Here is a 56255-nt window from a genome sequence, read left to right as displayed (position 1 = left end):
CGTGCATATAGCCAGGCCTATCTTCTTCGGCGCAGACTGGGCTTCACCGGAGATTTGCGAGCAACCGGTGACGTGCAGATTGACCAGATTCTGCAGATAGCGCGAACTGGCTTCTCAAGCGCCGTACTCAACGAAGGTCTCGACCCGGCGGACGCAACCTGTCATCTGGCGCGGTATTCCGGGTTCTATCAACGCGACTTGGCGGGAACGTAGATGCTTGGCTCGGTTAAGGCCGTTCGATGGCTCAGTTAAGCGCAACGTTCGCGTATGGCGCCGCCGACGTTCCGTTAAAACGGGACGTCGGCAAGCGTCAGGTCATCGAGTGATGACCGGCGCGCTTCTCTTTCGTGTTTTCAGAACCTCGTTCGCAGACCAATCATTACGCCGGTTTGGACTTCGCCCGTGACTTCAATCATTGCGCCTGGCTGCGCTGAACGGCTTACTGAAGGCTGGATAGGATTGTCACGGCAGCGAGTGCCGAATCTTTGCCAATCTGTCCTCCGGAACACTCAGCAAGTGCGACTTCGGCGCCTTCTCGCTGGCGCTCGCCTGCGTTGCCCCGCAGCTGGGTCGTGAGTTCAACGATCTGTGCGATACCGGTTGCTCCGACGGGATGGCCGCGGCTGAGCAAGCCGCCTCCAGGATTGACGGGCAGCCGACCGCCGATTGATGTGACGCCCTCGCGCAGGAGTTTCACGCCTTGATCGGGTAGCGCAAATCCCAAACGTTCATAGAGCATGATCTCGGCTGGCGCCGAAGCGTCGTGGACTTCAGCAACGTGAATATCCTCGGGACCGAAACCTGAGTATTCGTACGCCCGCCCGGCTGCGCGTTCGGCACACGTCGGGCCGTCGCCGTCATTGTTTGCCGAGACCAGTGTCGATGCACGCACATAGACGCGGCGCGATTGCAGACTTCGGGCAACGTCTTCGCTGACCAGAATGGCGGCAGCCGCTCCGTCTGCAATGGGAGAACACATGTTGAGGGTGAGCGGGGCGCTGATCATGCGGCTCGAGAGAACTTCTTCGATGGTAACGGGCTGACGGAACTGGGCCCACGGACTCAGCGAGGCGGCTTGCCGGCTTTTCATGCAAAGGAGCGCGAAGTCTTTGGCCGTCGCGCCGCTACTCCCCATATAGCGTCGGGCGCGCTCCGCATAGATGTCCATGAACACCGAATGACCTTGAGGCGCTTCTTGCTGGAGACGCGCACGCTCTTCAACATCGACGCCGGCGGCGAATGCGCCGAACGTCACGGATTTATCAATGTGGGTGAGCTTTTCGGCGCCGATCGCAAGCGCTACGTCGACTTGCCCCGAGGCGACGGATAGCCATGCGAGATGGAAGGCCGTTGAGCCCGACGCGCACGCGTTGTCGACGTTGATGATTGGGGAACCCATCAGCGAGGTATTTCTGAGTGCAACCTGTCCTCGAATCGTCTCCTGACCGGTTACAAGGCCAGAGAGCGCGTTTGCGAAGTAGGTCACACCGATTTGTTTGTAATCAACGCCGGCGTCCGCTACGGCGGCGGATAGAGCCTCCTCGGCGAGTGAGCGCACATTCCGGTCAAGGAATTTTCCAAACGCTGTCTGACCAATTCCAGCGACAACGACCTGTCTCATGCCATCTCCTTCGTTAGATTAGAACAATCGACCGGCTACGGATGCACCGTGAAATGGCACGGCGACATGCGTGCGGGTCACAAGTGCGGGGCACATGCGCCGGTCACAACCCGTCCTGATTTGAGCGGGTTTGAGAAGCGAAGGCTTCGAGTCCCGCGCGCTGAGCGCCGGACTGGTTTCGTATTCGCGTGTTGACATCAACGCCGTACTCGAACGCGGGTCTCCAGTCGGCGATCTGGGCAGGTATCACATCAAGCGCTCGCTTCGTCTCAGAGAGTGCTGCCGCGTCGTATTGCGCAATCTGCTGCGCGAGCTTCTCAATCTCCGCCTGCAGTTGCGCTCGCGGCACCGAGCGATTGACCATGCCCCACTGTTCGGCTGTGCTGCCGTTGATTCTTTTCCCGGTTAGCACCAGCCACGCGGCACGCTTTCGGGACAGTTGAATCTGGGTGGCCGGGCCAGCAAGTTGCGGATACGCGGAAAACCCCAGTTCAGGCAGACCAATTTCAGCTTCGTCAGCAGCAAACGCGAGGTCGCACACGTTGATAAGCGTCGCCCCGCCGCCAAGCGCGACGCCGTTGACGGCAGCGATAAATATCGCGGGGTGGCTTCTTATTGCGAGGTTGACTTCCATCCAATCGGATGATGCGTCATCGGATCTACCATTCTGAAGATCGTCAAAAGCTTCCTTCAGGTCAACACCGGAGCAAAAGCTGTCGGACGTCCCAGTCAGAATGACAACCTTAAGGCGCCCGCGAACCACTTCAAACGCATTCAGCAAGTCGCGCCTCGCGGCCCGGTTCATGGCATTTTTCTTTGCCGGCCGGTTCATCCGGATGACCGCATAGTCCTGCCTCTCATCGGTAATGACCAACGGATCCATGCTATCGCCCAACGAAAATGGGTTTGCGCTTTTCCTGAAACGCCTTGCGTCCTTCCAGGCGGTCTTCTGTATCTCGAAGCAGGCCGAGCGCGAACTGCTCGCTCTGGATAGCCGTCAGAAGCGGTAGATCCAGTCCGTCACGCACCAGTCGTTTTACGGCACGTACAGCAAGCGGTGCATTGCTTGCAATACGCTGGGCAATCCGGATTGCTTCATCTTTTAGCTGATCAAAAGGCACAACGCGGCTAACGAGACCGATTCGTAAGGCAGTGTCCGCATCGATCCGGTCGCCCGTCAGCATCATCAGCATGGCGTCGGACAGGCCAACCATTCGCGGAAGGCGCTGTGTTCCGCCAGCTGCAGGGATGCTGCCAACGCACACCTCAGACTGACCGAACTGGGCGTTGCTCGATGCAATCCGGATGTCGCATGCCAACGCAAGCTCCATCCCGCCGGCCAGTGCGAAACCATTGACTGCACAGATCATGGGTTTGTCGATTTCAAGACCCGCGAAAGGGTAGAGCCAACGCGGCCGTCCGAACGTGAGCTCCGCGAAACTCTCTTTAGGCGGATTAGTTTTCTTGAGGTCGGAGCCCGTGCAGAATGCCTTGTCGCCGGCTCCCGTCAGAATAATGACGCGGACCCTATCGTCGTTATTCGCACGCTGAAAGATCTCGTTCAAGTCCGCGAGAGACTCCGGATCGAGTGAATTCATCGCCTCAGTTCTGTTTAGGGTAATGGTTGCGACGTGATCCGTTACATCGTAGAGAAGTCCCATCAATGCACCTCGTATGCCGGGTTCGTGGCGCCTTCTATCGCATCGAGAACGTCTCGAACGCTAAAGCCCCTGAGATTGGTTGCTGCCTCGTAAAGCGATACGGCGTCGATCGGGCTATCCACCCATGCCAGGCAGTCCGTGATTTTTTCGATCAACTCCTGATCGGATAAGGGATTGGAGGGCGCACCTCGAAGCGAGGCGACGTGTCTTGACAGCAGCCGGCCGTCCTTGGTCCGTACTGCGACGGATGCCCAACGCGGCGTCATGTCGCCGGCGACTTCACTTGCGCTGACCCTTTCAATGAAGCTCTGAAGTCGAGGCCTGCGCACGGCCGCATCGGTGAAGCTCGATAAGCCAATCACACCATCCTCGATCGCTGCCGCGACGGCGTATCCCATACTGAATTTGGCTTCTACACCGTTTGCAGGCACCCCGCGAATCAGAGGCGACAGCGCGCCGTAGCTCGTCTCTATTTCGACGGACTCGATATCGTCCAGTTTTAGACCGAACTCTTTTTTCAGCTCAAACACACCGTCCAAAGCTCGATGCACGGCATAACAGGCCGGGTACTTTTTTATTTCTACACCGCTGCGCTCGATCTCGAGGGGGAGCTCACCCAACTTGAGCAACTGGGCCGAAATATCTTCTGAACTGGAGTACAGCGACGTGTAGCCGGCAGGACCGTCAATGGCGGTTGGGGAGGCGGAGAAGCCCCGTTCGGCGAGCAACACCGCCCGCAGCGCCGCCGCACCGCATTGGCCGGCCTGAAAGGACTTCGCATCAAAGCCAAAATTCGCGCGGGTACCGGCGGTCTGGGCAACGGACAGGCCAATTGCCGACACGGTGGCGGTGACGTCGAGACCCAGTAGATGAGCGCATGCAGCAGCGGCCGCTATCGTTCCTACGGAGGAGGTCATATGCCAGCCCCTATCGTAGTGTGTCATGGCTAACGCCTTTCCCAGTTTGCAGGCGACTTCCAGACCAACGACATAGCCGCTCGCCAGTCGGCCAGCGCTAATATCGCGGACTTCCCCCACCGCCATCAGCGCTGGGAGCAACGCTACGCTTGGATGACCGCTCATGGGCGAAGACGCGTCATCAAAATCGAGGACGTGCGCCGCCGTTCCGTTCAGGAGTGCGGCGCCCTCGACCGTTGTCGCCTCGCGCCGACCCCAGATTCGCGCGAATCCTGGCCGCCAGGCGGATGTCTGGTGTCGAAGACCCGGGGTGAGTCCCATCACGTAGTCGCGCATGCGATGGACAGCGGGTTCATCGGAGGCGGCAAGACAGACCGCGAACGTGTCGGCAACTGCGCGCCCGCACGTCCTTAAATGGCCATCGTCCAACCAGGCCGGATCGAATGTGCTCGCGAATGAAGCAATGGTTTCACTTGCTGAGGGTAGCCGGCTCGTCACGTCAATACTCCGTTTGAACGCAACACTTCAATCTCGGCGGCGCTAAGGCCGAAGACATCGCCGCACACGTCATCGGTATGTTGCCCAAGGAGCGGTGCTGCGTAACGCGGTGTGGCGGGATGATCGCTGATACGGAATGGTGGAGCGTTGTACACGGTCTCACCCATTTCAGGGTGTTGGAGCTTGACCCAATGACCTCTGTGTTGCAATTGCGGGTCGTGATCGACGATGTCAGCTGCCGTTCTGACGACACCTGCAGCGACGCCATTAGCCTGCAAAGCAGCCATCAGATCTTCGGCATCCCAGTCCTTTGTCGCTCGCGCCAACCCGGTTTCGAGTTCGGCGCGATTCGCCCACCGTCCGGCGCTAGTTGCGAATTCCGGTGCGCGCAGCCATGACGGTTCGCCCAGAACCGCGACCAAACTGTTCCACGCCAGGTCTTCCCACGCTGAAATAGCAATCCATTTGTCGACGCCGCGGCAGGGAAACACGCCATGAGGTGCGCGTGGCATCCGTTGGTTGCCGCTGCGCTCAAAGGCCTCCTGATTCGCGCTGTACTTCATGATGTCCGGCCCGAGGAGGGCGAGGGTGGGCTCCGTTTGCGCAACGTCGATGTACTGCCCCTGTCCCGTCAGGCGCCGATGCCGCAGTGCGGCCAGCACGGCGAAGGCCGCGTGGCACGGGTTCGGTATATGGTCCGGGAAGTTCGTCCCGGTACCTGCCGGTTCCCGATCGGGAAGGCCGCACATAAACTGGAGGCCCGTCAGTGCGCCAATCGTCAATCCGTAGCCCAGGTACTTATATTCCGGTCCCGAAGCCCCTTGCATCGACATAGCCAGGTAGATGACGTCCTTTCGAATACGCTTGACGTCGTCGTATCCGAGACCGAATTTTTCCATCGTACCGGGCGTGAAGTTATTGGCGACAATGTCACTCGTTGCAATGAGCTGGCGCGCAAGATCCTGACCCTCGGCAGTCTTGAGGTTCAATGTGATGCTTCTCTTGCTGCTGTTGCGGTCAGCAAAATATCCGCTCCGGTTCAGGCCGGGAATCCCGTCCTTATAGGGGCGACTGCTGCGTAACGAATCGAGGCGCTCGGCGCTTTCAATCTTGATCACGTCTGCACCGTGATCGGCTAGCAGTTTCGTGGTAAACGATCCTGCCCCGATCCACGTAAAATCAGCGACGCGGATGCCTTCTAGTGGAAGTCGGTTCAATTCAGCACTCCTGCTTGCAAAAGCGCCGCTCGGGCGGCTTTGTCGTAGCCAAGTTCGGCGATGACTGCATCGGTGTGTTCGCCTAGCCGAGGTGGGGGAGAAGGACTGCGCCATGGCGTAGCCGTCAGCTTGTACGGCGCACCCGGCATGGTGAGAATCTGCTGTGAGGCCGGATGCTGGATGGTTGTGAAGAAGCCCCGATGCTCCAACTGGCGATTTTCGAGAATGTCCTTTGGTGTGCTGATGGGGCATATCGGTATGCGACGAGCCTGCCCGGCCTGATAAAGCCAGGCCTTCGTGCGCGTCCGGGCGAAGGGCAGGAACAGCTCCGCGAAGATCATCTTGGCTTCGTCCGTGACAAGATAATCGTGGTTGGACCACTTTTCATCGAGTAGTTGCGCCGCGGCCGGTACGCCTTCGTCCACAAGCCACTGCACCGTTGATTCCCAGAACCGTGTGGAAGCGATGCCGCCCGCCATCAGGTAGATCTGCCCGTCTTCACATTGGAATACGCCGGTACCGGCCATGCGCTGCTGTCCCGATTCCCTCTTGCGTACGATGCCCTCGAGGTCGTAGAACTGGATTGCCGTTTCCAGGCCCATGACGACGCATTCCTGGATCGACACATCGATGTGTTTTCCTGGCCGTTCGCCTGAAGCTGCATCGATGGAAAGCAGTGCCATCATCGAGGCGACAGATGCGAACTGGGCGGCGGCGAGATAGGCCAGATTGCCGTGTGCCGCGATGGGAGGACTGTCGGGATATCCGCCCAGATAGAGAAGACCGCCTAACGCGAGGGCGACGATGTCTTCAGATTCGTAATGCGCGTAGGGACCGTCCTGGCCAAATGGCGTGATACTTGTCATGACCAATCGCGGAGCAATGGATGCCAGACTTTCATAGTCCAACCCTCGCGCCGCCATGGTGCCCGGCTTTTCCGACTCAATCAGAAGATCGGCGCGTTTTACGAGTTCCCTGAATATCTGCTGTCCCTCCGGGTGGTCCAGGTCGAGGCAGACACTCCGCTTGCCGGCGTTGAAATAGGCGAAGGGAAGGCTGTATTCGATATGAACCTTGTCGTCGAGGAAGGGACCCTCGCGCCGAACACTGGAGCCGCGGATGGGCTCAATCAGAATGACGTCGGCCCCAAGATCGGAAAACTGCTTTCCGCAATATTGCCCTGCGAGACCGGACATATCGATGACCTGGACCCCCTGCAACGCGCCAGGCTGAGGAGTGGTGCTTCGGGCCTTGTTGAGCAATGAATCTAATGTGCTGTTCATGGACATGCCTTTTTGCGTGGAACTCCAGTCAATGCGTTTCGATGTCGCTTGACGGGAGTCGCTGACGAACCCGGCTAAAAGCGAACGCGACGAAACATGAGACGGAAGGTAGGCCTGAGCGGAAGTTGCGGCAAGAACGAAAGTCTTCTTTCTGGTATGCGCGTTCCACATGGGTGCCGGAGCGCGTGCCTTCGATCATTCGCCGCATAACAGATAGAACTGATCCGTTCTTGCTGGTCCCAGCGCGACGAACGTAGGATTGCCTCAACCGCGGCTTTGCGCCCAATGCAGGCCGGCTGATGAACCTACTATTTCCACGATCCTATGAGCCATCTTTCGTACGAAGCAGTCGATCTTCTCAAGTTCAGCGAGGAGAGCCGGTACAAGTTCCTTACCGGTTCAGTGGTGCCCAGGCCGATCGCATTGGTCACATCATTGAACGCCGAAGGTGTTCTCAACGCTGCACCGTTCAGCCAGTTTGTGATTCTTAGCGTCACCCCACCGCTTCTGGGCATCGTTGCGCAGACAACCCCGACCGGTTACAAGGACACGGTTAGAAACGTGCTGCAGTCTGGGCAGTATGTGATCAACGTAGTGTCGGAAGAGATGGCGGAGCAGGTGCAGCAATGTGCGATCGACTACCCCTCTTCGGTCAGTGAAGTAGAGGAGGTTGGCTTTAGCACCTCGCCGTCAGTCACCGTATTGCCAAAGCGAATCAGCGAATCACCGTTGCAGTTTGAGTGCCGCCTCCACCAGCAAGTGGAGTTCGGCGCGCCGGGGTCGGAAACAACGCTCCTCGTCGGCGAAGTCATGCTGGTCCATTGTGCGCCCGGGGTGTTGGAGGGACACAGGGTGAACCACGAGGCGCTGCGGCCATTAGGAAGAATCGCCGGGAGAAGCTACTGCAGGACCGGGGACACACTGAGCGTCTAGACCTGTCTGCGCAGACAGCGCGCGATCCCGGCGGCAGGCGCGGTGGCCGCGAGGTGGACCGCCTGCACGCAATAGCCGGCCGCCGGTTGCGGTTCACCCATGCGACCGTTATGCGCTGAGCGTGGATCCGGAGATTGACGCCAGTTAGCAACTTAAGAACTATCGAGACGGAGACAGGCATGACCCATATCGAAGCCGCGACAGGTGCCGGCACTTCAGAGGTACAACTGGAGCGCGCGCTGTATGCGCGTATCGGATGGCGGATTTTTCCGATCGTGCTCCTTGGGTACATATTCGCGTATCTGGACCGGATCAACATTGGTTTTGCTGCGCTGCAAATGAAGGCGGACCTTGGGTTCACCGACGCCGTGTATGGCCTGGGGGCGGGCATCTTCTTCGCGGGCTACCTCGCTTGCGAGGTGCCGAGCAACCTCCTGCTGCAGAGGGTGGGGGCGCGGCTGACGATGGCGCGGATCATGATCTGCTGGGGCATGACGTCATGCTGCATGATGTTTGTGCGGACCCCCGCCACGTTCTATATCTTGCGCGTACTGCTAGGCGTCTTCGAGGCCGGCCTGACACCTGGCGTCGTCTTTTATCTGACGCTGTGGTATCCGGAGGCACGGCTCGCAAGGGTGACGGCGCTGTTTCTAAGTGGCAGCGTCATGGCCGGTTTGCTGGGTGCGCCGGTTTCCGGTGTCGTGCTGGATGCGATGACGGGTGTTCATGGATTGCGAGGATGGCAATGGCTGTTTTTGGTCGAGGGCCTTCCATCGGTATTGCTTGGCATTGTTTCGCTATTCTTCTTGCCAGACGGACCGCAAAGCGCGCGCTGGCTATCCGAGGCTGAACGTCGCCAGGTCTCGGCACGGTTGCCGGCAGGGCGCAACCGGAGCCACGGCGGATTCGGGGCGGCTTTGCGCGATTCCAATGTGTATGCCATCGCATTCGCATGGTTCACCGTGATCTGCGGGACTTACGCAGTGTCGTTCTGGATGCCGATGATGCTGCGCAGCGCAGGAGCGCACACAGCTTCTTCGATTGGCTTATGGTCCATCATTCCCTATGGCGTGGGCGCGCTGGGAATGATCCTGCTATCGAGGCACTCGGATCGGACGCTTGAGCGACGCTGGCACGCCGCCGGTTGCGCAGTGGCGGGTGCCGCGGCTCTCGCGCTGCTTCCCGTGGTGGGCAGCAACCTCCCGCTGACGCTTGTCGCGCTAACCGTCGCGACGGTTTCAGTTTTCAGCGCAATGCCGATACTGTTCTCTATTCCAATGACTTTGCTCTCTCCGCGTGCTGCGCCCGGGGGGATCGCCCTCATCAATTCCATCGGTCAGACAGGGGGATTTCTCAGCCCATTCATGCTCGGCTGGATCAAGACCACAACAGGCAGCCTGAATATCGGTTTGTATATCATTGCCATGCTGCTTGGCCTTGGAGCCGTTATCATGGTTAATGTCGTCAGAACTTCGCCAAAACAGATTCGAGACGTGGGCGAGGATGGGGTACCCGGCGCGCCGCGGGCTACCGACCTCTGAAAGGCCACGCAAGCCGTCAGGCGCACCGGTTCGGGGACATGCCGCGGAATCATTCAAACTGCGCTCCGAAGAATATTTCGCGCAGCCGGGGTATAAAATCCTTTCGTGACGATTCCACGATCTCGTGATTTTCTGGACCACAGGAAGTGTTCGCAGACGATGGATATAAAACAGCTTCGGTACTTTGTCCGGGTTGCGGAACTGGGCAGCGTCGGAAAGGCTTCTGATGTCCTTGACATTGCCCAACCCACGCTCAGTCGGCAAGTCCGCGCACTTGAGGTTGAACTGAAGGCCACGCTGTTTTCGCGAAACGGTCGTGGTGTGATTTTGACGCCCGCAGGTCGCCGGTTCCTCGAACATGCGAGGGGAGTGCTTCACGCTGCCGACTTCGCATTGATCGCGTTGAACGAGGGCGAGTCGGCGTACGAGGGGCGCGTCATTGCGGGCTTTACGCCCAGTGTCGGCCGCACGCTGATTCCTACCTTTGTCGAGCGCTTCATCGAGCGATTCCCCAAGGCTTCGTTGAGCGTCGTCGAGGGATATTCGAGTTCGCTGCATGAGCAGTTACTGCTCGGAAGCCTCGATTTTGCAATTCTTCAGAATCCGGCAGCGTCTCCCAACCTGATCATCGACCCTATCGCGACGCAGGATCTGTATCTGATCGGTGCGAGTCCGATTGGGCCGAAACATGACGAGGTCGAGCTGAGGGAGCTCGCTAGTGTGCCGCTGATCATGCCTCACGCGCCCCATACCATTCGGCCGCTTCTCGAATATGAGGCCGCGCGCTTAGGCATCATGCTCACGATGACCTTCGAGATCGATGCTGTTCGCTCGATAGTTGAGCTGGTCGAGCGCGGAGTCGGCTATACGGTGATGCCGATCAACTCACTGCGTCGCGTTGATTACCCTGCGTTACATTGGCAAAAAATCGTCTCGCCAAAGATACAGGTCACGCTATCGATGATTACGCCGATCAAGCGGCCGCAAACGCCGCTCCCAGTTGAGGCAGCGAGCCTGGCGAAGGAAACCTTGAGCGGGCTTTTATTGGATTGACGGAATGGGGCGTTTCATCGGGGCCTTGCCGGTAGCTGGGAAACTCGCCAGTGGCATTCAGCTTGCTGACCAAGATGGCGCGCGAGGAACGTTCGAATGCGGTCTCGCGCATCAGCCGCGGCTTCGTCTTTGTAAGTCGCCCCTATGACGACGCCGAGCACCCCGATCAGGCCTTTGTGATCGTCGAGGAAGGAATGCCCCGCGTCCGGGTATTCCTTAACGTCATGCTCGATCCTGTTCCGCTCGAGCGCGCCTTTCAGTCGCGCCGCCGCACCCTTCAGCCTCCGGTCGCGGCCACCGTAGCTCGCGATCACCGGACAGGCGCCGCTCATGATCGCATCGATGTCGTTCGGAAGCGGGCCGTAGTTCAGGCCGCTTGCCGAAAAACCGTGGTCGGCCGCCAGAAGGATCGCAAACTTGCCGGTCACGCAGAAGCCGATGACCCCGGTCTTGCCAGTGCAGTCCTCGCGGCCTTCCAGCCACTGCCGCACGGCATCGACATCGTCGAACGCCGGTCCCTTGCGCGCCGCCAGATCCGTCATCAGGGCCCGGATGCAACGGAGGCGCCCGCCCCACGAGTACAGGTCTGGCGCCACTGCGAGATACCCTTCGCTGGCCAGCCAATCGGCATGGCCACGTGTCACGTCCGTCAGGCCGAAGATGTCATGGAGCACGATGACGCCGGGCCACGGTCCCTCGCCTTGCGGGGTAGCCACGTAGCCCTTCAGCCGGTGGTGCGGCGTCGAAATCGAGATCTCGCTCATGTCGTTTCCCATGCTAATAGTGGTGCTCGATTACATCGTCTTCGGGAGTCCGAAGAACCAGCGGACAAAGGCATCCGATACTTACGCGTTTGCCGGTTGTCGCCTCAGGGAGCGGCGGGGTAGTCGACATATCCTTGCGATCCACCCTGGTAATAAGTCTCCGGGGATGAGGATGCGAGCGGCAGGCCATCGCGAAGGCGTCGCACGAAATCAGGATTGCCGATGAACGGTTTAGCAAAGGAAACCAGATCGGCCTGCTTGTCTTCGATCGAGGCATTGGCGGAGGCGCCATCAAAGCCGAAGTTCGCGATCAAGGTGCCGTTGAAGCGGGCGCGGTAGTAGCCGATCGTGTCCTGCAAGGCCGCGATGGGCGTGTCCGACAAGTCGTTCAGCGCTCTGCCGACCTGAAGGTGAGACAGCGGAAGTCCATTGAGACGGTCAACAAGATAGTCGTAGGTTTCGATCGTCTTGTCGGTCAGTCCGAAGCCGCCCATTGCGAGCGCCGGGCTGATCTTGATGCCGACACGCCCGGGTCCCCAAACCTCGATGAGCGCGTCGAGAACCTCCAGGACGATCCGCGTTCGGTTCTCCGCGCTGCCACCATAATCGTCTTCGCGGATATTCATCGTGCTGTTGAGGAATTCCGGCAGGAGATACGTGGTTGCCGCATGCAGCTCCACGCCATCGAAGCCGGCCTTGCGGGCATTCTTCGCAGCTACCCCATAGTCGGCGATAGTCGAGCTGATTTCTTCAAGCGACATGGCACGCGGCGTCACCGTGTCCTTGAACCCTGTAGATGTGAATGCCTTCAGGCCGGGGTTCACTGCGGACGGGGCGACGGGTAGCTCGCCGTCGAAAAAGTCGGGATGCGAGATCGCGCCGGAATGAGCAAGCTGCGCGAAAATTGTCCCGCCTTCGGCATGCACGGCAGAGGTGACGGCCCGCCAGCCCTCGATCTGGCGTTCGGTAAAGAGGCCGGGGGCGTTGATGAAACCGATTGCTCGCGGGCTGATCCAGGTGCCTTCGGTCAGGATGAGGCCGGCCGCCGCCCGCTGGCGATAGTATTCGACATGAAGCTCTGTGGGTACGAGTTCAGTGTTGCGCGCGCGGCCTCGCGTCATGGAGGCCATCACCACGCGGTTTCTGAGTTGAACTTTGCCGAGCGTGTAGGGAGTGAAGAGAGGCGCCAGGTCTGGCTGGGTCATGACTAATGTTCCTGAAAAATGGCACTAATTCTTGGAGACTCCCGCCGGATCGGGCGGGCGAGAGCACTGCGGCTCGAATGGCGCGTGGGGCCATGACGGCGATCCCGATCATGTTTGGCCTTTCGGACGCAACTTCCACAAGGATTGGCTTATTCAGAAATTCGCGGTAGTCTGAAAAAATGAATTTGTTAAATGCGATTTCTAAATGAATGACAGGTTCTTCTCGTTGCAACTGTTCACCCGCGTCGCGAGGAGCGGGAGTTTTTCCGTTGCTGGGCGCGAGATGGGCATTTCCCAGCCCACGGCGTCGCGGATCGTGGCCGCCCTCGAAAAGCAAGTTGGTGTCGCGCTCTTTGTTCGAACCACTCGAGCTGTGACGCTCACCGAAGCAGGCTCCGACTATCTGTCTCGAATCGAGTCCGTTCTGGTGGCTCTCGAAGAGGCCGATCACGCCGCTCGCGGCACTGGTGAGCTGCGCGGCATCCTACGCGTCGCCATGTCCTCTGGCTCCGCAATACGTGGCGTCCTGCCGCATCTGACACGTTTCACTGATCAGCACCCCGGTCTGCGCATCGAATTCATACTCAACGATGATCGGCAAGATCTGGTGGGCGAGTCGATCGACGTCGCATTGCGCATTGGCGTTCTTGAAGATTCCACGGCCGTCGCCCGCAAGATCGGAACGGTGCATCGTGTTGTTGTCGCGGCACATGCATATCTGGCGAGAGCGGGGACTCCAGCGGTTCCCGGCGACCTCGCGCACCACGCGATCATCGTCGGCCCGGCAGGCCGAGGCGCGGAAGGATGGGCGTTTCAGCGGGACGGAATGTCCAGCTCTGTGCACGTCGAGGGACGATTTATCCTGAACGGCACGGACGCGGCCGTTGCGGCGGCCGTCGCTGGACTCGGCATTCTCTCGACCGGTGATCTCAGCGTGATGAACGAACTGGAAACGGGCCAGTTGATGCGCGTGCTCCCCGATTGGAAGATGGGATCAGCGGACGTCAATGTCGTGCTTCCGGCCGGTCGATCTGCGAAGCCATCCGCCCGCGCATTCTCGGATTTCATGGCGGCTGCGTTTCAGGACTGGCTGGCCCCCAGGAGCCAGAGAGGACGCGTCGCCAGTTAAAGACGGCGTCAAAGCCTTCGGAATCGCCGAATCATCGATTCAATAATCGTATTTGTAAAGGTCATACGTTCGACCTGCCGGGCGATGAGATAATCGACCCAGTACTGATCTCTATGCGACTTGTGCCGTCCGTAGAATCGTATCTACCATCACTTGCCCCCACCGATCGCGAGCGTCCACATCCATCAGATTTTTTCCAAAGAAGGCGCTCAACGTGTACCGATTCAACAAATAGAAGCACGCCAACGCCATCGCGGTTATATAAAGTTCGTCAATGTCGATATCCGCGCGGAATATTCCTTTCTCTACGCCTCTTTCAATCGTGTGGCGAAGCTGCGTTACCGCAGGCGACAGGAACTGACGGGGGGTGACGAGCTTTCCCAGATGCTTCCCTTTGAGAAGATTTTCGGTATTTAGAATGAGAAAGAGATCGGGATTCTTTTGGCAGTAATCCCACATATTTAGAACGACTTGCGATAGCGCACTAACCGGATCATCAAGGTCAATTTCGAGCGCAGAGTTTGATTCCGCGAGTTGGCGATAAGTATTCTCCAGTACCGCCGCGAAGAGGCCGTCCTTACTGCCGAAATGATAGTAGAGGAGGCTCTCATTGCACTTCGCTTGCTTGCTGATGCGTTCGACGCTCGCTCCGTCGTAGCCCGCCTTGGCAAAGACGATGTGGGCGGCAGCCAGGATGATTTCCGCCGTTGTCTTCCCAGTTTTTTTTGCCCTTGTTCGCTTCGGTTTCGTTGCCGATGGCGCAGCCTTCGCTCGTGCGGCACTGGGCTTCTGTTCGAAATCTGTAGTCATTGATCCTCGCGGTTCTCGTACCAAATCCGGCATGGGCCCTTGCTGTGCCGGGGTCTAGCGATCGGGCGGCTCATTATAAGCCACAACCGACCGGGGCTTGCATTTGAGCAAACATTCAAGTAAGTTTGAGCAAACGCTCAAGAAATAATTGAGCGAATGCTCAACTTAGGAGGAGGCGATGAGTCAATACGTGCTTAACACTTGGTATCCCCTGACCTGGTCGCGGAACGTCGGCCGAGATTTGTCGGCTCATCGCGTGGTCGAGCGAGACGTGGTGTTGTTCCGGTCCCAGGATGGGAAGGTCGTAGCGATGGAGGATGCATGTCCGCACCGTCTCTTGCCTCTGTCGATGGGACGACTTAAGGGTGACTCGATTGAGTGTGGTTATCACGGGGTTGTGTTCGATTGCAGCGGGAAATGCACGCATATTCCCGGGCAGGAAATGATTCCGGCCAACGCTACGGTTCAGACGTTTCCGACGCATGAAAATATGGGGCTCGTGTGGATCTGGATGGGGGAACCTGCACTCGCTGACGTCTCGAAGGTGTTCGATTTGCCGCAGTATCACGATCCGGCATGGAGAGCAGTGGAGGGTGATGCGCAGGTCTATCGCACGAACTATCTCAGTCTTTGTGACAATCTGTGTGATCCGGCTCACGTGAGTTTCGTACACCAAACGACTTTGGGAAATTCAGCCGGTAACAATGTCCCGATCCAACACGAACAACAGGAAAGAAAAATCGTGACGTGGCGATATATCAACGACGCCCCGCCGATTCCGCTGTTTGCAAAGTATGGAAACTTCTCGGGCAACGTGGACCGCTGGCAACAGTACCACTACTATGCTCCGAGCATCACCATCGTTGACGCTGGTTGTGCCCCCACAGGTACCGGCGCGGAAAAAGGCAATCGCGAGAACTGCATGCAGCTCTATGGTTGTCATTTCATGACGCCAGTTGACGAGGAAACGACCATTGACCATTGGTTGTACGTGAGAAATTTTGTCGCCAATCCGGACCTGGATGCGACGCTGTCCGCGGACTTCCGAGTGGCGTTTGACGAGGATCGCGTTGTCCTCGAAGGTATCGCAACCAATGAAAAACGATTTACTCATCTCAAGACAATCAAGATCGCGATCGATGCGGGGCCGCGCCGAATGCGGCGCATGGTTGATGGCTTGATCGAAAAAGAGAGCGTGCGCTGAGGTGTGTTTCGCATTGGTACTCACCGGCAGACACAGTCGAATCCCAGTTTGGAGTGAGCAGCATGGCAGAACACGTAGTCATCGTCGGCGCCGGTCACGCAGGAGGCAGTGTTGCGACTTACCTCCGGCAATATGGCTATGAAGGCCAGGTGACCCTTGTTGGGAACGAGAGTGCGCCACCCTATCAGCGGCCGCCGCTCTCTAAAGGCTGGCTGCGCAGCGAGATTACTCTAGATGATCTCTTGCTGAAGCCGCTCGCTACGTATGAGCAGGCAGGTATCGACTTACGACTGAACAGCGTAGTAAAAGAGGTCGAAACAAAGGAAAAGAGAATAATCCTGGAAGATGGCGAGACGATCGATTTTGACAAGCTCGTCTTCGCTACTGGTGCGAGGCCTCGACGGCTGACTCTACCTGGCAGTGAATTGCGTGGCGTGATCTATTTGCGCGACGTAACTGACGCGGCACTATTGCGATCGTGTCTGGATGCATCGAAGCGCATCGTAGTTATGGGTGGCGGATACGTCGGACTGGAGGTCGCGGCCACGGCTAGACAGCTCGGTCTGGAAGTAATGATTGTCGAACGCGAGGCGCGCCTGCTCTCGCGGTCTGCTTCGCCCGAACTGGCAGCGCGCCTCTTGAGGATCCACGAAAGCAATGGTGTCGAATTCCGCTTTCTGGGTGATGTTGCCGAGATTGTTGGCAGCGAAGGGAAGGTCTCCGGACTTCGATTCAATGATGGGGAGCGTATCGAATGCGACGTCATTCTCGCTGGCATTGGCGCGCAGCCTAATGTTGCGCTACTCGAAGGAACGGGAATCCCGGAGGAACGCGGTATCCGGGTTGACAGCGAAGGGAGAACCAGTCATCCCGATGTGTATGCGGTTGGCGATGTAACGCTGAGACCGGTGGCCAATTTTGAAGGGATCTTCACGCTGGAAAGTGTACCGAGTGCGATTGAGCAAGCAAAACGTCTGTCTTGTCTCATCGCGCAGCGCGATTTTCCTCCCCATGAACTCCCATGGTTTTGGTCGCAACAGTATGACTTCACGCTACAGATCGCAGGCTTGCCGGGCCTCGCGGATGAGATCTTGGTTCGCGACGATGTATCCAAAGGGACGTTTCTGGTTTTTCATCTGAGAAATGGGGCGCTTTGTGCCGCCGAGTGCATGAATAGTCCCGGGGAATTCCTCGCACTTAAGAAAGCGATAACACATGGTGCACGTCCAGACGAAGTTCTATTAGCAGATTTGAACACGCCTATTATCAAGGTGCTTACCTGATACCAGGCGGATGCTGAGTAAATTTGGAATTGATATGACAACCGTAAACTTTATTGACTTCAATGGCCGTCTGCACGCCGTTCGCGCTGTCGAGGGGCAAAGCCTGATGAGGGCGGCAGTGAGCAACGGTCTGGCCGGCATCGATGCAGAATGCGGTGGGGCCTGTGCGTGTGCCACCTGTCAGGTCCATGTGCCGACAGAGTGGTGGCCGGTCCTGGGCGAGCCAGGCGACGTGGAGAGGGAGATGCTCACGTTTGCAAATCAAGTGAGATCCGACTCAAGGCTCTCCTGCCAGATAGCTGTCACCTCAGAGATGGATGGCTTGACAGTTCATATACCCGAGTCGCAGAGCTGAGAAGATCGCGCTGCGTCCGACCGCTCGGATAGGATCTGGTGCCGCAAAGACGTATGGACTGGGTGTGCAGAAATGGGTGTTGGACGTGGCAGTTGCATTGGAATGATGGTGTCAGTTCATTCAGGTTAATTAGACATGCGAAATAGTTACCGGAGACGAACAAACTATGAAGATCAGCAAGCTGAAACTGGCATCAGGCGTCGTCGTGGCGGCGACAGCGAGTACGGCCAACGCTCAGTCGAGTGTTACGCTTTACGGGATTGCAGACGCCGCAATTACCTTTTCGAGCAAGACCGCGAGTGCGTCTGGTGGCAATGCGGGCAAGTCGTTTGCCGTGGCGGATGGTGGCGGCGGCCCGTCGCTGTTCGGCATGCTGGGTGTTGAGGACCTTGGCTCGGGACTGAAGGCGGAGTTCAGGCTCGAAAGTGGGATCAACGTCGCCAACGGTGGGTTCAACAGTTCGAATGGCAACTTCTTCGGGCGACAGGCCTGGGTCGGACTCGACGGTGATTTTGGTGCTGTCAAGGCTGGCTTGCAACGCTCTCCGTTCTTCATCGCTCTCTACGAGTCGGATCCCCGGAATTATTCGGGGTTCGCCAGCGCCCTCCTGCTATATGCGGAGAACGTGGCTGTTACGGGCGCTTTCAATTCCAACGCCGTGACTTACACAAGCCCGAAGCTTGCCGGGTTTCAGGGCCAGGCCATGCTCGCTCTGGGTGGGTCAGCGGGCGATTTCTCGGCAGGGCGGCAGTGGTCAGGCAGTCTTAAGTACGAAAATGGCCCGCTCATGATGAACGCAGCGATCTATGACGGAAATAGTGGCGGCACGGTTCAAACGCCCGTTCCGAGCACAGTGGCTTTCGAAGGTCGAACTATGGGAGCGGGATATACGTTTGGGTCGCTGACTTTCAAGGCATCTTTTGTAAATTACAAGGTGGCGCACTCTTTCAATTCCAATATCTATGGAGGCGGGGTCGATTTTCGCCTCACGCCGTCGGTGGAACTGAACGGGGGCGTTTGGTACACGACTGACCGGGACGATACGGTGAATCATTCAGTGCTGGCTGCCGTCGGCGCGAGCTATCACCTCTCGCCGCGCACCTCGCTGTATGCCCAGATCGGGACTGTGAACAATCACGGTGCGATGCGCACTGGACTGTCTGTGACCGATACCAGCCTCCTTAGAGGCACACCCGGGACTAGCATCGGCGGAGACATTGGGATACGGCATTCCTTCTAAGAGGCCAGTTCAAAAACCCCTGAGGGGGCTGTTTACTTTCTCGGCAAGCTGTTAACCTTGGACGTCTGAACAACGGAACCCAAGGGATGGAAGCGCCGATCATTGATGACGAATTGTGGACACTGATCGAACCGTTACTGCCACCGCCCAAGCCCCGGCGCAAAGAGCATCCTGGTCGCCCACGCGTATCGGATCGGGCGGCGTTGAATGGCATCCTGTTCGTGTTGAAAACCGGTCTGCGATGGAACCACCTGCCGACCGTATTGGGCTTTGGCTCCGGCGCGACCTGCTGGCGACGGCTGAACGACTGGCGCAAAGCAGGAGTATGGGATCGACTGCACGAACTGCTGCTCGACAAGTTGCGCGAGGCCGGGCAGATCGATCTTTCATACGCTGCCGTCGATTCCTCGTCGGTACGAGCAGTTGGGGCGGGCGAAAAACTGGCCCGAACCCCACGGATCGCTCGCGACCCGGTTCCAAGCACCACATCCTCGTAGACGCCAATGGCGTTCCCATCAGCGCCATCCTGACCGGCGCGAACCGCAACGACGTCACCCAGTTGCTGCCGCTGGTCGACGCGATTCCCCCGATCCGCGGCGCGCGCGGCCGACCACTTCAGAGACCCAAGGTCATCTATGCCGATCGTGGTTACGATTCCGATCCGCATCGTCAACGATTGCGCGAACGCGGCATCAAACCGGTGATCGCAAGGCGCCGCACTGAACATGGCAGTGGTCTGGGCAAATTCCGTTGGGTCGTTGAACGGACTCACTCGTGGCTCCACAACTTCCGTCGTCTTCGCATACGCTTCGATCGTCGAGCTGACATTCACGAAGCATTCTTGAAATTCGGCTGCGCCCTCGTCTGCTGGAACATCTTCAGGCGTACGGAGCAGCCTTTTTGAACTGGCCTCTAAGAGAAGTTTGAAGAAGACCACTGGTATGAACCGCTCACTGAGTCGAGCGCAATAAAGGATGGGACATTGACATGGCAGACACGCTAAAAATTGCGATTATCGGAGGCGGAATTGGTGGTCTGGTGACCGCTGCGGCCTTGCGAGATTCGGGGCATGAAATTTGTATCTACGAGCAGGCCAAACAATTCCGGGAAATTGGCGCGGGTGTGACGCTTCACCCAAACGCGACGCGCCTCCTCGACAAACTGGGGTTTGGGGACGCACTGCGCAAGATTGGATCGCCGACCGCCGGCGTTCGATTGATGAACGCTATCGGCGAACCGATCGAGACCGGGGCCCCAAGCGGTGGCGTCCCACTCTCGGACGCCGGTCAGGGGTACAACGTCCATCGAGCCGAATTCCTTGACATTCTGGCGAGTGCGCTTGCCCCGTCAAGTTTTCGTCTCGGCCATCGCTGCGCCGACCTGATGGAAGGCAGCGACGGCATCACCCTCACTTTTGAGAATGGTACCCGCACAACAAGCAATCTGGTCATCGGCGCTGACGGAATTCGTTCTGTCGTTCGTCAACAGCTCGGATTCGACACGCTTGCGACGAGCGAGGGAGTCATGGCCTATCGTGGCATGGTGCCCATCGAGAAGCTCCAGTGGGCAAAACAGGCGCGGGGTTTGTACTTGTGGATGGGCGCAGGTAGTAGTTTTTTATGCTACCCCGTATCCGCCGGCAAAATGCTTAACATCGTGGCATTCGTCCCAACCGATCGGGACTCAGCGGAATCATGGTCCGCACTGGGTGACCTTTTCGCACTCGCAGCGCAATACCGGGGTTGGGACGAACGTGTCGGGCAGACGATCGCGGCGCTCACCGAGACTTATGTGTGGGGCATTTACGATCGCGCGCCTCTATCGCACTGGAACAAGGGTTGTGCGACATTGATGGGGGATGCTGCTCATCCGATGGTCCCTCATCTCGGTCAAGGTGCCGGTCAAGCTATAGAAGACGCCTATACGCTCGGTGTCCTGCTTAAAGGAGCGACCATGGATAGTCTTTCAGATCGTCTCGCTCGCTACGAGCGCCTTCGCCATGCGCGAACATCTCACGTTCAGGCCGTCGCTCGCCAGGCAGGTCAGTTCTATCGTACCGATTTCAATGACCCCAATGAACGCGACGCGACGATGGCCAGCTGGATGAAAGAGGTGCGCGTGATCCTGGAACACGACGCGGATGCTGCGGCCACATCAGAGCTAGCCAGAGGCGGTGCGTAAGGAGTTGTTCGAATCAGGGTCGTTCTGAGCCGATCGTCATCGGACTCAGTCCGGCCATTTCCAGTCACTGGCTGGAGTTCAATGTAGTCGTTCGAGTTTCGCTTGCTCATCGACAGCAGTCGCGAACGCCCCACCCAACGCAGACATACTCGAACGTCTATTTCCCCGCTGCAAACCACTTGCCGTAGATTTGTTCGTAGGTTCCATCCTCGTACATCGCGAGCAGCGCCTCGTTGATATCCTTGCGCAACGCGCTGCCCTCAGCCACGGCAATGCCGTATTTTTCAGGGCGGAAGACCGGTCCGACGACTTGCAACACGCCACTGCTGCGTTTCGCTGCCCAGTACTGAAGGGTCGGCGCATCATAGACAATGGCCTGCACGTCGCCTTGCGTGAGCTTGCGGAATCCATCAGCAGCGGTGGTCACGTTGACAAATGGCAAGCCGCGTTGGGTCAGGTAATCCGCGGCAATGGTCCCCGGTACCGTGCCAATTGTTTTGCCGGGAAGATCGTCCGGGCCTTGAATGGTTGACTGGAGGCGCGCGACGGTTTGCGATGAAGTGACCGTTGCCGTCAGTTGGGCAATCAACACGACGCCGATCAACCACATCGCGGGCACCAGGATGCGCCTCCACATGTTGCTTGCATCGCGTTCGCCGTGCTCGCCTGTTGCAATGATTAACATCGTCACCCATAGACCTTCGCCGATCGCCCGCACATAGGGTTTCTGAAAATTGCGATCATTCCTCCGTTCGATCAGCCAGACCAGATTGGCGAGAAGGAAGGCGATACTGATCGCCGCGCCCAGAAGCTGACCAATGGGCCGCCACGGAATGGACCAGAATGTGGCTAGAAACGTACTTTCGTTCCGTGCGCGCACCATGATCTGTAATCCAGAGTCGAAATAAGGAAGCGAGAAGTCCACGACCTTTTCGCGTTCCGGCGTCATGGTGATAGCGGATATCGCGACATCCGCATCACCATGCTGCACGGCGGGCAGCAAATCAGGCTGCGCCGAAGCTACTGTCCATGCGAATTCGACGCGCATGCGACGCGCCACCTCGTTCCACAGGTCGATGCTAAAACCTGCCGGTGTATGAGTCTGCGGCAGCACGAACGGCGCGATCGGCACAATCATCACCCGCAACGGACGGTGTGCGACTGAGGCGGTTGTGGCAACTTGCGCCACGGCGTAACCGGATCCCGTCACCGTGAAAGCCAGCATGAGGCCACGCAACGCGATCAGCCATGTCGAACGCCGGTTCATCCAATCCCTCCTGAAGTCGATTGCATCGTTATTACCTGGCACTATCGGCGGGTATGCCAGGTTCGCCTGGTGATTCGCCTCGTCACAGTTCGCGCGGCAGGCCGTCGTTGCGCCAGAAGCGTCGTGCATGGCGAGCACCGCTTCGGCAAGCCAGATCACGCGTTATCTTTGACCAGCCACGGAGGCCATTCGAAAGACAGAGATGCCCTCCATCGGGTCCAGTGTTTCGCGCCAGGGTGCACGCTCCAGTAAGCGGGTCGTGTCTTCATAACCTGCGGCCCAACGCCGCTCGATGCCACTCGACGAAAAATCGATATCCCTGTTCAAATCGTCGTTATCGAATGCCGGCGCGTCGAGTTCCAATACCTGCATCGTCGTGCCACAACCCCAGCCGAGGAGCGCCTGAATCTCCGGCGTATCGCGCTTCTCTTCGGGGATATGCTGGCTGAGTTCGCGAATCACGTGACGTAGCCGGTGAATCTGCTTCTGTCGATCGAGATGGCTTTCCGCGCGACTCGAATATTGAATGTCACGCTGACGGCTCATGACCTGCAAGATGGATTCGGGTTCCGGGCCGCTCGATGGCCACAACTGCACCGAAAAAATCACTGAGCTGGATCGCGGCCGATCATCGAGCACGGCTTCTAGCGGCGTGTTCGAGTAGATGCCGCCGTCCCAGTACGATTCGCCTTCCAGTCGCACCGAAGGGAAGCCGGGTGGAAAAGCGGCGGATGCCATCACGTGTTCGACGTCCATCGGCGCGTCGCGATTGGTGAAATATCGCATACGTCCGCTGCGGACATTGACCGTGCCAACCGTCAGTCGCGTCGTCTTGCGATTCAGGTAGTCGAAATCGACGAGTGAAGAGAGGGTTTCACGCAGTGGCTCCGTCGAATAGAATGCCGCCCGCTCTGGGCCAACGCGCGCTTGAATACTCGCCCATGACCCCAACTGTGGCGTGAAGAACGATGGCACGCCTTGCGTGACGATCGCCAGGTCGCGCGACCAGTTGGCGAGCCCTGGCAACAACCAGCTTGCCGCATCGACGCCACGACGCGCCACGCCGTTCCAGAACTGGGTTAATCGGGCAATGCGGTTCTCGGGCAGATTGCCGGCAATGATCGCGCCGTTTATCGCCCCGATCGATGTGCCGATCACCCAGTCGGGTTTGACCTTGTGGTCATGCATCGCCTGATAGACCCCAGCCTGGTACGCGCCGAGGGCACCGCCTCCCTGAAAGACAAGGACAACCTGTCCGGGAATGTCCGGTGCGGCCTCCGACTGGTCTGCCGCGTTAGCGTTGCGCTTGCCGTGCGTCTTGTTGCCCATTGCAGGTCTCCCGGACGAATACCGCGGTGCCGGTGATTTTGCCACGGGTGACGTCGATCTGGCGCGAAAGCCGGGTTTGTGGCCTGAGGGGCAGCCATCGGCGAACGCATCGCATGGGAAGGGGGGATTTCTACCGTCGGGGCGTGACGGACTGGACCCGGTTACGTCCTGCACGTTTCGCGTCGTAGAGCGCGGCGTCCGCCGCCTGAACGAGTGCATTGGGCGTGGTCAGCGTGTTCTGTTCGTTGGTCGCGCACCCGGCGCTGACGGTGACCTGACCGGCGGGTATTGGCGCAATCAGGCCCAAATCCATGACCGCGAGCCGGGCCTGCTCGGCAATGACCGATGCTTCTTCCGATCCAGTGTCGGGTAACACCAGGGCGAACTCTTCACCGCCGTAACGGGCGACGAAATCGCTTGACCGGCGTGCTGTTCCCGCGAGCGCTTTCGCAATGGCGCTAAGGCAGGCGTCACCCCGAAGATGGCCAAAGGCGTCGTTGTAATCTTTGAAATTGTCGACATCGACCATGACGAGCGAAAGCGGCTGACCGTTGCGCGTCGCACGGTCGAATTCCCTGCGAAACTGATCGTTAAAGTAGCTACGGTTATAAATGCGCGTCAGGGCGTCGCGTGTGGACGTGTGCAACAGGGAAATGTGCGCCTCGGACAATTCGCGGTAGAGCACGGTCACTTCCCAGACCAGAACGCATACCAGGACGCCGGGAGCCAGCATGCTGAACACACGTGCGACGTACCAGCCAAGGGTGAACTGGCCCATGCTCAATAGATTCAGGCTGGCGTCGGCAAAGGACGCCAGTAAGGCAATCGTGACCCACAGATCGAGGACGGTCCGCAGCCGCCCTTTGAGCAGGACCACGACGAGCGCGAGAACGTCAAGCGAGCAGATGACGAGTCCGGTCCGGCCGCCTGAAAGCGTGTTCGTCTCCGGCGCCATATGAAAGGGCGCCGACAGATTCGCATGGATGGCGAGGATGCCTAGCGCTGCGGCAAGCGCACTTGGAACACCGATCAACGCCCACGTCCAGCGATCGATAGAGGGCAGACCGATCGGCTTGTTCGGGAGGCGGTCGCGTGCGAGCGTTGCCAGAATGACGAGCAGGGGAAATCCCGCATGCCAGAAAACCCACATCCACGCCGCACTATGAGGCCCGGCGCCCAACAGGCCAGTGCGCGTGAAAACGCCCGGGAACATCAGCAGTTGCAAAGCGACGGTAATTGCTGTGAATGCGTACGCGCCGCCCAGCGCGCCGAGCATCGGTTGTGGCGTCACGGTAAAACGGGCGCCGAGAAGGAACGCGGCGATGGCTGAGGTGGTGAACACCGTGAGCGCGCACATCGGCATGAAGGGCGCGATGGCCGGCAGCGTCTGGTGCGCGCGCGGAACCGCGATCATCAACGCGAGCAGAACGAATAACGCACATATCCCTGCGAAAACGACCTGTTTGCGCGTCGCCGGCCCTATAAGCAAGCTGTCCATTCTGACCCGTTCGGTTGGTGTTCGGTCGTCTCAGTGCATCCGTCGCCTGCCGCCCGATGTGCATGCCCGTGCCGGGCGACAGATGGCAGCGTTCGCTACAGACCGCATTGATGCTTTCCCGGCAAAGCACGACGGCGCGTCGCGGCCGGCCGGAACATATTGTCCTACAGATTGGCACCGATGATCGAGTGCAAGCCGTCTATGCCGGAATACGCCACAACCTACCGCAGACCCTGCGCCAACGCCACAAACTGCATCGCCCGGGCGTTGGCGTCGCCATGGCGGTGAACGATGTACAGCGAGGCGCCGTCGCACGGCCTCCAGGACTGCAAGGGCGAGCGCTGCTTGCGGCACACGGATGCACGCCAGGCAGCGCTCACACGAATGACGGTTTGATCCGTTTTCCGAAAACCAATCCACAAAAGCTTGTTTGCGATTCCGCACCCCGGTCGCTAGATTCATTCACATAGCAATGAATCGACGGAGGTCGTATGACCACGCTTTCAGCGACGCTTATCTGGGGCGGACTTCGGCATCCTGTGCGAAGCCTGCAGAAGCAATTGTCAAAACGCGCGCCCGTCCCGGCTGAGCAATCCTCAGACGAGACGGCCGCCGCACCCTACCTCTCTCCATCGCCCGAACGGCTCGAACGCATTGCGGCTTACGCGCGCAGCGGCTATTTCCATATGGAATACACCGCCGGCATGTTTGTTGTGCCGCTCGAGATCCCACGAGAATAATCCGCGTGTTGGTGGTGACGCGGCTCATGCGCGGTGAGCGGACGTAGCAGGGTCGCTTCAAGCCAGAGCGACCGAACCGATGCTTCTTTAGAAATGACAATAAATTGGTTCGGCTTCAGCTCACTCTCTTTCATAGTGTCTCCTGATGGCTATAGGCGGTTGAAATCGCAGATGGCTTTGACCAGCGCGTACCGAATCGCGCGATATCGAAGGAGACGTCATGACGCTTGAACTCGCAGAACGACCCACCCACGCGCTGCTTGAAGCCGCCCGTTCGGCCGCAGCCGTTGCCGCTTTGCCTTATGCCGGCGGCCTGTCGCCGCAGGATGCGTGGGCGCTCGTCCAGGCAGGCGACGCCGTGCTGGTGGATGTGCGCACCGCCGAAGAACGCAAATTTGTCGGACTCGTGCCGGACAGTCTGCATGTCGCGTGGGCGACCGGCACGAGCTTGACGCGCAATCCGCGTTTCGTGCGTGAACTGGAAGCGAAGACCGGCAAGAATGCGATCGTGCTGCTGCTGTGCCGCAGCGGTAACCGCTCGGCGCTGGCTGCCGAGGCTGCGGCGAAAGCCGGCTTCACGCAGGTATTCAATGTTCGGGAAGGTTTTGAAGGGGAGCTGGACGGCGCGCAGCGGCGCGGCGCCAGCAATGGTTGGCGCTTTCATGGGCTGCCGTGGATTCAGGACTGACAGCCAGATCGTCCACGCTGCACTTTATGGGGAGTAACCGCTGTGGCTGTGTTTGATGTCGATGAGATTGTCCATGCGCTTCAGACGGTCCGCCAGCAATGGCGCGAAGTGCAGAAGCGCTCGCTCGAGCCGGGTGGGCGCGAATTACCGGGGCGCGAAGCGCTCTCGGCGGTCATCGACACGCTGAAGGGCGTGCTTTTTCCGATGCGGCTCGGACCGCCCGATCTGCGTCAGGAAAGCGAAAACTTCTACGTCGGGCACGCGCTCGCCGCCGCGCTGCATGCCTTGCTGAGCCAGGCGCGTCTGGAGCTTCACTACCGCAGCCGTCATCAACCGCCGCCCGCCGCCACGATCGAGGCTCAGGCCGGCGTCGCGGTGCGCGCTTTCGCGGCGCGGTTGCCGGCGATTCGTACCTTGCTCGATAGCGACGTATTAGCGGCGTTTCACGGTGATCCGGCGGCGGGCAGTGTGGATGAAGTCTTGCTGTGCTACCCCGGCGTGCTGGCGATGATCCACCATCGGCTTGCACACGAGCTGTATGGGCTGGGGCTGCCGCTGCTGGCGCGAATTATCGCCGAGCTCGCGCACGCGCAGACGGGTATCGACATTCATCCTGGGGCGCGGATCGGTGCGGGGTTCTTCATCGATCATGGGACGGGTGTGGTTATCGGTGAAACCGCCATCATCGGCGAACGTGTACGGGTCTATCAGGCCGTCACGCTGGGTGCGAAGCGTTTTCCGCGCGACGCGCAGGGACATCTGGAAAAGGGTCATGCACGTCATCCGATCGTTGAGGACGACGTCGTGATTTACGCGGGCGCCACCATTCTTGGACGCGTCACGCTCGGGCAGGGCGCAGTGATCGGCGGCAATGTGTGGGTCACGCAGGATGTCGCGCCGGGTTCGCATGTGACGCAGGCCGTGTCGCGCAATGAAGGCACCGGCACCGGCACCGGCACCGCCGCGGTCCGCGAGCGCGCGCCGCGCGATCACGCAGACGCGGAGCCTGCCACGGCCGGAGCGGCGCGATGAGCGTGCTCGTCAAGGACTTCGGCGCCGCGGTGCGACGCTTTCGCGAGGCGTCCGGCTGGTCGCAGGAGCAATTGGCCGAGTACGCCGGACTCAACCGGTCTTATGTCGGCGAGATCGAGCGCGGTTCTGCTATTGCGTCCATTGTGACGCTCGACAAGCTCGCTCGTGCTTTCAACGTGTCAGTCGAACGCTTGCTCAGCCATTCGTCCGACAGCGCGAACGTTGCCGCGCGCTCGCATTCCGCGCTCGTCGATCCGGTGCCTGCCCGTTAGACCGCGTCTTTGCCGTCTATAGCATGTTGAACGGCTGGGGGTGCCTTCCGATAATCACTTTCGTTCATAAGCTTTCCTGTTTTTCTTCTATCAACCCTGGAGCTTCAGATGACAGCAACAGTGGGCGGCCTGACGGCGCTCGGCGATACCGCAGCACGGCAACTAGCCAATGCCACCAAAACCGTTCCGCAACTCGCGACGATCACGCCCCGCTGGCTCACCCACCTGCTCCAGTGGTTGCCAGTCGAGGCGGGCATCTATCGTTTGAACCAGGTGAAGAATCCTGAAGCCGTGGTGGCGGCCTGCACCGCGCGCGAAGATGAAAGCATCCTGCCGCGCACCTTCGTGCCCTACGAAGAGCAACCGCGCGAGTACTTCCTGAATGCGGTCAGCACGGTGCTCGACGTGCACACGCGGATCTCGGATCTGTACAGCAGTCCGCACGATCAGATCAAGGAGCAACTGCGCCTCACGATCGAAACGATCAAGGAGTTGCAAGAGAGCCAGCTGATCAACAACCCGGACTACGGCCTGCTCGCGAACGTGGCTGAAGAGCAGCGCGTGTTTCCGCTGACCGGCGCGCCGACGCCGGACGATCTCGACGAATTGCTGACCAAGGTATGGAAAGAGCCGGCGTTCTTCCTGACGCATCCGCTCGCGATCGCCGCCTTCGGTCGTGAATGCACGCGCCGTGGCGTGCCGCCGCCGACCGTTAGCCTGTTCGGCTCGCAGTTTCTGACGTGGCGTGGCATTCCGCTGGTTCCGTCGGATAAGGTGCCGGTTGCGGATGGCAAGACCAAGATTCTGCTGCTGCGCGTGGGCGACAAGCGCCAGGGCGTGGTCGGTCTGTTCCAGCCGGGCGTGGCCGGCGAGCAGGGCCCGGGCCTGTCGGTTCGCTTCATGGGCATCAACAATCATGCGATCGCTTCGTATCTGATCTCGCTCTATTGCTCGCTCGCGGTGCATTCGCCGGACGCGCTGGCAGTTCTCGATGACGTGGAGATCGGCAAGTACCATGACTACCCAGACACCTACAAGTAAGCCCATGGATAGCGTCCTGCCGCACGATGTGCCGACGGGTCCGCCCGCGGGTTTGCCTGATCCTGCCACGTTGGCGTCGCTGGCCAATGCGTTCTTCTCGGCGCTGCCGGGCAACGCGCCGCAGGTAAACGGTGCGCTTGGCGTGGCTGCCACGCTGCCGTTCACGGCGCCTGTGACCAGCGAGATCAGCAATCCGGCCCCGGCCGGTTCGCCGCTCGCGGGTCCCGGCGGCGCGGGCACTGGCGTGCCTGGCGCTGCGTTGCCGCAGGGGCATGTGCCGGGGGGCAACCTGTTGCCGTCGGCGCCCACGCATGTCCTGTCGCTGGGTAATCGCGCGCCCGCGCTGGCGCCTCATGCAACTGCGCAAAACGGTTTGCCGGATAGCGCGGTGACCGTTGCGCCGGCACTCGATCCGCGCTTTGGCGGGGCAGCGCTGGGCGTGCCTGAGGAACTCGGTGCGCAGCGTCCATCCGCGGGCGGCGCAGCGCCTGCGTCGCCGGTCTCACCGGGGGCTGCATCGCCTTATTATTTTCTGGGCGAAACAGGACAAGCTCGGACATCGAGCGTGACGTCGCCGGATATCGTCGTGCCAGGCTGGCATGAAGTGAGCGCGCAATCGTTCGGCCTGCCTGGCGTCGATGAACCGCTTGCGGAGCAACGCTTTCCGTACGACCGACCCGCTGCCTCGCAAGCAGCGCCGAACCCGACGCCGGTAGAACCTGGCGGCGGCTCGCATTACTTTCTGAATCTGAATGACGCGTCGCGCTATCCTGGGCAAACGCCAGAAGCCAAGGATGGCGTGCCGCATGCCGGGCCGTCAGCGCACCCGCCATTCGATGTGAATGCGATTCGCCGGGACTTTCCGATTCTGCAGGAGCGCGTGAATGGCCGTCAGCTGGTGTGGTTCGACAATGCCGCAACCACGCACAAACCGCAGGCGGTTATCGATCGGCTGGCGTATTTCTACGCACATGAAAACTCGAATATCCATCGGGCTGCTCATGCGCTGGCCGGCCGCGCCACTGACGCATACGAAGCCGCACGCAGCAAGGTGCAGCGTTTCATCGGCGCGTCGTCGCCGGATGAAATCATCTTCGTGCGCGGCACCACCGAAGCGATCAACCTGATCGCGAAGACGTGGGGCGTGAAGCATGTCGGCGAAGGTGACGAGATCATCGTCTCGCACCTGGAGCATCACGCCAACATCGTGCCGTGGCAGCAGCTCGCCGCGCAAACCGGTGCAAAGCTGCGCGTGATTCCCGTCGACGACAATGGCCAGGTCTTGCTCGACAAATACCGTCGGCTTCTCAATGACCGGACGAAGATCGTGTCGGTCACGCAGGTGTCGAATGCGTTGGGCACGGTGGTGCCGGTCAAAGAGATCGTCGAGCTGGCGCATCGTGCAGGGGCGAAGGCGTTGGTCGACGGTGCTCAGTCTGTGTCGCACATGCGGGTAGACGTGCAGGCGCTCGACGCTGATTTCTTCGTGTTCTCGGGTCACAAGGTGTTTGGTCCGACGGGCATCGGCGTGGTCTATGGTAAGCGCGCGATTCTTGAGGATATGCCGCCCTGGCAGGGTGGCGGCAACATGATCGCGGACGTTACGTTTGAGCGTACCGTATTCCAGCCCCCGCCGAGTCGCTTCGAAGCCGGTACGGGGAATATCGCTGATGCAGTGGGTCTTGGTGCGGCGATCGATTACGTTCAGCGCGTGGGTATCGAGAATATCGCGCGCTATGAGCACGATCTGCTGGCGTATGCGACGAGCGTGTTGCAGCCGGTGCCGGGCGTTCGGTTGATCGGCACGGCGCGTGACAAGGCCAGCGTGTTGTCCTTCGTGTTGAAGGGCTACGAGACCGAGGAAGTGGGGCAGGCCTTGAACGAAGAGGGCATTGCCGTGCGCTCAGGGCATCATTGTGCGCAGCCGATCTTGCGGCGCTTCGGTGTTGAAGCGACGGTACGGCCGTCGCTCGCGTTCTACAACACTTGCGATGAAGTCGATGCGCTGGTGTCGGTAGTGCGGCGGCTGTCTTCGCGGCGCGGATTGCTGATCGTTAATCGCTAATGAAAAACGGCGGCCGATTTTGGTCGCCGTTTTTTTCAGGTGCGTAATTTTCAGGTGCGTAATAGGCGAATCGACGCGAATCGAATCGATTAACGCGTAGGCGCGCCAATCACAGCTTTGGCTGTTTGCCAATATTTCGCTACGATGGGCCGAATGCCGCCCTCTGACGGGCCGGCGACTTCGCGCTCGAAACACGCACACAATGCGGCGATGAGCAACACGGCGACAAGCCGCCCATGCGATGTATGGGTGCGCTCAGACGGTGTGGCGTCGTGCGGGGCAGTTGCGGTTGCTTGCTGTGAATAATCCCAACGCGTTTTGCTCATGTCGGTGGACCATGCCGATGCGTGACCTTTTAGTGTCACCGTTCCGGCGTCGCGGCCAAACGAAGATTTTCGACTATCCATATCACTCTGGCGTATTTGGCGCACTGCGTTCCGTCGGGGCGAGACGCGCTTATCCTTGCGCATCCCGGCGCATCCCGGCGCATCCCGGCGCATCCCGGCGCATCCCGGCGCATCCCGGGCTCATAACCTTATGCGCTTTGCTTGGTTGTCGTCTGCGTCGCAGGCCGCTAATCTCAACCCATCTAGTATTCGACCCATTCAACCCATCCTCGTGGCAGGTTTATGGCTTCTCGCAACACATCGGACGCATTGGCAAACTTCGACTTGACCGATCCACGCCGGCGCACGCTGCTAAAGGCTGCGGCGGCAAGCGCAGCAACCTTCGCCGCCGGTGCTCTGTTAACCTCGCAACGGGCTCAGGCTCAAACGCAGTCCAATGGCAAAGTCTTGCGAATCGGCTTTCAGAAATACGGCAACTTCGTGGTTCTGAAAGCGCATGGCACGCTCGAGAAGCGGTTGGCCGCGCAGGGTGTGTCCGTGCAGTGGCTCGAATTCCCCGCTGGTCCCCAGCTTCTCGAAGGCCTGAACGCCGGGGCGGTGGATGTTGGAACGGTCGGCGAAACACCGCCGATCTTTGCCCAGGCTGCCGGCGTCGATTTCGTCTACATCGGCAACGAGCCGCCGGCGCCAAAGGGTGAGGCGATCGTCGTGCCGCATGATTCACCGATTCGCTCGGTCGCGGATTTGCGGGGCAAGAAGGTCGCGCTGAACCGGGGGTCGAATGTCCACTATCTACTGGTCAAGGCGCTGCAGCATGCGGGACTGTCATACGCCGATATTCAGCCCGTGTTTCTGACGCCGGCCGACGCACGTGCGGCGTTCGTGCAAAACAGCATTGATGCATGGGTGATCTGGGATCCCTATCTGGCCGCTATTGAAAGGCAAGCCAATGCGAGGGTGATCGCGAACGGTGAGGGTCTCGTGCGCAATTCGCAGTACTACCTCGCCGCGCGTAAGTTCGCCGATGCGCAGCCCCACGTGCTGCAGGAACTGCTTGCCGAACTCGATCTGGTCGATCGATGGAGTCGCGACCATATCCCGGCCGTTTCCAGCCAGTTGTCGCCGCTCGTCGGTCTGGATGCGCCGACACTCGAACTTGCCTTGAACCGCGCCAGTTACAGTGTGCTGCCCATCGACGCGGCGACGCTCGACTACCAGCAACAGATCGCTGACACGTTCACCGAGTTGAAACTGATTCCGAAGAAGCTCGTCGTGGCGGACGCGAAATGGCGCACTGCTTGATGCGCACTGCGACCCGCATTCAGGCAAGACTCGCCAGATAATCCCACGGATAAATCCCTTGCGCGTGCCCATCGCTGAACACGATCTGCACGCCGTAGCCCATCGGCTGCACGTCGACAATGGCGACGCGCGGATCGATCCGCGCCGTCTGACCCGCATGTTTCAAACGGCGGCATGTCGAGCAAGGGCAGCGCTTCCTCAGCGTCGCGTTGTCGATCCACTGCGTCTGTCCGCTAGTCCACGTCAAGGACAACCGTCCACTCGCCGCGTGAACCGTTAGATGGTCGGGGGCGTTCGTCATTGCGCTGTTTCAATTTGCGTCAAGGCGATACGGGCTGCTTTGCGTACTTCCGGGTCGGGATCCGTCGCAGCGGCTTGCAAGGCCGGCAACGACGCAGCGTCGCCCAGTTCGCCTAGCGACAAGGCGGCTTCCTTGCGTAAATTGCTGATCGCATGGGTGAGCAGGGCGGCGACCGGGGCGCTTGCGGTTGCGTCGCCGAGTTTGCCCAACGCGCGGACCGCCTGCAAACGGACTTGCCAATAGTCGTCGTCAAGCATCGCGATCAGCGCATCCCGCGCGGTCTGCACGCGCAGTTTGCCGAGCGTGGTCACCGCTTCTTCACGGACCTGCCACGCGGCATCGCGTAGTGCACCCAGCAACGCGGCGATGGTGCCCTCCGTCGCCGCGGCCCCGATGCCCAGCGCCCCGATTGCGGCGCGGCGTACGGCGGCGTTCGGATCCTGGGCGGCGAGTGCGGCAAGCGGGCCAAGCGCCTGTTCGCTCTTCAACCATCCGAGCACGCTCACGGCTTCGAGCCGTACAACGTCTTCGCTTGCCGTCAGCGCGGTCAGCGCAGGTTCCAGTGCGCCCGCGTAGCGTAATTCGCGCAGACCGCGGAGCGCAGCCTGGCGCACGAACGGATCGCAATGCGTGGTCCAGGGCGCGAGCAGCGGTCCCGATTCAGGGTCTTTCAAATTGGACAGGCTCTGCGCGGCCGCGTCGCGCACATTCTCCGCGTCATCGGCCAGTGCTTCGCACAGCGCCTCAACCGCGTCGGCGCGTTCCCACGCGCCGAGCACCTCGGCGGCCTGAGCTCGAACGTCCGATGACACGTCGGTGCGCAACGCGGCGACAATCGGTCCGAGCACGGCTGCGTCTTCGAGGTCGGCGAGCGCGAGGAGTGCGATGCGGCGCACGGCGGCATCCGCGGACGCCAATCGCGGCAAAAGTTCGGCGGTTTCCGGATCGAGGGAATCGGGGTCGAACGTAAGCGGAAGCGAAATATCGGTCATGAGCTGAATGGTTCGGATGGTTCGCGATTAGCGCAGCAGATAAGGAATCTCGACCCTGACCGCATCGGTCGGGCAATCTTTCTCGCACGGCATGCAGTACCAGCATTCGTCGAACTTCATGTACGCCTTTCCCTTGGTCAGGTCGATCGCGAGCAGGTCGAGCGGGCACACATCCACGCAGACCGTGCAGCCTTTGTCGGCGATGCATTTGTCTTCGTCGATTGTGACGGGCGCTGCGCTGCGCTGGAAAATGGTGTGCGGTGTCGTAGACATGGTGGCTCCTCAAGCGTCGGCAAGCGCGGGCTCGCTTATCCGCAGGTTTTGATAGGCCCGGGTTTCGTGGTTGTCGAGCGCCACCACATACGGTTGGACGGCGCGTTTCTCGCTCACCATGCGGCCCGCTGCGTCTTTCTTCAGATGCGTGTGGCAGAACCACTCGGCGTCGTTGCGTTGCGGATAGTCGACGCGATGGTGGTACAGCCCCCACCGGCTTTCCGTGCGATACAGCGATGCGTGCGCCGCCATTTCCGCGCAGTCGCGAATCGCTCGCACCTCGGCGGCGCGCATCAGTTCGTGCGGATCGTCGGCCTTGATCTGATCGATGTCGGCGGCGATTTCAGCGAAACGTTGCAGGCCGATTTCCATCTTGCGCGTGACCTTCGGCGGCTGTAGATAGTCGTTCACCATGCGGCGCAGCTTGTATTCGACTTGCGCAGGCGCAAGCCCCGTCTGCCGTTCGAGCGGTGCGTAGATTCGCGTCCGCTCGGCTTCGATCTGCTCGATATCGAGCGTTGCATGCTCGCGGCTCTCGACGTATTGCGCCGCGTTCTGACCCGCGAACCAGCCGTAGGTGAAGGCGCCGAGCATATAGTTGTGCGGCACGGCAGCCATGTCCCCGGCGGCATAGAGACCGGCAACGGTGGTTTCCGCGCGCTCGTTCACATAGACGCCGGACGCACTGTGGCCGCTGCAAAAGCCGATCTCCGAGATGTGCATTTCGATCATCTGCTGCCGGTAATCGGTGCCGCGTCCCGCATGAAACCGTCCGCGGCTCGGGCGCTCGTTCGTGTGCAGAATCTGCTCGATGGTTTGAATGGTTTCTTCGGCGAGATGGTCGAGCTTCAGGAACACTGGCCCGTTACCGCTTTGGAGTTCCTGATAGAACTCCCACATCATCTGGCCACTCCAGTAGTCGCATTCGATGAAGCGTTCGCCCTTGCCGTTCGCGGTGAAACCGCCAAGCGGTCCGGTCACGTAGGCGCAGGCAGGGCCGTTGTAGTCCTTGATCAGCGGATTGATCTGGAAGCACTCGAGGTTCGCAAGCGCTGCGCCCGCGTGATAAGCCATTGCGTAGCCGTCGCCGGCGTTGGTGGGGTTCTCGTAGGTTCCCATCAGATATCCCGAGGCGGGCAAACCGAGCCGGCCCGCGGCGCCGCAGCAGAGAATCACTGCTTTCGCGCGCACCACATAGAAATCCGCTGTACGGCAATCGAAGCCCAGTACGCCGCAGGCACGCCCTTGCGCATCGGTCAGAACCCGTGTGACGACAATGCGATTGGTGATCGCAATGCGCGCCCGTTTGAGCTGCCGGTAGAGCACCTTCTTGATGTCATGGCCTTCCGGCATCGGCAGAACATAGGACCCCATATGATGGACTTTCTTGACCGCATAGTCGCCCGTACCGTCTTTTTCGAAATTCACACCCCAGCGGTCGAGCTCTTCGATGGTCTTGAAACTGTGCTGGGCGTAGGCATAGACGGCTGCCTGATCGACAATGCCGTCGTTGGCGATGGTGATTTCCTTTGTGTAGTGCTCGGGTGTCGCGTGCCCGGGGATGACGGCGTTATTCAGACCGTCCATGCCCATCGAAATCGCGCCGCTGCGTTTGACGTTGGCCTTTTCCAGCAGCAACACCTTCAGATTCGGATTCTGTTCCTTTGCCTTGACGGCAGCCATGGGGCCGGCGGTGCCACCCCCTACCACGACCAGGTCGTACTCGATCACGTGCGTATTCATTGCGTCTTCCTTGTGCTCTTCTTCTCTTTTTGACGGTCGACGCGAAAGCGGTACTGAAACGCGTCACCCCGGAAATAGAGGTATTCGTAGTCGATCGGCGTACCGTCCGCGCTATGCGTAAGGCGTTCGATGCGCAGCACCGGGCTGCCTTCTTCAACGTTCAAGGCTTCGACGATTTCATCGTCGGCGAGAATCGCGTCGATCGAGACGTCAGCGTGGCCGAGCGGCACGGCGCAGTCGTTCTCGAGAATGAGGAAGATGTCGCGCGTGACCAGGTCCGCACTGGCGAGGCGTTTGCCTAACGCCTCCGGAACCCAGGTGATTTCGAGCGACACCGGCTCGCGATTGAGCAGCCGCACGCGATGGATTTCGGCAACTTTCGCGCCCTCGGGCAGTTTGAGCCGGCTGGCGATGTGCGCGGTGGCGGGAATGAAGCGGATATGTTTGAGCTGATTGACGATTTCATATCCCATCGACGACATCGCTTCGGCGAAGCCTTGCAAAGCGCTGACGTTCTGGAACACTTTCGGCCTGGAGACGAAGGTGCCCTTGCCGTGAAGCTTGAAAACGAGGCCTTCCTTTTGCAGATCGCCGAGCGCTTGCCGCACGGTGATGCGGCTGACGTTGAACATCGCGCAGAGGTCGTTCTCAGACGGCATCTGGGAATGGGCCGCGTACGTGCCATCGAGAATGCGCGAACGCAATGCCGTCTTGATCTGCTCGTAAAGCGGCGTGGCGGAAATCGGCAGCACGTTGGCCGGGTCGGGTTTCAGCATGATCTGGGGGCGTCCGTACTTGTTATGACAAGTTGCATCACAGTCTAGTGATGGAGCCTCGACGGGCGAACGAAGATTTTGTGCTTTGTATTTCTGCGGGGGAGCTTTCGGCGTATCTGTTAGCGTCCGGGGCTCGGCGCAGCGCGTTCGGCAGGGCGGTGCAGGCAGGGACGGCGAGGTGGACGGTGGCAAGCAGTCTCGGCGAAGGACGATTAAACTGGCCCGATCTGTTTGCGATGGAGCTCGCCTCATGTCACGTCAGCTTCGCCTCGGCGCTTTCATGCGTCCCACGACAATTCATACCGGCGCATGGCGCTATCCCGGCGCCTATCCCGACGCCAACTTCAATTTTGCGCATCTGAAACGCTTCGCGCAGACGCTCGAGCGTGGCCGCTTCGACGCGTTCTTTATGGCTGACCACCTCGCTGTGCTCAACATGCCGCTCGACGCGCTCAAGCATAGCCACACGGTCACGTCGTTCGAACCGCTGACGCTGCTGCCCGCGCTGGCTGCGGTCACTGAACGGCTGGGGCTCATCGCGACCGCATCCACTACGTTCGACGCGCCTTATCACGTAGCCCGACGTTTTGCGTCGCTCGACCATATCAGCGGTGGCCGCGCGGGATGGAATCTCGTGACGACCTCGAATCCCGACGCCGCGCTCAATTTCGGTCTCGACGAACATGTCGAGCACGACGAACGGTATCGGCGTGCCCGCGAGTTCTTCGATGTGGTCACCGGGCTCTGGGACAGTTGGGCCGACGATGCTTTTATCCGCGATACGGAGACCGGCACATTCTTCGATCCGCAAAAACTCCATGTGTTGAACTACAAGAGCGAGAACTTCTCGGTGCGCGGCCCGTTGAATATTGCGCGCCCCGTTCAGGGGTGGCCCGTCATCGTGCAGGCGGGTTCATCGGAAGCAGGGCGCCAGATCGCGGCCGAAACGGCGGAGGTGGTGTTCACCGCGCAAAGCCTGCTGGCGGACGGCAAGCGTTTCTATGCCGATGTGAGAGGCCGTATGGAAAAGCTCGGCCGTGCACGCGATCACATGAAGATACTGCCGGCCGCCTTCGTGGTCGTCGGCGATACGTTGGAAGAGGCGCTGGACATCCGGGCGCGGCTCGACACATTCGTTCACTACGAGAGCGGCATCGCTTCGCTGTCGATTGCATTGGGGCACGACGTGTCCGGTCTCGATCCGGACGGCCCGCTGCCCGAGATCCCGGAGACCAATGCGAGTCGGACCGCGCGGCAACGCGTGGTCGAATGGGCGCAGCGCGACGGGCTGACGATTCGTCAGCTCGCTCAGCGCATTGGCGGATACTCGGGACTCGAGATGGTGGGCACGGCGACGATGATCGCCGATCAGATGGAGCAATGGTTGGTGGAAGAGGGCTCGGATGGGTTCAACGTCATGTTCCCGTATCTGCCTGGTGGTCTTGACGATTTCGTTGACAAGGTCATTCCCGAGTTGCAGAAGCGAGGGTTGTTCCGGCGCGAATACGAAGGGGCGACGCTGCGCGAGAATCTGGGATTGCCACGGCCTGAGAACCGCTTTTTTTCTGTGTGAGATAACCGGACCACAAATCGGCTTATTTCACGGCGCCTTGGCGTGAAATGCGCACCGTGCGCCCGTCCAGGCTCATATGGTTATGAGCTTTGCTTGGTTGCCGCGCGCGACGCGGCGCGCTAACGTCGACCTGTTGTCGATCCGCTTAGTATTCGGTCCGCTCAACCCATTTAGTTGGCCGATCGACGCAGTGCAGGATCTACCCGTCAATCAATCTTCGCGGACTTCCATGAGCAGACGTAGCGGGCATTTGCGCCTCGGCGCTTTCCTTTATCCTGCCGGACACCACATTGCGGCGTGGCGGCATCCCGAGGCACAGGCGGACGCCGGCGTTAACTTCCGTCACTATGTGCGGCTTGCGCAAACGGCCGAAGCCGCCAAGTTCGATTTGATCTTTCTTGCGGATGGCGTGGGTACCCGCGGCGACAATGTCGACTTTCTCAGCCGCACGGCGCACAGCTATGTGGCGCAGTTCGAGCCGATCACGTTGCTGTCGGCGCTCGCGGCCGTGACCGAACGCATCGGTCTGGTGGGCACGGCCTCGACGAGTTTCAACGAGCCGTATCACATTGCCCGCAAGTTCGCGTCACTCGATCACATCAGCGGGGGGCGTGCGGGTTGGAATCTGGTTACCTCGTCAAGCGAGCATGAGGCGAAGAATTTCAACCGCGATAAACATTTCGACCACGCCGAGCGCTATGCGCGTGCCGCCGAATTCGCGGAAGTCACAGGCGGCCTGTGGGACAGTTGGGAGGACGACGCGTTCGTTCGCAACAAGGCCGAAGGGCGTTTCTTCGACCCGGTCAAACGGCATGTGCTGGATCACCAGGGACGTTTCTTTCAGGTCAAGGGGCCACTGAACGTTGCCCGTTCCCCGCAGGGGCATCCGGTCGTCGTGCAGGCCGGGTCGTCCGAAGCAGGGCGGGATCTTGCTGCGAAAACAGCCGAGGTGATTTTCACGGCGCAGCAAACGCTGCAGGACGCGGTGGATTTTTATGCGGACGTAAAGGGCCGTCTGCAGACCTATGGCCGTCATCCGGATGATCTGAAAATCATGCCCGGGGTGTTGCCGATTGTCGGCCGTACCGAAAGCGAGGCTAGAGAGAAGTTCGAGCAGTTACAGTCGCTTGTCGATCCGAAGGTTGGACTTGCATTGGTATCCGGGCTGACCGGCGGGTTCGATCTATCGGATTATCCGCTCGATGGCCCAATCCCGGAGCTGCCCGAAACGAATGCGAGCAAGAGCCGGCAGTTGTTGACGCTCAAATTGGCGCGCCGCGAGAACCTCACGATCCGCCAACTCTATTTGCGGGTTGCGGGCGCGCGTGGACACTGGCAACTCGTCGGCACCGCAGCCCAGATCGTCGATCAACTCGAAGAGCGCTTCCTGAATCATGGCGCGGACGGTTTCAACGTGATGCCACCGGTACTGCCGGACGGCCTGACCGATTTCGTCGAACTGGTGTTGCCTGAACTACGGCGACGCGGCTTGTTTCGCGAGGACTATGAGGGCCGCACGTTGCGCGAGAACCTGGGTTTGCGGCGGCCTGAAAACCGCCATTTTTCTGCGTGACGGGGATCCTGGACGCACCAAGGGGGTGAGGGAACCGGTCGAGTACATCCATAACGACCAGACCCACCGCGCGATTCTGAATGCGCCTGCCTTTTGTCCGATATTCATCCGGCACCGGCGAATATCGTGGATTACACTACTTTTTGCTATGCGACTTTAAGGCATGGCCGACTCACGAAGTCACCATTGCGCGGGCTTTCGTGCACCTCTTCTGCACGTGTCTGCCGACACCGAGCGAAAAATGACTGCTTGGTGAAGCGTTTCGCCATTCATTACTCTGGCCCACGCCTGAACTTTCTCGCCTCACACTCCGGAACAGCCGGCCGCACCGACGGCCTCTCGTTCGCTCATCGCTTGCTCCGCAAACGGCGGCAGCCAGGTATCACTGTGGCCATTTTTTATTTTATGTGTTTGAACTGGACGCCTAATCCAGCTAGGCAATAGGCCCCTGTGCGCTGTGACGTTAAGCGCCTGATTCGGTGACAAGGAGATGACCATGAAGATCAAGCATTTACGCATTCTGTCAGCAACCGCCGTTGCACTTCTCTCGCTCAGTGGCGCCGCGCAGGCTGGCGGCCCCGGGGGCCCCGGCGGCCTTTGTTCGAACGCAACGCTAAAGGGACCGTTTGGGTTTATCGGTCACGGAGAGATTCTTGGATTGATAGCTGCCGATGGTTCGGTGCATGCGTACGCCACCACGTCGATCCTCGATGACGTCGCCCTGGTGACGTTCGACGGTAGGGGCAATTTTTCACGGACCGACTTCGGGGTTATCGGCGGGCTGCCGAAAGGGGGGCAGATTACATTCAATCCGAACCAGAGCGGCACCTACACGGTGAACTCCGATTGCACCGGCACCATGAAAGTCGTCTATACCGCCGGCGGAGCAGTGCCGGCCGGCGTCGAGACGGATCTGAACATCGTCGTCGCTGCCGACGGGACGCTCATCGAATCCGTTGTCTACAGGGCGGTCACCGTGTCAGGCGCGAGCGCGGACGGCATGGTAACGTGTCCATCGAATTGCGAGCAAGCTGTGCAAGAAAGCTTTGAGGGGAAAAAGGTCGTGGTCTACGGCTTCCGTTAGTCGAGTCCCCGATCTATCGCGGGCCGGAGGCCGCCGGTGCTCGTCATGCTGGCGGGCCGCGCGGAAACCGTCACGACGCGACATCAACTATCGATGCAGCAGCGCGGAGGCCCGCAACGACGGGCCTCCGCGCTCACGATCCTCAGAACGAAGATCGCTTGTCAGTAAGGAAAGCAATCGCTTTCGGTTCGGTTGGCTAGTGCCCGTTAAGCAGGACGTTTGCGATGACACCGGTCGCGATGGCGGCGAGTACATAGTCCCCGTTCACGCCTACCCATTGATACCCGCGCGGTGGCGCTTGCAGGCCGTGTTCGTGCCAGTTGTCGACAACGTAGTTGCGATCCCGGTACTCTGCCGGAAGCCGCTCGCCCTTGTGCCAATCGTTGTGGGGAACGGGACCGCCCGGGCCCCCCAACGACGCTTCGTGCGGAGCAGGGCCGTGACCATGCCCGTGCTGGACGTCGTGCCCTGGATTGGGTCCGTGTTGCGAATGCTGGTCACCGCCGTGATTGTCGTCGTGCTGCTGCGCGAAAACCGCAACGGGTGTGCCGAGTAACGACACGATCAAAAGCGGTGCGACGATGCTCGACTTCATGGTCTTGCCTCCGAAAGAATGACAGGATGACAGTTTGGTGTTCGAGGACCTATCTGCCTCGAAACACGTGCTGCGTCTTGATTGCCCCGCTACGCGACGTGGCTTGCTGATCATCGTTCGCGACGTCTGCGCTGGCAAATAATGTCATAAGAACGTCAGTTCGCCAAAACCGCACGTGACCGCTTCACTTTTGATCGAAGGGACTGGAACGGCAACCTGAGAAGTGCTGACGACCGGCGCGCGATGTCGCTCGCCAATCTAGACCCGGAATACTGCACTGTCATTACGGCCGAGGCACGCCGGCGTAGTACTCAGTTCAACGCGACTGCAGCGGCGGCGCTCACCGGCGAGCCTTCGATCGCCACCGACTGCGCGCCGTCCGGCCCAACGGGCACGTCGCCGACAAGCGTCGTGCGATACAGTTGCCGGTCGAAGTCGAGATCGAAAATATCGGTGGGGGCGAGGTGAGCCGTCGCGCGGTTGTCCCAGAAGGCGACGCTGCCGGCCTCCCACTTGAAGCGCACAGTGAACTCCGGCCGCGTCACATGTTCCCAGAGCAGTTCGAGCAACACCTGGCTTTCGCGAGGACTCACACCGACGATCGACTTCAGGAAGCTCGGGCTGACATAGAGCGCCCGCTCGCCCGTTTCCGGATGAACTCTGACGAGCGGATGTTCGGTAACGAGAATGCGTTGTTCGACGGCTTTGACAAACGCTTCCGTCCCACTGGCGCCGACGGGTGGTGTAAAGCGATGAAGCCCTCGCAGGCCGTCGACGAACGTGCGTAACGGTGCGGAAAGCTTCTGATAGGCCGCCACCAGGTTGGTCCACTGCGTGTCGCCGCCGTACGGCGGAATCGTCACGCCGCGCAGGATCGAAGCCCAGGGTGGATTGAGCGCGGCGGTCACGTCCGTGTGCCAACCGGTCCAGGGCCGCAGCAGCGCCTGCCCCTCGAAACGGGTCGCCTTGCGGTACTTTGAGATCGAATAGACCTCCGGATGGCCGTCGACATGGCCGAACACCGGATGTCCCAAGGTCAGCTCGCCAAACTGCGCCGAGAAAGCGACGTGCTGCTCGTGCGTCAGGAACTGCTCGCGAAAGAACACGACGCGCCATTTCAGCAGCGCCGCGCGAATGTCCGCGATCTGGCGCGCGTCCAGTTTCTGTGTGAGATCGATACCGTGAATTTCTGCGCCGATGTGCGCGGAAAGCGGGGTGACCGGAATCGACTGTACATCCTGCAATGCGGCTGCACTCATGGGAGGCTCCTGGCGAAGAGAACTGAATGGTTTGTTTGCATAGGGGATGCCGCGCGCGTCACCACGCGAGCCGCCATTCGGTGATCGGCGGACTGGCCACCGGAATGCGCGTGCCGCCGGGTAGGGTATCGTCTCCGCGAGGTTCGCGGCGATCGCCGTCTTGCTCGGCGAAATCGGCTAGCACTTCGTCGCGCAAACGAATGAAGCGGGGATCGTTGCGCTCGCGTGGACGCGGCAAAGCGACATCGACGATCCGCTTGATGCGGCCCGGCCGCGGCGCCATCGTGATAACCCGATCGCCGAGGTAGAGCGCTTCGTCGACGTCGTGCGTGACGAGAATCATCGTGATGCGTTCGTGTTCCCAGATGCGTTGCAATTCGTTTTGCAAGCGGCCGCGCGTGAGCGCATCGAGCGCACCGAACGGTTCGTCGAGCAGCAGCACGCGCGGGCGGTTCACGAGACCGCGTGCGATCGCCACGCGTTGCGCCATCCCGCCCGACAGTTGATGCGGATAGGCATGTTCGAAGCCATTCAGGCCGACGAGCGCGATGTGCTGCGCGACCGCGTCGCGTTTTTCGTGCGCCGATAGCGGCGCGTTTCGCAGCGCGGCGAGAATGTTTTGCGACGCGGTGAGCCACGGAAACAGGCGGTGGTCCTGAAACACGATGCCACGCTCGAGCGACGTATCACGGACCTTTTCTCCGGCGACGACGATATCGCCGGTGTAATCGGTATCCAGTCCCGCGATCAGCCGCAGCAAGGTCGACTTGCCGCAACCGCTCGATCCGAGCACGCTGACGAATTCGCCGGGACGCACCCGCAGGCTGACGTCGTCGAGCACCGCGAGCGGCGCACCGCCTTGTTGCGCGTAGCGCTTGCTGACGTGGAGAATGTCGATGCTTTCGGAAAGCGTGGAAGAAGTCATGAGCGGACCTTGATCTGTATTCGGTGCAAGTTCAGTGGGCAGTCGATGAATATCGGGCACGTGTTTATCGTGCGGCCACCTGCGAACGGCGCGCAAAGATCGCTCGTTCCAGCGCGCGCGCCAGCGCGTTCAACGCCCAACCGGTGACACCGACCACGATCACGCCGAACAGCACCAGATCCATGCGGAACTGTTCGCTGCCGTCGATCAGCGTATTGCCGATGCCGCTACCCGCCACCAGCAGATATTCCGCGCCGAGCGTGGCGAGCCACGAATAGATCAGCGCGAGATAGATGCCGGTGAAAATTGACGGCAGCGCGGCCGGCAAAATGACAGCACGGATCAATTGCCAGCGCGAATAGCGAAAAGCGCGCGCGACTTCGATGTAGGCGCGCGGCACGGCGTGAATGCCGTCACACGTGTGCGCGGCGACCGGCAGCAACGCCGCGAGCGACAGGAACACGACTTTCGCCGCATCGCCGAGACCGAACCACACGGAGATCAACGGGATCCATGCAAACAGCGAGATCTGTTTGAACGTGTCGAAGCTCGGGCCGATCATGCGTGTGGCGAGCCGTGAGAAGCCGAGCACGCTGCCGAGCAGCAGGCCGCCGAGCGTGCCGATCACGAAGCCGCTCGCTTCGCGCGCAAGTGACGCGGAGAGGGCCTTGAAAAGCGCGCCGCTGACGATCTGTTGCCAGGCGGTGGCCAGCACCTGCGCGGGGCTGACCAGCAAGCCGCTTTTGATCAGGTGTGCTTCCGAGACGGCCCACCAGATCGCGATGGCGACGATGGGCAAGATGGCGCCGCGCCGGTCGACGCGTGCGAACAGCGGCCGGCGCGGCCGTGCCGCGCGCTGGAAGGCGGCGGGCACGTTGCCGCAGTCGCAGGATACATCGGCCGACTGCTTCGATCCGGCGGGGCGTTTGAAAGGAGCAAGACTCATCGTAGGTGCCTCATAAGCGGTGCGTGGCAGCGGTTGGCGCCATTACTCGCGAAACGCCGACGGCTGTCCGCGCCGCAACCGCGCTTCGAGTGCGTCGAGCGAACGATTCATCGCGTAACCGATGGCGCCCACCACGACCACCGACGCCATCACCAGGTCGAGCTGAAACAGCTGCCGGCCGTAGACGATCAGATAGCCGAGCCCTTCGGAAGACGCCACCAGTTCGACCACCACCAGCGCGAGCCAGGCTTTGGTGAATGCGAGCCGTATTCCGGTGGCAAGCGTCGGCACGGCAGCGGGCAGGACAAGATAGAAGATCCGTTGCCAGCCGTTGTATTCGAATACGCGCGCGACTTCATCGAGCGAGGCGGGTGTCTGGCGGAATCCTTGCAGCGTGCTCAACGTGACTGGCACGAGCGCCGCGTGCGCGATGAGGATGTATTTGAGCGGTTCGCCGACACCGACGAGCAGCAGAAGAAACGGCAGCCAGCCGAGCACCGGGATTTGCACGAGCGCATTGAAGCTCGGCAACACGTAGGCTTCGAAGGTGCGCGACAGACCGAGCGCCGCGCCGAGCACAAAACCGAGCAAGGTGCCCGCAGCGAAGCCGAACAGCACGCGTTGCAGACTGATCAGCGTGTTGCTGGCGAGATCGCCGCTTTTTGCCAGTTCGACGAAGGTGTCGAACACGCGCTCGGGCGGTGGCAGGATCTGCGGTGCGATCCAGCCATGCTCGCAGCCGATGCTCCATAAGGCGAACAGGACGGCTGGCAAGACCCACGGCGCGAGCTGCCACGCGAGTGCGCGCAGCCACGGGTTGCGATGCGGTGGCGCGTACGCGGTATCTGGCACCGGCACTACGGCGCCGTGGCCGAGCCGTTCGTTCTCAACCTGGAGTGCGGTTTCGCTCATCGTGATCGCTCCCGTTTTAGCTGAGCGGCTTGCCGGCGGCGTCGTAGCGCGTCCAGTAGTGGTCGAGTTTCTGAGCGCGCAGCGCGTTGTCGAGATACTTCGTCTCGAACCAGTTATCGACCTCGACCGGCTGACGGATCAGTTTGAGTTTCAGCGCATCCGCCGCGACCGCTTTATAGCGCGCGACGATGAACGGGTCGATCAACGGCGAGTTGCGGTCCTTCAGACTTTGATTCGCGAACTCGGCCTGCCAGGAGGAATAGGGCACGCCGCTTTTGGCCCACAGCTTGAAGAGCGCATCGCGGTTCGCTTCATCCGACGACCATTGCGCGCCCTGGACGAGCACGTTGACCACGCGTTGCACGATATCCGAATGCGCGCGATCGAAGTCGTCGAGCACCAGCAGATGCGCTTGACGCGTGAATTGGGGGCCATCGTTCTGCGATTCGTAGACGATTTTCGCGAGACCCTGGTCACGCAGCTTGTACAAATGGTAATCGTTGACCGACGCATCGATTCCCTTGGACGCCAGCGCGGCGAGCGAACTCGCGGAATCGAGATTGATCACGCGCAGATCCCGTTCGTCGAGTTGATTGGCGGCGAGCGCATTGTCCGCGACGAGTTGCAGATTGGTGCCGCGAAAGATCGACACGCGGCGGCCTTTCAGGTCCTTGATCGAGCGGATGTCCGAATCTGCTGGCACGGCGATTTTGACGCCGACGCGGACACCCGAGGCGAGCAGCAGGCGCGTCTTCAGGCCGTTGGCGCGGCCAAGCACCGCGGGCAGATCGCCCTGATAGGCGAAGTCGAGCGACTTGTTGGCGATCGCTTCGTTGACTGCGGGGCCGGCGCCTTTGAAGAACAGCCATTCGACCTTGATGCCGTCGGCGGCGAATTCCTTCTCGAGCGACTGCTGCAATTGCACCGTAGCCGCGGGTGAACCGCCAAAGGTAGGGGGATCGCCCGTACCCTGCTGCGCGACGCCGATGCGAATCACCGCCGGCTTGTCGGCATAGGCGTGAACCGCGGCGAGCGACAGGGCCGCCACGGCGACGAAAGATTTCAGCAGACGAAAATAGCGCATGCGGCAATACCAGTCGAATGAAGGGAGTGGGGTGCCAATACTCAGATGGGGCGATCACCGGCACTACACGTTAGATTCGCGTGCGCTCGAATCCAACCAATCATTCCTGATAAGAAAATCTGCAGGAGTTCGAACCCTGCGCAATACAGCGAATAAGCAAAGCGAAATTCGCTTTCCGCCGACGAGGGGTACGCGCTCAGCGCATTCCTGCTCAACCAGAACGGCATCGTGCCGGCGAATACGCGGCTCGATGCCGCCTCGCTGCCGCGTGTGGTGATGCCCAATCATGACGGTTTCGTGGCCGATCCGCGTCCGGGACGGCTGTGAGGGTGAGGCCCTCGCGCTAATGTACCGGGGGGCGTGCCGCACTCCGATCAATGATCCTAATCAATTTTCGCTTCAATTTCCGTCGCAGCGTAATCTGCAAAGATAGACTCAGCTAGCGCTTTCGCTCGCGACACAGCGGGCGAAAGCGTTCGCGCCGCGAGGGTCACTGAACCCAACCGGGCAGCACGCTCGAGAGGCGGATCCAGCGGCACTTCGACCAGTGCGCCGCGCTGAATCGCGTTTCTGAATACAGACCGGTTGCCAAATACGACCACCCTTGCGCCGACAGCTGCAGCTTCAACATCGCGGAAATCATCGCTCCGGAATGAAATGACAGAGGCGATGGACTGTTCGAAATACTCGCAAAGGTCAGCCATCGCCCAGGGTGACAATTCAATGGAACCTATTCGGTGACTCAGGAGTTCGTCACGAGGCACGACCGATCGCGCTGCGAGGGGGTGGTCCGGGGCGCAGAAAAATCCGCTGGACCAGCGAGGCAGCGGACTTAGATGTAAATCGCTTCGATCCTCCAGCAGCGCTATGTCTCCAAAAAATATGTCGACCTGCTCGTCGAGAAGCAGGCGTAGCAGGGCATCCCGGCCACCTCTCTTTATGCTCACATGCACCTGAGGCGCATGCAGCAGGAAATAGTCAAGGAGCGGCTGGGTCAACAGGATCGCTGGCGTTGCGCCGAGGCCGATCGACAGCTCGCCATATTCGCCGAGTTGCATGAGAGCAAGATCTCGTTGCAACTCGTTCGCTTCCAGAACGATTCTGCGTGCTCTTTCCGTAAACACCTTACCGAACGGCGTCAACGACACGCCGCTGGGGCTGCGATCAAAAAGCGCAATGCCCAGTTCGGCCTCAATCGACTGAATGCTGCGAGACAACGCGGGCTGACTCAGGTTGACGTCGATGCTGGCGCGACTGAATGTCAGATGTTGTGCCAAGCTCAACACATGACGAAGTTTGCGGATATCCACGAGTGTCTTTTACAAAGTAACGAAAGGTGTGAACCGGGCACTTCCGTGCAATTGGCGACCGGGACATCCTGCCTTTCTGTCAATCTGACTGTGGTACATGGGCGCGTGCCACACAGGCTTGAGATCCCATGTCCCATGGTGAACATATATATCACGATACCGGCGAGCCACGAATCCGCGCAGCACCGAACGCGGGTTCGAGACGCGCCGCCCCAGGGGTAACTCCCTACGGGAAGGCGACGCACCCCTCGCGATGAGCTAAGGCCCGTTGGGCAAGGCTATGCGCACTGTGCATAGGCTGTCTGGATATTCGCATTGGCCACGCCCAATTTCTCCGAATAGCATGCTTCACCAGAAAGGACGACATTCACGCCCGGCTCGCACAGACGCTGGCTAACACCACGACCGGCCGAGCCGAGTATTCCTCAAAAAGAGAGCACAAAGCATGCATATCAGCCCGCGAATTCAAACGCTAGCTTCCGACATGAGAGCATGGCGGCACATGATTCACAGCAAGCCGGAGATCGCATTCCGGGAGCACGGCACAGCCGAGTTTGTTGCTGCGCTTCTGCGCAGTTTTGGCGTCGAGGTTCATACGGGAATTGGACAGACCGGCGTTGTCAGCATTATCCATGGCAGACTGGGCGATGGGCCAACTATCGCGCTTCGTGCTGACATGGATGCGCTGCCGATGAATGAACAGGGGCGGCCTGTCTATCGTTCCGTTTTTGAGGGTGTGTTTCACGGCTGTGGTCACGACGGGCATGTATCCATTCTCCTGGGAACTGCCCGCTACCTCGCCGCGAATCCGTTGTTTCGTGGCAAGGTCGTGTTGATATTCCAGCCAGCGGAAGAGATCGTTCGTGGTAGTCAGGCGATGCTGGACGACGGTCTGCTTGAGCGATTCCCGTTTGATGAAATATATAGTCTGCATAACGATCCAATGTTGCCGCCGCACAAGATCGGTGTGCGCGCGGGAGCGCAACAGGCCTCCTCGGATTTCTTCACAATCCGCGTCAAAGGCGTCGGTACGCATGCGGGTATGCCGCACCTCGGCGTGGATCCCATTACGATTGGCGCGACCCTGGTCTCTTCGCTGCAGACAATCGTCAGCCGGTCGGTCAACCCGTTGGAAAGCGTAGTGATTACCATAGCGCGCTTCCACGCAGGCGATGCGCCCAACGTGATTCCACACGAGGCCGTGCTGGATGGAACGGTCCGGGCGTTGTCTGCCGCCTCGCGGGAACTCGCCATCGAGCGCATTCACGATATCTGCAAAGGTCTTGAGCTGGCCAATCGTACGCAGATCGATATTGAATACTCGAATAGCACACCGCCGATCATCAATAGCGACGGCCCAGTGAAATGCGTGATCTCCGCGGCCCATGAAGTGGTCGGAAAACACAATGTCATCGAGAGCATTGCACCGCTGATGGCCGGCGACGATGTAGCGAATTTCCTCGAAGCCCGACCTGGGTGCCACTTCCTGCTCGGGCAAGGCGGGCGCATGTGTCACCACCCGGAATACGACTTCAACGACGATGTGGCGCCGATAGGCGTTGCCATGTTCGTGGCCGTACTTCGCTCAAGGCTCGGTGTAGAGATTGAGGATCAGGTCGCAGCGGAATCAGTCGACGAGGGCGCACGCGAAACAACCGGATTTTGAAGAGAACGACTGGAACGGTTGGCAAGAACTCGGATCTCGTTGGGTCATCGTTCGATCCGTTTCGAAATAAATTCTGACAATAAGCACCACATGGAGACAAGCATGGCGACTTCAGATTCCCCTTCCAGGAAAGGGGTGTTGATAGAGCGGCGCTCAATTGACTATATCCCGGACAACGAACGACACGGTAGCCCTCTAAGCCAATTTACCCTTTGGATCAGCGCCAACCTGACTGTTACGTGTGCGGTCACGGGTGCACTTACTGTCGTACTGGGCGGCGATGTGTTCTGGTCGCTGGTCGGCCTGTTCATTGGCCAGTTGATAGGCGGTGTGGTTATGGCGCTTCACGGCGCTCAGGGACCGCAGATTGGTCTGCCGCAGATGATATTGAGCCGTGTCCAGTTCGGCGTGTACGGCGCGATCATTCCGCTGGTGCTTGTCTGCATCATGTACATCGGCTTTCTGACGGGCGGGACGGTTCTGACGGGGCAGGCCGTGGGTCAACTGCTCCATGTGAGCACCACCAACGCCATTCTGATTCTCGGCGCGCTGGTAACGATGCTAGCGTTGTTTGGCTACAAGACCATCCACGCAATGGGGCGCGTCTACAGCGTGGTGGGCGGGCTAACGTTCGTTTATCTTTTCGTTAGCCTCCTGCATGGACACGATGTTTCGACGTTGTTGGGCACCCGACACTTCACATGGCCAACGTTCCTCTTTGCCGTGTCGCTATCGGCCTCATGGCAGATATCGTACGGTCCGTACGTGGCGGATTACTCCCGTTACCTGCCAAAATCAACCTCCCCGTTGGTCACCTTCCTTGCGGTTGGCATTGGCTCAGTGCTGGGATCCCAGTTCGCGATGACTTTTGGCGTACTCGCCTCAGCCATTGCAGGGGCGCAATTCGCTGGTCACGAAGTTACCTTCATGGTGGGGCTTGGTTCGGCTGGTGCTATTGCGGCGGTGCTTTACCTGGCGATCACGCTTGGGAAACTCATTGCGTCGACGCTTTGCGTGTATGGAAGCGTCATGTCAGTCGCCACAATTACAACCGCACTAAACGGCAAGCAGGTCATTGGAAGAGGCGCGCGGCTCGTGATGATACTTGCGGTCGTCGTGACATATACAGGCCTCGCGCTTGCGGCCAATCACAGTTTCCTTAGAACATTTACCGAATTCATTTTGTTCCTGTTAGCGTTTTTCACGCCGTGGAGCGCTATCAATCTGGTCGACTACTACTGTGTTTCGAGAGAGTACGTTGACATTCCGGCGCTGTCCGATGTGAATGGCCGCTACGGGAAGTGGAACATTCCTGGCATTGCGGTCTACGTAATCGGTGTGGTGGTGCAGATTCCTTTCCTCTCAAGTGAGTTTTACACCGGCCCGCTATTCAATCTACTCGGTGGCGTCGACATCTCGTGGATTGTCGGCATCGTGATACCCGGAGCGATCTACTACTGGGTCACGCGAACGCACCGTGTAGGTCACGCCGAGCGAACCATACGAGTAGACAGCCTCTAAGCTGAAGCCTCCCTGATAGGTGCGTCGCTGTCGGAAGCTGCCTCTTGCGCATTGATGCAATGAGGCATTCCGGGGGCGTCGGCACGTCCATCGTCTTCCCTGAAGTTCCTTTTTTGAACCGGAATAAGAAATGAAACGCCATGTATTGCTAGGTGGCTTTATGGGTGTATTTGCGCTCACGGGATATGCGCAATCGAGCATTGCGCTTTATGGTCTGATTGACAACGGCATTTTCTATTCAACGAATCAGGGCGGCAATCATGCGCTTCAATTTGTTGCCTCACCTACTGAAACGAGCGTATGGGGCTTGCGCGGCGCGGAGGACCTCGGTGGTGGAAACAAGGCTATTTTCAAACTGGGATCTGCCTTCTCGACCGCCAACGGGACAACGTGGCCGAGTGGCCGTCTTTTTGGGGACTATGCGTGGGTGGGCCTCAGCAACAGCACGGCCGGCACGTTGAAGATGGGGCGCATGCTGGACTCTGTTGGGGACTATCTGGGGGATTTCGCGGCGGGAGGGAGTTGGGGCGGCGTCCTTTACGCACATCCGCTCGATAACGATAACCTCTGGGGGACTTATATGGTGAACAACGCCATCAAGTATCAGAGTATCAGTCTGGCGGGTCTGGCGTTCGGCGGCATGTACGCGTTTAGCAATAAGTCGGCTGCAACTTCAGGCTCGGGATCTGGCTTTGTGGACAACCGATTGTGGGCAGCTGGTGTGGAGTATTCGGCGGGGCCGGTGAGGCTCGCGGCGGTGTACGAGCAACTCGATAATTCAGGCGACGATGTGCCTGGCACGTATGGCGCAGTGGATGTCGCCGATGCAAACTTCATGGCTGCAAGGCAACGGATCTATGGGGTAGGCGCCAGCTATGCGCTCGATCACATTGATCTGAGCGCCAACGTCACGCGAACCGTTCTTTCCTCACCCACCGGCGAGTGGCAGAACGCCCAGTTCACAGGGGCAAGTTCAATGAGCTTCAACAACTATGAAATCAATGCGATCTACCATGCGACGGCGTCGCTGGATCTGAAAGGTGCGTATACCTACACCACTGCTAGCGTTAGCGGGAGATCGCCGCACTGGAATCAGCTTGGCCTGCTGGCTGAATATGCCCTATCTCAACGAACAAGTCTGTATGCGGATGGTGTCTATCAACGGGTTCATGGGGACGGTTCGCAGTTTTCGTATGCCCAGATCAATAGTCTTTCCCCAGCCTCGGGTGACTCGCAGGCATTGCTCGGCGTGGGAATAAAGCACCGATTTTAAAGACCATCGATATGCCGGCGTGAACTCGAGGAATTGCCTTGATGACGCGTGGCCGCTCACGGCGCCGCGGACAGCGGCGTCGCACTATTTGATCGTATCGGCGGCAACCTTGCACACAGCGGCGTCCTGCTCGGCAGTGCCGCCACTACAGCCGATCGCGCCGACAAGTTTTCCTGCTTCGACGAGAGGAAACCCTCCCGGCGATGCAACCAACCCCGCATCCAGCGTGTTCACGTAGGCATGTCCGCTCTCAAACTGGTTGTAGAAGACCCGGGTTTCGCGACGAAATCGTGCTGACGTGCGCGCTTTGTTCTGCGATATCGCGATCGACGCATACTGCGCACCGTCCATTCGTTCGAACGCGAGGAGTTCGCCATGCGTGTCGACCACAGCAATGTCCATTTTCCAGTCGTGCTTCTTCGCTTCGGTTTCTGCAATCGTGAGCAGCCTCTTCGCAGTGTCCAGACCAATCGGCGTGCCATAGGGAATATCAAATGGCATCTTGTCGGGCGTTCCGCCCGCGGAAGGTTGTGAGGCCGGGGTTTGGGCTGTCGCAGCGGTTGCCACGAGGAGGCAGGCTGCGCACGCGATCTGGACGAGGTTTTGCATCGCACCATCTCCTGACTGTTGGTCCGATAGTTGCCAACGTAACGCGAGAAGAGTCGGCCTGCAAGGTCATTTGCGCATCACGAACGCAAGGGGATTTGCCACACCCGCTGAAGCCAAACACCCGGTAGCGCGCGCTTCCATTGCCTACACTCTGGTTACGCGCAGAACGCTTTCGAGCAACCCGATCGCGCTAGCGTTCGCGGTCGAGCTTGCGCGTAGGAATCCCGACTCGTACCAATCGTAAGGGGAATCGTCATGGCGACTTATGTGGTTCTTGCACAGTTCACCGATCAAGGTATACGCAACATCAAGAACAGCCCACAGCGGGCCGGTCAAGCGGCTGAACTGGCCAAAACCTTTGGCTGTGAAATGAAAGAGATTTACTGGACAGTGGGCAAATACGACATCGTGACGGTCGTCGACGCACCGGATGAGCAAAGCTTTGCGGCATTCGGCTACGCGCTAGGGTCCGCAGGCAATGTCCGCACGCAAACGCTCCGGGCGTTCACGAAGGACGAATGCAGCGCGATTATCGGCAAACTTCCATAAAACCGTCAGTCATCCGGCACGCGAGCCGTTTTCTTTCCGCGACGCTTTCTTAGGAGGTCACGATGAACACACAGGCAAACGACAGTGAAGACGTACGCGCATTCGTGCAAACAGCCGAGCAGGCTGGCGAGTATGTCTGGGTCATTACGCTGGTCGACTTCGGGGCACAAAAGGTCAAACGGGCAATGGTTTCGGACGACACATTCGCCATGCGTGCTGCGGCGCAAGACGCCGGCGAAGCCCATCTGAAGGCGCTGGCGCAAGACCGGTAGCGAGGCGGGCAGGCGTCTTGCTTTCGCTCATGGACAGACTAAAGTTGGACCAGAGGCAGTGTGCCGCGCGAGGAGGAAGCCCATGTCCACTACGCTACAAGCTTCGACATCGCCTCTCACGGTGTCCGTCGAAGCAGGTCGCTTCCACGTCACTCGACCAGCAAGCGCGAACGATGTGATCGACTTGGTGCGGAAAAATAATATCCAGATCGTCGATCTGAAGTTCACCGACTTACCCGGACTCTGGCAGCACTTCTCGATCACGCTTCCTGAAGTTCACCCGGACCTGTTTAGCGCTGGAATCGGCTTCGACGGTTCGTCGATCCGCGGCTTTCAGGAGATCCACGAATCGGACATGCTGCTCAGACCCGATCCGGCGACCGCTTTCATCGATCCGGTTTGCGGCACGCCGACTCTGTCGATCATCTGTGACGTGGTCGACCCGGTTTTGCAGCAGCCGTATTCACGCGATCCGCGCTACGTGGCGAAAAAAGCGGAAAACTATCTACGCCAAACCGGTATCGCGACCACCTGCTATGTCGGGCCCGAACTCGAGTTCTTCATTTTCGACTCCATCCGCTTCGGTCAGGACCAGCACTGCGGTTTCTACTATGTCGAGTCGTCCGAGGGCGACTGGAACACCGGTCGTGACGAGGGCGCGTACGGCGGCGGCAATCTCGGCTATAAGCAGCGCTACAAGGAGGGCTATTTCCCGGTACCGCCTCACGACACGCTGCAGGAAATCCGCTCGGAGATCGCGTTGACGCTGGAGCAGGCTGGCGTGCAGATTGAAGTACATCACCATGAGGTCGCGACCGCCGGCCAGAACGAAATCGACATGCGGTTTGCGACGCTCACGCGCATGGCCGACAACGTGATGATCTACAAATACGTTTGCAAGAACGTCGCGCGCCGGCACGGGAAAGTGGCCACGTTCATGCCGAAGCCGCTGTTTGCCGACAACGCGAGCGGCATGCATTGTCACCAGAGCTTGTGGCAAGACGACAAGAATCTCTTTTACGACGCGAACGGCTGGGCGCTGACTTCCGACCTGTGCCGTTGGTACATCGGCGGTTTGCTGCAACACGCCCCCGCGCTGATGGCCTTTTGCGCCCCGACCACCAATTCATACAAGCGTCTGGTCCCGGGGTACGAGGCGCCCGTCAATCTGGCGATGTCGCAGCGCAACCGTTCGGCCGCGGCGCGCATTCCGATGTATTCGGATTCACCGAATGCGCGGCGCGTCGAGTTTCGCTGCCCGGACCCATCGGCCAATGCGTACCTAGCCTTTGCGGCGATGCTGATGGCCGGCCTCGATGGGATCGAAAACAGGACCGATCCGGGCGAGCCGCTCGACCGGAACATCTACGACCTGCCGCCCGAAGAAGCCCGCAACATACGGCAGGTTCCGGGCTCGCTCGACGCGTCGCTCGCGGCGCTGGAGGCCGATAACGCGTTTCTGCGCAAAGGCGATGTTTTCACCGAAGACGTGATTCAGACCTGGATCGACTACAAGCGCAAACGCGAAATCGACCCGATCAAATTGCGTCCCCATCCCTGGGAGTTCTATCTGTATTTCGATACTTAAAAGTAGTATGCGAACCGCTCGCACAGAACACGTGCATAAGGGCTTGCCTCCCGGCCCTATGTGAGGGTGACTATACTCAAAGAGGCCGCTTCTGATTCAGGTTCGCCGGGCTCAAGGGGTAGAGGCGCCGAGCACGATTTCAACGCGAACCGGCCGGGTCATGGGGAGGAAGGTATGTTCAAACATCTACTGGTGCCGACCGACGGTTCAGCGCTTTCTGAGGCCGCCATTCAGATGACGATAACGCTCGCCGTGGAGAGCGGCGCCAAAATTACGGGACTCCACGTCATCCCGGAGTTTCATGTCCTCGCCTATGGCACCGAGATGATCGCGGACAATGAGGACCGCATCATTCAAACCGCCCGGCAGCGTGCAGATGACTACCTGGGGATTGTCAAAAAAGCGGCTGCGCAAGCCGGTGTCGAGTGCAATACGGTTTCCACGAGTCGCGCTCATCCCTATGAGGCGATTATCAGCGTTGCAGCAGAACAGAACTGCGATCTCATAGTGATGGCGTCCCACGGTCGAAGCGGCATGCGGGCGCTTTTGCTCGGCAGCGAAACCCAGAAGGTCCTGACGCACACTCAGATCCCGGTCCTCGTCGTCCGGCAGTCGACACCGGCCGGGTTACCTCCCGGGAGGTAACCCGGCCGGTGGCTGAGCGAGCGCGACGGGCGCTAGCCCGCAAGCGTGCGCGGGTGACCTGGTGGTGAGCGGACCGTTACGCGGTGGTGTCGATGTTGCTGCCCAGTGCTACGCCATTGAGGGGGTAGGTCGGCGTCGATCCGTCCAACGGTTCGCGAGCGACAGTCGCGAATGGCGCAAGCATGCTTCGTTTGACCCCGCGGTTCAATGCGCAAACGGCACCGCCACGCGGTTTCGTATTACGAGAAGTTACGTTGCGTGGTCTTCGTAACGTCCGGTAAGTCTTCGAATTCAGGTCTCGATCGGCACG

General features: G+C 59.7%; 53 protein-coding genes and 1 pseudogene (1 of these 54 running past the window's edge). 29 read left to right on the top strand and 25 right to left on the bottom strand.

The features are described 5' to 3' along the window. Window positions 1–213 carry the 3' portion of a DUF934 domain-containing protein gene (locus GNZ12_RS39495; protein ID WP_172317843.1) on the top strand. The gene continues 165 nt to the left of window position 1, outside the view, so only the last 213 of its 378 coding nucleotides appear in the window; its start codon lies beyond the left edge, outside the window; it ends in the stop codon at window positions 211–213. A 226-nt stretch (window positions 214–439) separates the two neighbouring features. Here GNZ12_RS39495 and GNZ12_RS39490 read toward each other — a convergent pair whose 3' ends face one another. The 6 genes from GNZ12_RS39490 to GNZ12_RS39465 form a co-directional block, all read right to left on the bottom strand. Then, the gene (locus tag GNZ12_RS39490) at window positions 440–1621 is read right to left on the bottom strand and encodes a thiolase family protein (protein WP_172317842.1); all 1182 of its coding nucleotides are present in this window, start codon (window positions 1619–1621) and stop codon (window positions 440–442) included. A gap of 103 nt (window positions 1622–1724) precedes the next feature. Further along, a complete protein-coding gene (locus GNZ12_RS39485; RefSeq protein WP_172317841.1) occupies window positions 1725–2504 on the bottom strand; it encodes an enoyl-CoA hydratase/isomerase family protein in 780 nt (259 codons plus the stop codon). Between the two features lies 1 nt (window position 2505). Beyond that, window positions 2506–3282: an enoyl-CoA hydratase/isomerase family protein gene (locus GNZ12_RS39480; RefSeq protein ID WP_172317840.1), complete on the bottom strand. Its 777-nt coding sequence runs from the start codon at window positions 3280–3282 to the stop codon at window positions 2506–2508. Further along, the gene (locus tag GNZ12_RS45430; RefSeq protein ID WP_172317839.1) at window positions 3282–4697 is read right to left on the bottom strand and encodes an MmgE/PrpD family protein; all 1416 of its coding nucleotides are present in this window, start codon (window positions 4695–4697) and stop codon (window positions 3282–3284) included. The genes GNZ12_RS39480 and GNZ12_RS45430 overlap by 1 nt, the downstream gene beginning before the upstream one ends. After that, window positions 4694–5914, bottom strand: coding sequence for a CaiB/BaiF CoA transferase family protein (locus GNZ12_RS39470; RefSeq protein WP_172317932.1), 1221 nt, complete (start codon window positions 5912–5914; stop codon window positions 4694–4696). The genes GNZ12_RS45430 and GNZ12_RS39470 overlap by 4 nt, the downstream gene beginning before the upstream one ends. Beyond that, window positions 5911–7197: a CaiB/BaiF CoA transferase family protein gene (locus GNZ12_RS39465; RefSeq protein WP_172317838.1), complete on the bottom strand. Its 1287-nt coding sequence runs from the start codon at window positions 7195–7197 to the stop codon at window positions 5911–5913. Before GNZ12_RS39465 ends, GNZ12_RS39470 begins: the two co-directional genes overlap by 4 nt. Window positions 7198–7521: 324 nt before the next feature. On the opposite strand from GNZ12_RS39465, the gene GNZ12_RS39460 reads away from it, so the two are divergent. From GNZ12_RS39460 to GNZ12_RS39450, 3 genes are all read left to right on the top strand, one after another. Further along, the gene (locus GNZ12_RS39460) at window positions 7522–8130 is read left to right on the top strand and encodes a flavin reductase family protein (protein WP_172317837.1); all 609 of its coding nucleotides are present in this window, start codon (window positions 7522–7524) and stop codon (window positions 8128–8130) included. A gap of 179 nt (window positions 8131–8309) precedes the next feature. Next, entirely contained in the window at window positions 8310–9671 is a 1362-nt protein-coding gene (locus GNZ12_RS39455; RefSeq protein ID WP_172317836.1) for an MFS transporter, read from the top strand. A 159-nt stretch (window positions 9672–9830) separates the two neighbouring features. Continuing rightward, a complete protein-coding gene (locus tag GNZ12_RS39450) occupies window positions 9831–10724 on the top strand; it encodes a LysR family transcriptional regulator (protein ID WP_172317835.1) in 894 nt (297 codons plus the stop codon). A gap of 14 nt (window positions 10725–10738) precedes the next feature. Here GNZ12_RS39450 and GNZ12_RS39445 read toward each other — a convergent pair whose 3' ends face one another. Both GNZ12_RS39445 and GNZ12_RS39440 read right to left on the bottom strand, forming a co-directional pair. After that, window positions 10739–11488 carry a dienelactone hydrolase family protein gene (locus GNZ12_RS39445; RefSeq protein WP_172317833.1) on the bottom strand — a complete coding sequence of 250 codons (750 nt, stop codon included), beginning with the start codon at window positions 11486–11488 and terminating at the stop codon, window positions 10739–10741. Between the two features lie 104 nt (window positions 11489–11592). Next, window positions 11593–12693 carry an alkene reductase gene (locus GNZ12_RS39440; protein WP_172317831.1) on the bottom strand — a complete coding sequence of 367 codons (1101 nt, stop codon included), beginning with the start codon at window positions 12691–12693 and terminating at the stop codon, window positions 11593–11595. Between the two features lie 205 nt (window positions 12694–12898). Between GNZ12_RS39440 and GNZ12_RS39435 the strand changes: the two genes are divergently transcribed. After that, entirely contained in the window at window positions 12899–13822 is a 924-nt protein-coding gene (locus tag GNZ12_RS39435) for a LysR family transcriptional regulator (protein ID WP_172317829.1), read from the top strand. A 111-nt stretch (window positions 13823–13933) separates the two neighbouring features. Here the strand turns inward: GNZ12_RS39435 and GNZ12_RS39430 are convergent, their stop codons facing one another. Beyond that, complete coding sequence (locus GNZ12_RS39430) at window positions 13934–14632, bottom strand: TetR/AcrR family transcriptional regulator (protein ID WP_172317827.1); 699 nt, start codon at window positions 14630–14632, stop codon at window positions 13934–13936. Window positions 14633–14810: 178 nt separating this feature from the next. Between GNZ12_RS39430 and GNZ12_RS39425 the strand changes: the two genes are divergently transcribed. The 6 genes from GNZ12_RS39425 to GNZ12_RS39400 all read left to right on the top strand — a co-directional run bounded on the left by GNZ12_RS39425 (window position 14811) and on the right by GNZ12_RS39400 (window position 20895). Next, window positions 14811–15836, top strand: coding sequence for an aromatic ring-hydroxylating dioxygenase subunit alpha (locus tag GNZ12_RS39425; protein ID WP_172317825.1), 1026 nt, complete (start codon window positions 14811–14813; stop codon window positions 15834–15836). 62 nt (window positions 15837–15898) lie between these two features. Then, window positions 15899–17119, top strand: a complete 1221-nt coding sequence (locus tag GNZ12_RS39420) for an NAD(P)/FAD-dependent oxidoreductase (protein ID WP_172317823.1) — start codon at window positions 15899–15901, stop codon at window positions 17117–17119. Between the two features lie 10 nt (window positions 17120–17129). Continuing rightward, the gene (locus GNZ12_RS39415; protein WP_328806148.1) at window positions 17130–17474 is read left to right on the top strand and encodes a 2Fe-2S iron-sulfur cluster-binding protein; all 345 of its coding nucleotides are present in this window, start codon (window positions 17130–17132) and stop codon (window positions 17472–17474) included. A gap of 166 nt (window positions 17475–17640) precedes the next feature. Then, window positions 17641–18714 (top strand): porin, encoded by a 1074-nt coding sequence (locus tag GNZ12_RS39410; RefSeq protein WP_172317819.1) that lies wholly within the window; start codon window positions 17641–17643, stop codon window positions 18712–18714. 86 nt (window positions 18715–18800) lie between these two features. Beyond that, window positions 18801–19618, top strand: a protein-coding gene (locus tag GNZ12_RS39405; protein ID WP_172317817.1) for an IS5-like element ISRme6 family transposase whose coding sequence is annotated in 2 segments (ribosomal slippage) — window positions 18801–19149 and window positions 19149–19618 — 819 coding nt in all. Because the reading frame shifts where the segments join, the coding sequence is not laid out codon by codon here. Between the two features lie 83 nt (window positions 19619–19701). Beyond that, window positions 19702–20895: an FAD-dependent monooxygenase gene (locus GNZ12_RS39400; protein WP_172317815.1), complete on the top strand. Its 1194-nt coding sequence runs from the start codon at window positions 19702–19704 to the stop codon at window positions 20893–20895. Window positions 20896–21052: 157 nt separating this feature from the next. Here the strand turns inward: GNZ12_RS39400 and GNZ12_RS39395 are convergent, their stop codons facing one another. The 3 genes from GNZ12_RS39395 to GNZ12_RS39385 all read right to left on the bottom strand — a co-directional run bounded on the left by GNZ12_RS39395 (window position 21053) and on the right by GNZ12_RS39385 (window position 24989). Continuing rightward, window positions 21053–22321 (bottom strand): transporter substrate-binding domain-containing protein, encoded by a 1269-nt coding sequence (locus GNZ12_RS39395; RefSeq protein ID WP_172317813.1) that lies wholly within the window; start codon window positions 22319–22321, stop codon window positions 21053–21055. Between the two features lie 3 nt (window positions 22322–22324). Continuing rightward, window positions 22325–23491 (bottom strand): patatin-like phospholipase family protein, encoded by a 1167-nt coding sequence (locus GNZ12_RS39390; RefSeq protein ID WP_172317811.1) that lies wholly within the window; start codon window positions 23489–23491, stop codon window positions 22325–22327. Window positions 23492–23621: 130 nt separating this feature from the next. Continuing rightward, the gene (locus tag GNZ12_RS39385; RefSeq protein ID WP_172317809.1) at window positions 23622–24989 is read right to left on the bottom strand and encodes a GGDEF domain-containing protein; all 1368 of its coding nucleotides are present in this window, start codon (window positions 24987–24989) and stop codon (window positions 23622–23624) included. Window positions 24990–25480: 491 nt separating this feature from the next. Between GNZ12_RS39385 and GNZ12_RS39380 the strand changes: the two genes are divergently transcribed. The 7 genes from GNZ12_RS39380 to GNZ12_RS39350 all read left to right on the top strand — a co-directional run bounded on the left by GNZ12_RS39380 (window position 25481) and on the right by GNZ12_RS39350 (window position 32476). Next, a complete protein-coding gene (locus GNZ12_RS39380; RefSeq protein WP_172317807.1) occupies window positions 25481–25729 on the top strand; it encodes a hypothetical protein in 249 nt (82 codons plus the stop codon). Window positions 25730–25949: 220 nt separating this feature from the next. Continuing rightward, window positions 25950–26417: a rhodanese-like domain-containing protein gene (locus GNZ12_RS39375; RefSeq protein WP_172317805.1), complete on the top strand. Its 468-nt coding sequence runs from the start codon at window positions 25950–25952 to the stop codon at window positions 26415–26417. A gap of 42 nt (window positions 26418–26459) precedes the next feature. Next, complete coding sequence (gene epsC, locus GNZ12_RS39370) at window positions 26460–27449, top strand: serine O-acetyltransferase EpsC (protein WP_172317803.1); 990 nt, start codon at window positions 26460–26462, stop codon at window positions 27447–27449. Continuing rightward, window positions 27446–27721, top strand: coding sequence for a helix-turn-helix domain-containing protein (locus GNZ12_RS39365; RefSeq protein WP_172317801.1), 276 nt, complete (start codon window positions 27446–27448; stop codon window positions 27719–27721). The genes epsC and GNZ12_RS39365 overlap by 4 nt, the downstream gene beginning before the upstream one ends. Window positions 27722–27829: 108 nt before the next feature. Continuing rightward, window positions 27830–28762, top strand: coding sequence for a family 2A encapsulin nanocompartment shell protein (locus GNZ12_RS39360; RefSeq protein WP_074284613.1), 933 nt, complete (start codon window positions 27830–27832; stop codon window positions 28760–28762). Further along, window positions 28737–30827: a family 2A encapsulin nanocompartment cargo protein cysteine desulfurase gene (locus GNZ12_RS39355; RefSeq protein WP_172317799.1), complete on the top strand. Its 2091-nt coding sequence runs from the start codon at window positions 28737–28739 to the stop codon at window positions 30825–30827. Before GNZ12_RS39360 ends, GNZ12_RS39355 begins: the two co-directional genes overlap by 26 nt. A 629-nt stretch (window positions 30828–31456) precedes the next feature. Further along, entirely contained in the window at window positions 31457–32476 is a 1020-nt protein-coding gene (locus GNZ12_RS39350; protein WP_172317797.1) for a sulfonate ABC transporter substrate-binding protein, read from the top strand. A 19-nt stretch (window positions 32477–32495) separates the two neighbouring features. Here the strand turns inward: GNZ12_RS39350 and GNZ12_RS39345 are convergent, their stop codons facing one another. From GNZ12_RS39345 to GNZ12_RS39325, 5 genes are read right to left on the bottom strand one after another with little or no spacing between them, the layout of a single operon-like run. Then, window positions 32496–32777 carry a DUF971 domain-containing protein gene (locus GNZ12_RS39345; RefSeq protein WP_172317795.1) on the bottom strand — a complete coding sequence of 94 codons (282 nt, stop codon included), beginning with the start codon at window positions 32775–32777 and terminating at the stop codon, window positions 32496–32498. Further along, window positions 32774–33769, bottom strand: a complete 996-nt coding sequence (locus tag GNZ12_RS39340) for a HEAT repeat domain-containing protein (protein ID WP_172317793.1) — start codon at window positions 33767–33769, stop codon at window positions 32774–32776. The genes GNZ12_RS39345 and GNZ12_RS39340 overlap by 4 nt, the downstream gene beginning before the upstream one ends. A gap of 27 nt (window positions 33770–33796) precedes the next feature. Then, window positions 33797–34042: a 4Fe-4S dicluster domain-containing protein gene (locus GNZ12_RS39335; RefSeq protein ID WP_074284608.1), complete on the bottom strand. Its 246-nt coding sequence runs from the start codon at window positions 34040–34042 to the stop codon at window positions 33797–33799. 9 nt (window positions 34043–34051) lie between these two features. Beyond that, a complete protein-coding gene (locus tag GNZ12_RS39330) occupies window positions 34052–35785 on the bottom strand; it encodes a fumarate reductase/succinate dehydrogenase flavoprotein subunit (protein ID WP_172317791.1) in 1734 nt (577 codons plus the stop codon). Continuing rightward, a complete protein-coding gene (locus GNZ12_RS39325; RefSeq protein ID WP_172317789.1) occupies window positions 35782–36561 on the bottom strand; it encodes a GntR family transcriptional regulator in 780 nt (259 codons plus the stop codon). The genes GNZ12_RS39330 and GNZ12_RS39325 overlap by 4 nt, the downstream gene beginning before the upstream one ends. 250 nt (window positions 36562–36811) lie before the next feature. Between GNZ12_RS39325 and GNZ12_RS39320 the strand changes: the two genes are divergently transcribed. The 3 genes from GNZ12_RS39320 (at window position 36812) to GNZ12_RS39310 (ending at window position 40791) form a co-directional block, all read left to right on the top strand. Continuing rightward, window positions 36812–38134, top strand: a complete 1323-nt coding sequence (locus tag GNZ12_RS39320; protein ID WP_172317787.1) for an LLM class flavin-dependent oxidoreductase — start codon at window positions 36812–36814, stop codon at window positions 38132–38134. 229 nt (window positions 38135–38363) lie between these two features. Then, window positions 38364–39707 (top strand): LLM class flavin-dependent oxidoreductase, encoded by a 1344-nt coding sequence (locus tag GNZ12_RS39315; protein ID WP_172317785.1) that lies wholly within the window; start codon window positions 38364–38366, stop codon window positions 39705–39707. A 496-nt stretch (window positions 39708–40203) separates the two neighbouring features. After that, window positions 40204–40791 (top strand): hypothetical protein, encoded by a 588-nt coding sequence (locus GNZ12_RS39310; protein ID WP_172317783.1) that lies wholly within the window; start codon window positions 40204–40206, stop codon window positions 40789–40791. A gap of 196 nt (window positions 40792–40987) precedes the next feature. On the opposite strand, the gene GNZ12_RS39305 is transcribed toward GNZ12_RS39310, so the two are convergent. The 6 genes from GNZ12_RS39305 to GNZ12_RS39280 form a co-directional block, all read right to left on the bottom strand. Then, window positions 40988–41386 (bottom strand): RcnB family protein, encoded by a 399-nt coding sequence (locus GNZ12_RS39305; protein ID WP_172317781.1) that lies wholly within the window; start codon window positions 41384–41386, stop codon window positions 40988–40990. A gap of 311 nt (window positions 41387–41697) precedes the next feature. Further along, on the bottom strand, window positions 41698–42645 hold the full coding sequence (locus GNZ12_RS39300) for a TauD/TfdA dioxygenase family protein (RefSeq protein WP_172317779.1): 948 nt from the start codon (window positions 42643–42645) through the stop codon (window positions 41698–41700). A 58-nt stretch (window positions 42646–42703) separates the two neighbouring features. Then, window positions 42704–43570 carry an ABC transporter ATP-binding protein gene (locus GNZ12_RS39295; RefSeq protein WP_172317777.1) on the bottom strand — a complete coding sequence of 289 codons (867 nt, stop codon included), beginning with the start codon at window positions 43568–43570 and terminating at the stop codon, window positions 42704–42706. Between the two features lie 64 nt (window positions 43571–43634). Continuing rightward, the gene (locus GNZ12_RS39290; protein ID WP_172317775.1) at window positions 43635–44516 is read right to left on the bottom strand and encodes an ABC transporter permease; all 882 of its coding nucleotides are present in this window, start codon (window positions 44514–44516) and stop codon (window positions 43635–43637) included. 42 nt (window positions 44517–44558) lie between these two features. Further along, window positions 44559–45428 carry an ABC transporter permease gene (locus GNZ12_RS39285; protein ID WP_172317773.1) on the bottom strand — a complete coding sequence of 290 codons (870 nt, stop codon included), beginning with the start codon at window positions 45426–45428 and terminating at the stop codon, window positions 44559–44561. Window positions 45429–45444: 16 nt separating this feature from the next. Continuing rightward, on the bottom strand, window positions 45445–46512 hold the full coding sequence (locus GNZ12_RS39280) for an ABC transporter substrate-binding protein (protein WP_172317771.1): 1068 nt from the start codon (window positions 46510–46512) through the stop codon (window positions 45445–45447). 168 nt (window positions 46513–46680) lie between these two features. On the opposite strand from GNZ12_RS39280, the pseudogene GNZ12_RS39275 reads away from it, so the two are divergent. Continuing rightward, a pseudogene (locus GNZ12_RS39275) lies at window positions 46681–46839 on the top strand (c-type cytochrome); the annotation flags it as partial. A 56-nt stretch (window positions 46840–46895) separates the two neighbouring features. On the opposite strand, the gene GNZ12_RS39270 reads toward GNZ12_RS39275, so the two are convergent. Continuing rightward, window positions 46896–47822, bottom strand: coding sequence for a LysR family transcriptional regulator (locus tag GNZ12_RS39270; RefSeq protein WP_172317769.1), 927 nt, complete (start codon window positions 47820–47822; stop codon window positions 46896–46898). A 445-nt stretch (window positions 47823–48267) separates the two neighbouring features. Between GNZ12_RS39270 and GNZ12_RS39265 the strand changes: the two genes are divergently transcribed. The 3 genes from GNZ12_RS39265 (at window position 48268) to GNZ12_RS39255 (ending at window position 52282) form a co-directional block, all read left to right on the top strand. Next, window positions 48268–49488 (top strand): amidohydrolase, encoded by a 1221-nt coding sequence (locus GNZ12_RS39265; protein WP_172317767.1) that lies wholly within the window; start codon window positions 48268–48270, stop codon window positions 49486–49488. Window positions 49489–49590: 102 nt separating this feature from the next. Continuing rightward, window positions 49591–51009 carry a purine-cytosine permease family protein gene (locus GNZ12_RS39260; protein WP_235994040.1) on the top strand — a complete coding sequence of 473 codons (1419 nt, stop codon included), beginning with the start codon at window positions 49591–49593 and terminating at the stop codon, window positions 51007–51009. 130 nt (window positions 51010–51139) lie between these two features. Next, a complete protein-coding gene (locus GNZ12_RS39255; protein ID WP_172317763.1) occupies window positions 51140–52282 on the top strand; it encodes a porin in 1143 nt (380 codons plus the stop codon). An 84-nt stretch (window positions 52283–52366) separates the two neighbouring features. Here the strand turns inward: GNZ12_RS39255 and GNZ12_RS39250 are convergent, their stop codons facing one another. Then, a complete protein-coding gene (locus GNZ12_RS39250) occupies window positions 52367–52891 on the bottom strand; it encodes a GlcG/HbpS family heme-binding protein (RefSeq protein WP_172317761.1) in 525 nt (174 codons plus the stop codon). Between the two features lie 255 nt (window positions 52892–53146). On the opposite strand from GNZ12_RS39250, the gene GNZ12_RS39245 reads away from it, so the two are divergent. From GNZ12_RS39245 to GNZ12_RS39230, 4 genes are all read left to right on the top strand, one after another. Further along, window positions 53147–53440 (top strand): GYD domain-containing protein, encoded by a 294-nt coding sequence (locus tag GNZ12_RS39245; RefSeq protein WP_172317759.1) that lies wholly within the window; start codon window positions 53147–53149, stop codon window positions 53438–53440. Between the two features lie 62 nt (window positions 53441–53502). Beyond that, window positions 53503–53712 carry a hypothetical protein gene (locus tag GNZ12_RS39240; protein ID WP_172317757.1) on the top strand — a complete coding sequence of 70 codons (210 nt, stop codon included), beginning with the start codon at window positions 53503–53505 and terminating at the stop codon, window positions 53710–53712. Window positions 53713–53794: 82 nt separating this feature from the next. Next, window positions 53795–55300: a type I glutamate--ammonia ligase gene (glnA, locus tag GNZ12_RS39235; RefSeq protein WP_172317755.1), complete on the top strand. Its 1506-nt coding sequence runs from the start codon at window positions 53795–53797 to the stop codon at window positions 55298–55300. A gap of 174 nt (window positions 55301–55474) precedes the next feature. Beyond that, on the top strand, window positions 55475–55945 hold the full coding sequence (locus tag GNZ12_RS39230; protein ID WP_172317753.1) for a universal stress protein: 471 nt from the start codon (window positions 55475–55477) through the stop codon (window positions 55943–55945). The last annotated feature ends 310 nt before the right edge of the window (window positions 55946–56255 follow it).

The sequence above is a fragment of the Paraburkholderia solitsugae genome (genome assembly GCF_013177695.1).
Lineage (GTDB): Bacteria > Pseudomonadota > Gammaproteobacteria > Burkholderiales > Burkholderiaceae > Paraburkholderia > Paraburkholderia solitsugae.
The sequence above is the reverse complement of the archived record's forward strand: the minus strand, read 5'-3'. Positions and strand labels throughout refer to the sequence as shown.

Bases quoted from the DNA above. Each gene is read 5' to 3' on its own strand.
- GNZ12_RS39490 (WP_172317842.1), bottom strand. From the start codon at position 1,621: ATGAGACAGGTCGTTGTCGCTGGAATTGGTCAGACAGCGTTTGGAAAA.
- GNZ12_RS39485 (WP_172317841.1), bottom strand. From the start codon at position 2,504: ATGGATCCGTTGGTCATTACCGATGAGAGGCAGGACTATGCGGTCATC.
- GNZ12_RS39480 (WP_172317840.1), bottom strand. From the start codon at position 3,282: ATGGGACTTCTCTACGATGTAACGGATCACGTCGCAACCATTACCCTA.
- GNZ12_RS39465 (WP_172317838.1), bottom strand. From the start codon at position 7,197: ATGAACAGCACATTAGATTCATTGCTCAACAAGGCCCGAAGCACCACT.
- GNZ12_RS39460 (WP_172317837.1), top strand. From the start codon at position 7,522: ATGAGCCATCTTTCGTACGAAGCAGTCGATCTTCTCAAGTTCAGCGAG.
- GNZ12_RS39455 (WP_172317836.1), top strand. From the start codon at position 8,310: ATGACCCATATCGAAGCCGCGACAGGTGCCGGCACTTCAGAGGTACAA.
- GNZ12_RS39450 (WP_172317835.1), top strand. From the start codon at position 9,831: ATGGATATAAAACAGCTTCGGTACTTTGTCCGGGTTGCGGAACTGGGC.
- GNZ12_RS39445 (WP_172317833.1), bottom strand. From the start codon at position 11,488: ATGAGCGAGATCTCGATTTCGACGCCGCACCACCGGCTGAAGGGCTAC.
- GNZ12_RS39440 (WP_172317831.1), bottom strand. From the start codon at position 12,693: ATGACCCAGCCAGACCTGGCGCCTCTCTTCACTCCCTACACGCTCGGC.
- GNZ12_RS39435 (WP_172317829.1), top strand. From the start codon at position 12,899: ATGAATGACAGGTTCTTCTCGTTGCAACTGTTCACCCGCGTCGCGAGG.
- GNZ12_RS39430 (WP_172317827.1), bottom strand. From the start codon at position 14,632: ATGACTACAGATTTCGAACAGAAGCCCAGTGCCGCACGAGCGAAGGCT.
- GNZ12_RS39425 (WP_172317825.1), top strand. From the start codon at position 14,811: ATGAGTCAATACGTGCTTAACACTTGGTATCCCCTGACCTGGTCGCGG.
- GNZ12_RS39420 (WP_172317823.1), top strand. From the start codon at position 15,899: ATGGCAGAACACGTAGTCATCGTCGGCGCCGGTCACGCAGGAGGCAGT.
- GNZ12_RS39415 (WP_328806148.1), top strand. From the start codon at position 17,130: ATGCTGAGTAAATTTGGAATTGATATGACAACCGTAAACTTTATTGAC.
- GNZ12_RS39410 (WP_172317819.1), top strand. From the start codon at position 17,641: ATGAAGATCAGCAAGCTGAAACTGGCATCAGGCGTCGTCGTGGCGGCG.
- GNZ12_RS39400 (WP_172317815.1), top strand. From the start codon at position 19,702: ATGGCAGACACGCTAAAAATTGCGATTATCGGAGGCGGAATTGGTGGT.
- GNZ12_RS39390 (WP_172317811.1), bottom strand. From the start codon at position 23,491: ATGGGCAACAAGACGCACGGCAAGCGCAACGCTAACGCGGCAGACCAG.
- GNZ12_RS39385 (WP_172317809.1), bottom strand. From the start codon at position 24,989: ATGGACAGCTTGCTTATAGGGCCGGCGACGCGCAAACAGGTCGTTTTC.
- GNZ12_RS39380 (WP_172317807.1), top strand. From the start codon at position 25,481: ATGACCACGCTTTCAGCGACGCTTATCTGGGGCGGACTTCGGCATCCT.
- GNZ12_RS39375 (WP_172317805.1), top strand. From the start codon at position 25,950: ATGACGCTTGAACTCGCAGAACGACCCACCCACGCGCTGCTTGAAGCC.
- GNZ12_RS39365 (WP_172317801.1), top strand. From the start codon at position 27,446: ATGAGCGTGCTCGTCAAGGACTTCGGCGCCGCGGTGCGACGCTTTCGC.
- GNZ12_RS39360 (WP_074284613.1), top strand. From the start codon at position 27,830: ATGACAGCAACAGTGGGCGGCCTGACGGCGCTCGGCGATACCGCAGCA.
- GNZ12_RS39355 (WP_172317799.1), top strand. From the start codon at position 28,737: ATGACTACCCAGACACCTACAAGTAAGCCCATGGATAGCGTCCTGCCG.
- GNZ12_RS39350 (WP_172317797.1), top strand. From the start codon at position 31,457: ATGGCTTCTCGCAACACATCGGACGCATTGGCAAACTTCGACTTGACC.
- GNZ12_RS39345 (WP_172317795.1), bottom strand. From the start codon at position 32,777: ATGACGAACGCCCCCGACCATCTAACGGTTCACGCGGCGAGTGGACGG.
- GNZ12_RS39340 (WP_172317793.1), bottom strand. From the start codon at position 33,769: ATGACCGATATTTCGCTTCCGCTTACGTTCGACCCCGATTCCCTCGAT.
- GNZ12_RS39335 (WP_074284608.1), bottom strand. From the start codon at position 34,042: ATGTCTACGACACCGCACACCATTTTCCAGCGCAGCGCAGCGCCCGTC.
- GNZ12_RS39330 (WP_172317791.1), bottom strand. From the start codon at position 35,785: ATGAATACGCACGTGATCGAGTACGACCTGGTCGTGGTAGGGGGTGGC.
- GNZ12_RS39325 (WP_172317789.1), bottom strand. From the start codon at position 36,561: ATGCTGAAACCCGACCCGGCCAACGTGCTGCCGATTTCCGCCACGCCG.
- GNZ12_RS39320 (WP_172317787.1), top strand. From the start codon at position 36,812: ATGTCACGTCAGCTTCGCCTCGGCGCTTTCATGCGTCCCACGACAATT.
- GNZ12_RS39315 (WP_172317785.1), top strand. From the start codon at position 38,364: ATGAGCAGACGTAGCGGGCATTTGCGCCTCGGCGCTTTCCTTTATCCT.
- GNZ12_RS39310 (WP_172317783.1), top strand. From the start codon at position 40,204: ATGAAGATCAAGCATTTACGCATTCTGTCAGCAACCGCCGTTGCACTT.
- GNZ12_RS39305 (WP_172317781.1), bottom strand. From the start codon at position 41,386: ATGAAGTCGAGCATCGTCGCACCGCTTTTGATCGTGTCGTTACTCGGC.
- GNZ12_RS39300 (WP_172317779.1), bottom strand. From the start codon at position 42,645: ATGAGTGCAGCCGCATTGCAGGATGTACAGTCGATTCCGGTCACCCCG.
- GNZ12_RS39295 (WP_172317777.1), bottom strand. From the start codon at position 43,570: ATGACTTCTTCCACGCTTTCCGAAAGCATCGACATTCTCCACGTCAGC.
- GNZ12_RS39290 (WP_172317775.1), bottom strand. From the start codon at position 44,516: ATGAGTCTTGCTCCTTTCAAACGCCCCGCCGGATCGAAGCAGTCGGCC.
- GNZ12_RS39285 (WP_172317773.1), bottom strand. From the start codon at position 45,428: ATGAGCGAAACCGCACTCCAGGTTGAGAACGAACGGCTCGGCCACGGC.
- GNZ12_RS39280 (WP_172317771.1), bottom strand. From the start codon at position 46,512: ATGCGCTATTTTCGTCTGCTGAAATCTTTCGTCGCCGTGGCGGCCCTG.
- GNZ12_RS39265 (WP_172317767.1), top strand. From the start codon at position 48,268: ATGCATATCAGCCCGCGAATTCAAACGCTAGCTTCCGACATGAGAGCA.
- GNZ12_RS39260 (WP_235994040.1), top strand. From the start codon at position 49,591: ATGGCGACTTCAGATTCCCCTTCCAGGAAAGGGGTGTTGATAGAGCGG.
- GNZ12_RS39255 (WP_172317763.1), top strand. From the start codon at position 51,140: ATGAAACGCCATGTATTGCTAGGTGGCTTTATGGGTGTATTTGCGCTC.
- GNZ12_RS39250 (WP_172317761.1), bottom strand. From the start codon at position 52,891: ATGCAAAACCTCGTCCAGATCGCGTGCGCAGCCTGCCTCCTCGTGGCA.
- GNZ12_RS39245 (WP_172317759.1), top strand. From the start codon at position 53,147: ATGGCGACTTATGTGGTTCTTGCACAGTTCACCGATCAAGGTATACGC.
- GNZ12_RS39240 (WP_172317757.1), top strand. From the start codon at position 53,503: ATGAACACACAGGCAAACGACAGTGAAGACGTACGCGCATTCGTGCAA.
- glnA (WP_172317755.1), top strand. From the start codon at position 53,795: ATGTCCACTACGCTACAAGCTTCGACATCGCCTCTCACGGTGTCCGTC.
- GNZ12_RS39230 (WP_172317753.1), top strand. From the start codon at position 55,475: ATGTTCAAACATCTACTGGTGCCGACCGACGGTTCAGCGCTTTCTGAG.